At 38.8% G+C, this 56,164-nt stretch carries 52 protein-coding genes, 1 other RNA gene and 4 pseudogenes; 50 read left to right on the top strand and 7 right to left on the bottom strand.

The genetic code is table 11. The features are described from left to right. Nucleotides 1-167 precede the first annotated feature (167 nt). From DVW83_RS07310 to nth, 7 genes are all read left to right on the top strand, one after another. Complete coding sequence (locus DVW83_RS07310) at nt 168-1,049, top strand: glucosaminidase domain-containing protein (RefSeq protein ID WP_104661417.1); 882 nt, start codon at nt 168-170, stop codon at nt 1,047-1,049. A 145-nt stretch (nt 1,050-1,194) separates the two neighbouring features. Then, the gene (gene cysK, locus DVW83_RS07315) at nt 1,195-2,121 is read left to right on the top strand and encodes a cysteine synthase A (protein ID WP_137239193.1); all 927 of its coding nucleotides are present in this window, start codon (nt 1,195-1,197) and stop codon (nt 2,119-2,121) included. A 198-nt stretch (nt 2,122-2,319) separates the two neighbouring features. Beyond that, entirely contained in the window at nt 2,320-2,748 is a 429-nt protein-coding gene (locus tag DVW83_RS07320; RefSeq protein ID WP_104661415.1) for a Fur family transcriptional regulator, read from the top strand. Between the two features lie 291 nt (nt 2,749-3,039). Continuing rightward, on the top strand, nt 3,040-4,392 hold the full coding sequence (locus tag DVW83_RS07325; RefSeq protein WP_104661414.1) for an NADH oxidase: 1,353 nt from the start codon (nt 3,040-3,042) through the stop codon (nt 4,390-4,392). 215 nt (nt 4,393-4,607) lie between these two features. Continuing rightward, entirely contained in the window at nt 4,608-4,895 is a 288-nt protein-coding gene (locus DVW83_RS07330) for a DUF5960 family protein (protein ID WP_104661413.1), read from the top strand. Nucleotides 4,896-5,134: 239 nt separating this feature from the next. After that, nucleotides 5,135-5,836 (top strand): DnaD domain protein, encoded by a 702-nt coding sequence (locus DVW83_RS07335; RefSeq protein WP_104661412.1) that lies wholly within the window; start codon nt 5,135-5,137, stop codon nt 5,834-5,836. Nucleotide 5,837: 1 nt separating this feature from the next. After that, nucleotides 5,838-6,500 (top strand): endonuclease III, encoded by a 663-nt coding sequence (gene nth, locus DVW83_RS07340; RefSeq protein ID WP_104661411.1) that lies wholly within the window; start codon nt 5,838-5,840, stop codon nt 6,498-6,500. A gap of 63 nt (nt 6,501-6,563) precedes the next feature. On the opposite strand, the pseudogene DVW83_RS15960 reads toward nth, so the two are convergent. From DVW83_RS15960 to recU, 3 genes and pseudogenes are all read right to left on the bottom strand, one after another. Beyond that, nucleotides 6,564-6,698: pseudogene (locus DVW83_RS15960) on the bottom strand (DUF3788 family protein); the annotation flags it as partial. A gap of 165 nt (nt 6,699-6,863) precedes the next feature. After that, complete coding sequence (locus tag DVW83_RS07350; RefSeq protein ID WP_104661245.1) at nt 6,864-9,200, bottom strand: PBP1A family penicillin-binding protein; 2,337 nt, start codon at nt 9,198-9,200, stop codon at nt 6,864-6,866. After that, on the bottom strand, nt 9,190-9,837 hold the full coding sequence (gene recU, locus DVW83_RS07355) for a Holliday junction resolvase RecU (protein ID WP_104661246.1): 648 nt from the start codon (nt 9,835-9,837) through the stop codon (nt 9,190-9,192). The genes DVW83_RS07350 and recU overlap by 11 nt, the downstream gene beginning before the upstream one ends. Nucleotides 9,838-9,899: 62 nt before the next feature. On the opposite strand from recU, the gene DVW83_RS07360 reads away from it, so the two are divergent. From DVW83_RS07360 to DVW83_RS07385, 6 genes are all read left to right on the top strand, one after another. Further along, nucleotides 9,900-10,439 (top strand): DUF1273 domain-containing protein, encoded by a 540-nt coding sequence (locus tag DVW83_RS07360; RefSeq protein WP_104661247.1) that lies wholly within the window; start codon nt 9,900-9,902, stop codon nt 10,437-10,439. 88 nt (nt 10,440-10,527) lie between these two features. Further along, a complete protein-coding gene (gene gpsB, locus DVW83_RS07365; protein ID WP_104661248.1) occupies nt 10,528-10,941 on the top strand; it encodes a cell division regulator GpsB in 414 nt (137 codons plus the stop codon). Nucleotides 10,942-10,960: 19 nt separating this feature from the next. After that, nucleotides 10,961-11,335, top strand: an RNA gene (gene rnpB, locus DVW83_RS07370) — RNase P RNA component class B. A 133-nt stretch (nt 11,336-11,468) separates the two neighbouring features. Next, nucleotides 11,469-12,632: a THUMP domain-containing class I SAM-dependent RNA methyltransferase gene (locus DVW83_RS07375; protein ID WP_104661249.1), complete on the top strand. Its 1,164-nt coding sequence runs from the start codon at nt 11,469-11,471 to the stop codon at nt 12,630-12,632. Between the two features lie 30 nt (nt 12,633-12,662). After that, the gene (locus tag DVW83_RS07380) at nt 12,663-14,159 is read left to right on the top strand and encodes a carboxypeptidase M32 (protein WP_104661250.1); all 1,497 of its coding nucleotides are present in this window, start codon (nt 12,663-12,665) and stop codon (nt 14,157-14,159) included. Nucleotides 14,160-14,180: 21 nt separating this feature from the next. Then, nucleotides 14,181-14,861 carry an HD domain-containing protein gene (locus DVW83_RS07385; RefSeq protein ID WP_104661251.1) on the top strand — a complete coding sequence of 227 codons (681 nt, stop codon included), beginning with the start codon at nt 14,181-14,183 and terminating at the stop codon, nt 14,859-14,861. Nucleotides 14,862-15,150: 289 nt separating this feature from the next. Here the strand turns inward: DVW83_RS07385 and DVW83_RS07390 are convergent, their stop codons facing one another. Continuing rightward, nucleotides 15,151-15,507 carry a hypothetical protein gene (locus tag DVW83_RS07390; protein ID WP_238699382.1) on the bottom strand — a complete coding sequence of 119 codons (357 nt, stop codon included), beginning with the start codon at nt 15,505-15,507 and terminating at the stop codon, nt 15,151-15,153. A 907-nt stretch (nt 15,508-16,414) separates the two neighbouring features. Here DVW83_RS07390 and DVW83_RS07400 point away from each other — a divergent pair. The 7 genes and pseudogenes from DVW83_RS07400 (at nt 16,415) to DVW83_RS07430 (ending at nt 24,772) form a co-directional block, all read left to right on the top strand. Further along, nucleotides 16,415-17,605, top strand: a complete 1,191-nt coding sequence (locus tag DVW83_RS07400) for a glycine C-acetyltransferase (protein ID WP_104661253.1) — start codon at nt 16,415-16,417, stop codon at nt 17,603-17,605. A 97-nt stretch (nt 17,606-17,702) separates the two neighbouring features. Next, nucleotides 17,703-18,656 (top strand): L-threonine 3-dehydrogenase, encoded by a 954-nt coding sequence (locus DVW83_RS07405; protein ID WP_104661254.1) that lies wholly within the window; start codon nt 17,703-17,705, stop codon nt 18,654-18,656. Between the two features lie 205 nt (nt 18,657-18,861). Continuing rightward, on the top strand, nt 18,862-20,232 hold the full coding sequence (locus tag DVW83_RS07410; protein WP_104660377.1) for an APC family permease: 1,371 nt from the start codon (nt 18,862-18,864) through the stop codon (nt 20,230-20,232). Further along, nucleotides 20,229-20,648 (top strand): annotated as a pseudogene (locus DVW83_RS07415) (serine dehydratase beta chain); the annotation flags it as partial. The gene DVW83_RS07410 and the pseudogene DVW83_RS07415, both read left to right, overlap by 4 nt. A 53-nt stretch (nt 20,649-20,701) precedes the next feature. Beyond that, entirely contained in the window at nt 20,702-22,117 is a 1,416-nt protein-coding gene (gene pepV / locus DVW83_RS07420; RefSeq protein ID WP_104660379.1) for a dipeptidase PepV, read from the top strand. Between the two features lie 43 nt (nt 22,118-22,160). Continuing rightward, the gene (sdaAA, locus tag DVW83_RS07425; protein WP_104660380.1) at nt 22,161-23,024 is read left to right on the top strand and encodes an L-serine ammonia-lyase, iron-sulfur-dependent, subunit alpha; all 864 of its coding nucleotides are present in this window, start codon (nt 22,161-22,163) and stop codon (nt 23,022-23,024) included. A gap of 197 nt (nt 23,025-23,221) precedes the next feature. Continuing rightward, complete coding sequence (locus DVW83_RS07430) at nt 23,222-24,772, top strand: AbgT family transporter (RefSeq protein ID WP_104660381.1); 1,551 nt, start codon at nt 23,222-23,224, stop codon at nt 24,770-24,772. A 72-nt stretch (nt 24,773-24,844) separates the two neighbouring features. On the opposite strand, the gene DVW83_RS07435 is transcribed toward DVW83_RS07430, so the two are convergent. Continuing rightward, nucleotides 24,845-25,168: a hypothetical protein gene (locus tag DVW83_RS07435; RefSeq protein ID WP_104660382.1), complete on the bottom strand. Its 324-nt coding sequence runs from the start codon at nt 25,166-25,168 to the stop codon at nt 24,845-24,847. A gap of 126 nt (nt 25,169-25,294) precedes the next feature. On the opposite strand from DVW83_RS07435, the gene DVW83_RS07440 reads away from it, so the two are divergent. From DVW83_RS07440 to DVW83_RS07460, 5 genes are all read left to right on the top strand, one after another. Next, nucleotides 25,295-26,443 (top strand): VanZ family protein, encoded by a 1,149-nt coding sequence (locus tag DVW83_RS07440; RefSeq protein WP_123862411.1) that lies wholly within the window; start codon nt 25,295-25,297, stop codon nt 26,441-26,443. Between the two features lie 97 nt (nt 26,444-26,540). Further along, nucleotides 26,541-27,890 carry a DEAD/DEAH box helicase gene (locus DVW83_RS07445; protein WP_104660384.1) on the top strand — a complete coding sequence of 450 codons (1,350 nt, stop codon included), beginning with the start codon at nt 26,541-26,543 and terminating at the stop codon, nt 27,888-27,890. 590 nt (nt 27,891-28,480) lie between these two features. Then, nucleotides 28,481-31,123 (top strand): alanine--tRNA ligase, encoded by a 2,643-nt coding sequence (gene alaS, locus DVW83_RS07450; RefSeq protein WP_104660407.1) that lies wholly within the window; start codon nt 28,481-28,483, stop codon nt 31,121-31,123. 148 nt (nt 31,124-31,271) lie between these two features. Then, nucleotides 31,272-31,865: an ECF transporter S component gene (locus tag DVW83_RS07455; RefSeq protein ID WP_104660385.1), complete on the top strand. Its 594-nt coding sequence runs from the start codon at nt 31,272-31,274 to the stop codon at nt 31,863-31,865. Between the two features lie 22 nt (nt 31,866-31,887). After that, nucleotides 31,888-33,024: a cation diffusion facilitator family transporter gene (locus DVW83_RS07460; RefSeq protein WP_104660386.1), complete on the top strand. Its 1,137-nt coding sequence runs from the start codon at nt 31,888-31,890 to the stop codon at nt 33,022-33,024. A 63-nt stretch (nt 33,025-33,087) separates the two neighbouring features. Here the strand turns inward: DVW83_RS07460 and DVW83_RS07465 are convergent, their stop codons facing one another. Continuing rightward, on the bottom strand, nt 33,088-33,492 hold the full coding sequence (locus DVW83_RS07465; protein ID WP_104660387.1) for a ribonuclease HI family protein: 405 nt from the start codon (nt 33,490-33,492) through the stop codon (nt 33,088-33,090). A 77-nt stretch (nt 33,493-33,569) separates the two neighbouring features. On the opposite strand from DVW83_RS07465, the gene DVW83_RS07470 reads away from it, so the two are divergent. Further along, nucleotides 33,570-34,007 (top strand): EbsA family protein, encoded by a 438-nt coding sequence (locus DVW83_RS07470; protein ID WP_104660388.1) that lies wholly within the window; start codon nt 33,570-33,572, stop codon nt 34,005-34,007. Between the two features lie 122 nt (nt 34,008-34,129). Here the strand turns inward: DVW83_RS07470 and DVW83_RS07475 are convergent, their stop codons facing one another. Beyond that, entirely contained in the window at nt 34,130-34,342 is a 213-nt protein-coding gene (locus DVW83_RS07475; protein ID WP_104660408.1) for a cold-shock protein, read from the bottom strand. Nucleotides 34,343-34,517: 175 nt separating this feature from the next. Between DVW83_RS07475 and DVW83_RS07485 the strand changes: the two genes are divergently transcribed. From DVW83_RS07485 to DVW83_RS07595, 24 genes and pseudogenes are all read left to right on the top strand, one after another. Beyond that, complete coding sequence (locus DVW83_RS07485) at nt 34,518-36,188, top strand: formate--tetrahydrofolate ligase (protein WP_104660390.1); 1,671 nt, start codon at nt 34,518-34,520, stop codon at nt 36,186-36,188. A 302-nt stretch (nt 36,189-36,490) separates the two neighbouring features. Beyond that, a complete protein-coding gene (locus DVW83_RS07490; protein ID WP_123862408.1) occupies nt 36,491-36,862 on the top strand; it encodes a hypothetical protein in 372 nt (123 codons plus the stop codon). Nucleotide 36,863: 1 nt separating this feature from the next. Further along, nucleotides 36,864-37,562, top strand: a complete 699-nt coding sequence (locus DVW83_RS07495) for a CBS domain-containing protein (protein WP_104660391.1) — start codon at nt 36,864-36,866, stop codon at nt 37,560-37,562. Between the two features lie 4 nt (nt 37,563-37,566). Further along, the gene (lspA, locus tag DVW83_RS07500) at nt 37,567-38,031 is read left to right on the top strand and encodes a signal peptidase II (protein WP_005879682.1); all 465 of its coding nucleotides are present in this window, start codon (nt 37,567-37,569) and stop codon (nt 38,029-38,031) included. Beyond that, on the top strand, nt 38,028-38,939 hold the full coding sequence (locus tag DVW83_RS07505) for an RluA family pseudouridine synthase (RefSeq protein WP_104660392.1): 912 nt from the start codon (nt 38,028-38,030) through the stop codon (nt 38,937-38,939). Before lspA ends, DVW83_RS07505 begins: the two co-directional genes overlap by 4 nt. A 241-nt stretch (nt 38,940-39,180) precedes the next feature. Further along, complete coding sequence (gene pyrR, locus DVW83_RS07510) at nt 39,181-39,720, top strand: bifunctional pyr operon transcriptional regulator/uracil phosphoribosyltransferase PyrR (protein WP_104660393.1); 540 nt, start codon at nt 39,181-39,183, stop codon at nt 39,718-39,720. 11 nt (nt 39,721-39,731) lie between these two features. Further along, nucleotides 39,732-41,015, top strand: coding sequence for a solute carrier family 23 protein (locus tag DVW83_RS07515; protein WP_016176697.1), 1,284 nt, complete (start codon nt 39,732-39,734; stop codon nt 41,013-41,015). Nucleotides 41,016-41,027: 12 nt separating this feature from the next. Beyond that, entirely contained in the window at nt 41,028-41,954 is a 927-nt protein-coding gene (locus DVW83_RS07520) for an aspartate carbamoyltransferase catalytic subunit (RefSeq protein WP_104660394.1), read from the top strand. 18 nt (nt 41,955-41,972) lie between these two features. After that, nucleotides 41,973-43,253, top strand: a complete 1,281-nt coding sequence (locus tag DVW83_RS07525) for a dihydroorotase (protein ID WP_104660395.1) — start codon at nt 41,973-41,975, stop codon at nt 43,251-43,253. Nucleotides 43,254-43,257: 4 nt separating this feature from the next. Further along, nucleotides 43,258-44,334: a carbamoyl phosphate synthase small subunit gene (locus tag DVW83_RS07530; RefSeq protein WP_104660396.1), complete on the top strand. Its 1,077-nt coding sequence runs from the start codon at nt 43,258-43,260 to the stop codon at nt 44,332-44,334. A gap of 2 nt (nt 44,335-44,336) precedes the next feature. Then, nucleotides 44,337-47,522, top strand: a complete 3,186-nt coding sequence (gene carB, locus DVW83_RS07535; RefSeq protein WP_104660397.1) for a carbamoyl-phosphate synthase large subunit — start codon at nt 44,337-44,339, stop codon at nt 47,520-47,522. Nucleotides 47,523-47,644: 122 nt separating this feature from the next. Continuing rightward, the gene (locus tag DVW83_RS07540; RefSeq protein WP_104660398.1) at nt 47,645-48,421 is read left to right on the top strand and encodes a dihydroorotate dehydrogenase electron transfer subunit; all 777 of its coding nucleotides are present in this window, start codon (nt 47,645-47,647) and stop codon (nt 48,419-48,421) included. Then, nucleotides 48,418-49,350, top strand: coding sequence for a dihydroorotate dehydrogenase (locus tag DVW83_RS07545; protein ID WP_104660399.1), 933 nt, complete (start codon nt 48,418-48,420; stop codon nt 49,348-49,350). Before DVW83_RS07540 ends, DVW83_RS07545 begins: the two co-directional genes overlap by 4 nt. After that, a complete protein-coding gene (gene pyrF, locus DVW83_RS07550) occupies nt 49,347-50,057 on the top strand; it encodes an orotidine-5'-phosphate decarboxylase (protein ID WP_137239195.1) in 711 nt (236 codons plus the stop codon). Before DVW83_RS07545 ends, pyrF begins: the two co-directional genes overlap by 4 nt. Before the next feature lies 1 nt (nt 50,058). Continuing rightward, the gene (gene pyrE / locus DVW83_RS07555; RefSeq protein ID WP_104660401.1) at nt 50,059-50,694 is read left to right on the top strand and encodes an orotate phosphoribosyltransferase; all 636 of its coding nucleotides are present in this window, start codon (nt 50,059-50,061) and stop codon (nt 50,692-50,694) included. A gap of 403 nt (nt 50,695-51,097) precedes the next feature. Then, nucleotides 51,098-51,739 (top strand): YfbR-like 5'-deoxynucleotidase, encoded by a 642-nt coding sequence (locus DVW83_RS07560; protein ID WP_081133533.1) that lies wholly within the window; start codon nt 51,098-51,100, stop codon nt 51,737-51,739. A gap of 30 nt (nt 51,740-51,769) precedes the next feature. Further along, the gene (locus DVW83_RS07565) at nt 51,770-52,474 is read left to right on the top strand and encodes a carbonic anhydrase family protein (protein ID WP_104660402.1); all 705 of its coding nucleotides are present in this window, start codon (nt 51,770-51,772) and stop codon (nt 52,472-52,474) included. Next, the gene (locus DVW83_RS07570) at nt 52,471-53,379 is read left to right on the top strand and encodes a LysR family transcriptional regulator (RefSeq protein ID WP_123862404.1); all 909 of its coding nucleotides are present in this window, start codon (nt 52,471-52,473) and stop codon (nt 53,377-53,379) included. The genes DVW83_RS07565 and DVW83_RS07570 overlap by 4 nt, the downstream gene beginning before the upstream one ends. Nucleotides 53,380-53,487: 108 nt before the next feature. After that, nucleotides 53,488-53,688, top strand: coding sequence for a hypothetical protein (locus DVW83_RS07575; protein ID WP_104660404.1), 201 nt, complete (start codon nt 53,488-53,490; stop codon nt 53,686-53,688). 107 nt (nt 53,689-53,795) lie between these two features. Continuing rightward, nucleotides 53,796-54,239, top strand: coding sequence for a GNAT family N-acetyltransferase (locus DVW83_RS07580; protein WP_104660405.1), 444 nt, complete (start codon nt 53,796-53,798; stop codon nt 54,237-54,239). A gap of 255 nt (nt 54,240-54,494) precedes the next feature. Next, on the top strand, nt 54,495-54,863 hold the full coding sequence (locus DVW83_RS15470) for a DeoR family transcriptional regulator (RefSeq protein WP_224784481.1): 369 nt from the start codon (nt 54,495-54,497) through the stop codon (nt 54,861-54,863). 171 nt (nt 54,864-55,034) lie between these two features. Continuing rightward, a pseudogene (locus DVW83_RS15475) lies at nt 55,035-55,322 on the top strand (DeoR/GlpR family DNA-binding transcription regulator); the annotation flags it as partial. Continuing rightward, on the top strand, nt 55,300-55,932 hold the full coding sequence (locus tag DVW83_RS07590) for an HAD family hydrolase (protein ID WP_104660406.1): 633 nt from the start codon (nt 55,300-55,302) through the stop codon (nt 55,930-55,932). The pseudogene DVW83_RS15475 and the gene DVW83_RS07590, both read left to right, overlap by 23 nt. Before the next feature lie 97 nt (nt 55,933-56,029). Beyond that, a pseudogene (locus tag DVW83_RS07595) lies at nt 56,030-56,164 on the top strand (transposase); the annotation flags it as partial.

The raw sequence follows: 56,164 nt of genomic DNA on the forward strand, positions 1-56,164 counted from the left end.
TTGTGGTTAAAAACATTGTACCGTAAAAGGGCTGTTACATGGCCTTTTATCTTTTACACAATTATATGGACTTTATCTGAAATTTAAAAGTATAATTTAATTAATTAAGTTTGTTTAAAGATAGAAAATTTTATTTAGAGTTTTTTATTTTTTGAGGAGGAATTCGAATGCAAGAGCTGAAAACCCGCAGTGCCCGACACCAGAAAAGTAAAAGAACTTTGGTGATCAATAAAAAGGCAATTGCTCCTTTAGTAGGGACAACATTGCTCGTTGGGCCAATGATGGTTACAGCAACACCACAACATGTAAGTGCAGACGAACAAGCGCCGCAAAATACAACTGATCCTCAAGCGTTTATCAATCAAATTGGTTGGTCTGCTTCAGAAGTGGCTGCAAGTAATGACTTGTACGCTTCTGTAATGATAGCCCAAGCATTATTGGAAAGTGCTTATGGAACTTCAGGATTATCCAGTGCTCCGAATTATAATCTATTCGGTGTAAAAGGTAGTTATGGTGGGCAGGTTGTTTATATGGCTACGCAAGAATATATTGATGGACAATGGGTAACGATGAATGAACCATTCCGCAAATATTCTTCTTATTGGGAGTCTTTCCAAGATCACGCGAATGTTTTACGTTCGACTAGTTTTTCAACTGGCGATTATCATTATTCTGGCGTATGGAAAAGCAATACGACTAGTTTCTATGATGCGACTGCCTATTTGACAGGTAGATACGCGACTGACCCTGATTATGGTACAAAATTGAACTCATTGATTAATACGTATAATTTAACTCGTTTTGATACACCATCTACCGGATCAACATCGTCTTCAACAAGTACTACAACGACAACAAGTACAACCACAACGACGACAACGAGCAGCAAATCAACTGCATCTTCTGGTGGTACCTATACGGTCGTTTCAGGGGATACTTTATGGGATATCGCCCAAAAGTACGGAATGTCTGTTGATGATCTAATGGCCAAAAATGGCATGACGATGTCGAACTATTCTTTACTAGTCGGTCAAGAGTTGAATGTGTAATTCTACCTATTATTTATAAGCAAAGGAATATCTAAGATGATGTTTCTTTGCTTTTTGTATTATAATAGGAAAGACGAATTATTCGCCAGATGCTTCTGATTTGTATTATCATAAAGAAGAAGACGAGTTAAGGAGGAATATACACATGACACAATTATATCATTCAATTACCGAGTTGATTGGGAGAACCCCAATCGTCAAGCTAAACCATATAGTTCCTGAAGGGGCAGCGGAAGTTTATGTGAAACTTGAATTTTTTAATCCTGGTGGCAGTGTGAAAGATCGGATCGCATTAAGTATGATTGAAAAAGCAGAACAAGATGGGATATTGAAACCTGGAGATACGATCATTGAACCAACATCAGGTAACACTGGGATTGGTTTAGCCATGGTAGGAGTAGCTAAAGGGTATAAAGTGATTATTGTAATGCCTGAAACGATGAGTATGGAACGGCGTTTATTGATGAAAGGTTACGGAGCAGAATTAATTTTGACTCCAGGGTCAGAAGCTATCAGTGGGTCAATCAAGGAGGCAAAACGCTTAGCAGAAGAACATGGCTATTTCATGCCGCTTCAATTTGAAAACCCAGCGAATCCAGCAATCCATGAAAAAACAACAGGTCATGAAATCCAAGAAGCTTTTGGCATCAATGGACTGGATGCATTTGTAGCTGGAATCGGTACAGGGGGAACGATTACTGGGACAGGTAGAGAGTTAAAACGAGTATACCCATCAATTGAGATCGTTGGAGTCGAACCTGCTGAATCTGCAATCTTAGAAGGAAAAGTAGCAGGACCACATAAAATTCAAGGAATTGGCACAGGTTTTGTTCCTGATACACTAGATACTTCTGTTTATGATAAAGTAGTCGGTATCACAGGAGACGAAGCAATGGAGACTGCAAGACGTGTTGGAAGAGAAGAAGGCATTTTAGTCGGCATTTCTTCTGGAGCAGCGATTGCTGCGGCACTCAAAGAAGCAGCATCATTAGGAGAAGGCAAAAAGGTACTGGCTATCGTCCCTGATAATGGAGAACGCTATTTGTCTACGCCCTTATATCAAGAACTTTGATAGAAAAAGCAGTTGATGTTAAATAAGTGTTTAGGATAAAATAATAGAGTTGAAGGCGTAAAAAGAGAGAGCTATTCTTGATTTACGCCTTTTTTCGCAATATCATAAGTATTTTGAAATTTCTATTCACAAAAAGTAGATTTTAAAAAATAAAAATAGTATGATAAGACGAGAATAACAACTTTGGGGTGTTTAAAAATGGAGAACAAAATAGTTGAAGAAGCAATAGGTAAGTTAAAAAAAGAAAATATACGAATTACACCTCAGCGGTACGCAGTGCTAGAGTATCTGATTGAACATCATTCACATCCGACAGCTGATGAAATTTATCGAGCTCTGGAACATCGTTTCCCAAATATGAGTGTAGCAACTGTATATAACAATTTAAGATTGTTTACTTCAATCGGGTTCGTACAAGAGATGAAATATGGGGACGCCTCTAGTCGATTCGATTTCAGTTCAAAACGACATTATCATGTCATCTGTGAAAACTGCGGAAAAATTGTGGATTTCCATTATCCTGGATTGGAAGATATCGAAATGGCAGCGAGTCGTTTGACTGACTTTCAAATCAAAGAACATCGTTTAGAATTATATGGTCTTTGCCCAGAATGCAAAGTGGAGTAATCTTGGATTGTCGATAGTAAACAAATATGAATGAATCAGGTTAAAAAAAGCTAGTTTGACAAAAAAATCACTAGCTTTTTTTATTTTTTTTTTAATCATTCACAAACAAAAGAATTATTGTGTGTTAATTCACATATATAAGGTTGTTAAATAGGCATTTTCTCAAATGAATGCTTGAAATACAACAAGCTGATCCTTGTGAATTCACAAGCATTAAATTGTTGTATCCGTTTTATTTTTGATATAGTGTAGCTTGTCAAAGGACAAAACGTTAATCGGAGGGATTCACATATGAAAGTTGTAGTAATTGGCTGCACACATGCAGGGACAGCAGCCGTAAAAAGTATCTTAAAAAATCATCCAGAAGCAGATGTTACGGTATATGAGCGAAATGACAATGTTTCATTTTTATCCTGTGGGATCGCATTATATGTTGGTGGTGTAGTAAAAGACCCAGCCGGTTTATTCTATTCTAATCCTGCAGAACTTCATTCTTTAGGGGCAACTGTAAAAATGGAACATGATGTCACTGATGTAGACACTGAAAATAAAAAAGTGACAGCGAAAGATTTGAATACGGGAGAAGTTGAAACAGTTTCTTACGATAAATTAGTCATGACTACAGGTTCATGGCCAATCATTCCACCAATCAAAGGAATCGAATCAGAAAACATTCTGTTATGTAAAAATTATAATCAAGCGAATGAGATCATTGCCAAGGCTGAAGAAGCAAAACGCGTAGTGATCGTAGGTGGAGGCTACATCGGGATCGAATTAGTCGAAGCATTTGTTGAATCAGGTAAACAAGTGACGTTGATCGATGGACTTGATCGTATTCTTAACAAATACCTTGATAAACCATTCACAGATATCCTTGAAAAAGAACTTGTCGATCGTGGCGTCACATTAGCCTTGGGAGAAAATGTTTCCGAATTTATTGCAGATGACAATGGTAAAGTGAAACAAGTTGCAACTCCAAAAGAAACATTTGATGCAGATATGGTTATTCTATGTGTTGGGTTTAGACCGAATACTACTCTGATCAAGGGGAAAGTAGATACATTGCCAAATGGTGCCATCAAAGTGAACGAGTACATGCAAACGAGTGACCCAGATATTTTCGCGGCTGGAGACTCTGCGGTAGTGAATTACAATCCAAGTGGAACACAAAACTATATTCCTCTTGCTACGAATGCAGTACGTCAAGGTTTGCTTGTAGGAAATAATCTAACGGAACATAAAATGGCTTATCGTGGTACACAAGGTACGTCTGGACTTTATTTATTTGGGTGGACGATTGGTTCAACAGGTGTGACAAAAGAAAGTGCACCTATGAATAATCTTGATGTAGAAGCAACTGTCTTTGAAGACAATTATCGTCCTGAGTTTATGCCAACGACTGAAAAAGTCATGATGGAATTAGTTTATGAAAAAGGAACGAACCGTATCGTTGGCGCTCAATTTATGTCTAAATACGATATTACGCAATCTGCGAATACGATGTCGTTAGCTGTTCAAAATAAAATGACCGTCGAAGATCTAGCACTTTCTGACTTTTTCTTCCAACCACATTTTGATCGCCCTTGGAACTACTTGAACTTATTAGCTCAAGCAGCTCTTGGCGAAATTGAAACAGCACAATAGTTAGAAGGCACCGGTGTATTTTTTCGTTTTAGTTAATGATGAAGGCAAAAAAGCAAAGATTCTACTTTGCTTTTTTGTCCTTTTTTTTAAAATCAGGGGAGTGTAACGAATTAGTTGTTTTCTAAAGGATTTTCTGCCAAAATAAGTAGAGAAAGACAACTCATGGATAAACGAACATGGAGAGTCAAGAATGATTGATGGGGAGGAATAGCAAGATGGAAAAAGAATATTTTGTACAACAAGAGGCATTTATGGAGGATTATCAACAATTAGCGGCGCAAAAAGATGTGATGATTGAGTCGCTAGCGGATAAGATAATCAGCCAATTGAATCAGACACAAGAAGATTATTATGAGATGCCTGCAGAAGAAGCAAAGGATGGCGTATCTCACCGCTTCCCATTTTCTCGCCGTATCTATTCAGATGAAAATGATGGAACGCTGAACACAGAATATACTTACGAAGGCGAACCCTATATTTTACAAACGGAAGATGATTTTTAAAAATAATGCTTTTAGCTATAGCTAAGCTAGGGAGTCGATTGACCAGTCTGTTTCAAAAAAATTTTGAAATAGATGGGTCATTTTTTATAGAAGTCGGAACACCAAATCCATTTTATTTATTCCGAAAAGTGAAAATATACAAAATAAAAGCAAAAAAATAAACCACATTAAACAAGGGAATGGTCACTTGCTTCATTTAATTTTTTTACGTATACTGAGAATGAAGTGGAGGAAAAACCATGTTGAACTTAGAAAATTATTTAAAATCAGGTCAAACGATCATATCGAATTTATTGCTAAAAAATTATCATCGGATTGGACTTCAGTCAGAAGAATTTTTATTTATATTGCAGATACACATGGCACAGCTAGAAGGTGATTCATTTCCAGATTTGCAGATGATTGCTCTAAACATGGGTGTCAAGCAAGACCTTATTTATCAACTATTGAATCGATTAGTCAGTAATGGCTTTATAAATATCAAAACAGAAACGATCGATGGAAAGAAAGTGGATCGCTATGACCTTTATCCGATATATGATGTTCTGGGAGATTTTTTGGAAAAACAAAGTCGAAAACTAGAAGATATGAGTCAGGAGAAAGAAGTCCAGTCTGTTTACCAGATGTTTGAACAAGAGTTTGGGCGGCCTCTGTCTGCGATTGAATTTCAGCGGATCGGTCAATGGCTTGAAGAAGATCATTACCAACCGGAGATCATCAAACTAGCATTGCGTGAAGCTGTCTTGAACCAGGCATACAGTTTCAATTATGTAGATCGGATTTTGTTGTCTTGGGAGCGTAAAAATCTCAAGACAAAACAACAGGTAGAGGAAGATCAAAAAAGAAGAAAGCAACAGCTTTTGCAAAAAGAAGTGGCCTCATCAAATCAACAAGAAGAGGAGCTTCCCAAAGTATCATTGAAAAACTGGTTGGAGGACTAATATGTTAAGTAAGCAGAAAACCATGGAAGCAATTGAAAAAATGTATCAGATGTTTCCTGAGGCTCATGGTGAATTACAACATAGCAACCCTTATGAATTACTGATAGCAGTCATCTTGAGTGCTCAAGCCACTGATGTTTCTGTAAATAAAGCAACTCCCGCTCTGTTTGAGGCATTTCCTACGCCTGAAGACTTAGCGGCTGCTTCGGTTGAAGAAATCATTCCTAAAATCAAGACGATCGGCCTTTATCGAAACAAAGCAAAAAATATCAAAGCATGCGCACAACAACTGATCGAAAACTTTGGTGGTCAAGTGCCAACTACTAGAGAAGCATTGGTATCATTGCCTGGAGTAGGGCGAAAAACAGCCAATGTTGTCCTTGGGGATGCATTCGGTATCCCAGCGATTGCTGTCGATACACATGTCGAACGAGTGTCGAAACGTCTGAGAATCTGTAAATTGAACGCTTCGGTACTAGAAGTAGAAGAGACGCTCATGAGAAAAATACCAGAAGACTTGTGGGTGAAAACACACCATACCTTGATTTTTTTTGGTAGGTATCATTGTACGGCAAGAAACCCACGTTGTGAAGTATGTCCACTACTGGATATGTGCCAAGAAGGTAAAAATAGGATGAAGTTGCATAATAAAGATAAGTCATGAAGATCGAACGATAAACATCGAACGAATGTGGGACAAAAGTAAGAAACACTTTTGTCTCATTCTTTAAAAACGAATAAACGATGGGAGCAGAAGCAACTCCTTCTTAAATAAGTCGAAATTCACAAAAATTTGAAAAGCAATTTTTGTGAATTTCTTCTTGTTTCTCGGAGTTAAACACTTCTGTCCGAGCCTCTTTTTTCTCCAATTTTTTAAATCGAAACGACTTTTTTCTCGACCTCATTCGATTTGCATAAACGGTAGCAACAGACTTATTGAAACCGTGTTGTCTGTGTACCTCATATGTAGAGCAAAATCCAGGGATTCGCATTGTATTTTGCGAATCCCTGGATTTTATTAAGCATATCATCCAGCTGAACTGCCGCTAACTTGTGATTCATTCGCATTACTTGATGGCGTCGTTGGCTCAGAGGACTCTTGTGGAGCCGATGAGCTAGATGCCGGTGGAGTGCTGCTTGATGATGAAGGTGCAGTATTTGATGATGTTTCACTACTACTTGATGACTCAGAGCTCTGACTAGATGTTGTGCTTTCTGTTGAACTTTGAGTCGTAGTACTTTCAGTAGTAGAAGACGTTGAGCTTTCTGGTATTGTAACAGTCGAAGATGGAACGGTACTTGACGATGTGGTTCTTCTTTGCGTATTGTTCACTTGATCTCGATAGTATAACTCGCTACCATAGCGAACAAGTCCACTTGGCATTTCCCAATCTTCATTTGTCACATTTGCTGATACATATTTCATCAATTCTCTATAAACATCTGAAGCCACATGAGAAGATTCGGATGTTACAGGCGTTAGCTTCTCATTGTATCCAGTCCAAACAGAAATCGCATAATTTGGTGTGTAGCCGGCAAATAAAATATCAGGATACACGCCGCTCGAAAGACCTATTTTTGCATATTCCTCATCTGTATAGTTAGATGTTCCAGTTTTTCCAGCTTGGAAAAGTCCAGGGATGAGTGCATTCGATCCAGTTCCTTTTGTGATCGTATCTTTTAGGATATCTGTGACCATATAGGCAGTTTCTGGTGACATGGCAGTTTTTCCTTCAGGTTCATACGTTTGTTCAGTACCATCTTGGAAGACGATCTTATTGACATATTGTGGTTTATAATAGGTTCCGCCGTTGGCAAAAGCAGCGTAGGCAGCAGCCATTTTCAGTGATGATGCACCATATTTTGTCCCATCTTGTTTTTCTGTGTTACTTGAGATTGCATTTGACTGATGGATCGTACTGTACTCGATGCCCAGATCCTTCAAGAATGAGCTTACTTTATCAGAGCCGACTTCATTAAATAGTTTTACGGCAGGGACGTTTCTAGAAAGATATAATGCTTGTCTTAATGTGATCGTACCTAGATAGCTGTTATCCCAGTTCCCAACAGGAGTCGAAGTTCCTTCGTAGTTATAAGGAGCATCAGTAATCATTTTTCCAGTTGAGTATTTTAAATACTCGAATGCAGGACCGTAATCAGTGACAGGTTTCATTGTAGAACCGAAATCGCGTGAAGTATTCACTGCTAGATTCATTCCTAGAGTCACGTCATCTGCAACATGGCGGCCACCGATCTGTGCTTTCACTTCTCCGGTTTTAGTATCGATCAGTGTCGATGCAACTTGCATTTTGTCGTCCGGGTAATTGACGTATTCATCCGTATTCACAATGTTATAAAGTTGTTTTTGTGCATCTAAATCTAAATTCGTATAGATATCTAGACCGTCAGTATAGACATTCTTATCCGTTTTTTCTTGGACCTCATTAATGACTTCTTTTACGTAGTTATCAACGATTTTTGAATTATCTGCCTCTTTTTTCAATTCTTGGAGACCTTCATTTATCGGTGTATTGACCGCATTGTCATAATCGGTTTGAGAAATCTTGTCATTTTGCAACATCGTGTACAAAACAGTATCACGACGCTTCTTTGCTTGTTCAGGATACTGATAAGGGTCATAAGCAGATGGTGCTTGCGGCATTCCAGCCAATAACGCAGTTTGTGGCAAAGATAAATTGCCTAACTTCTTACCAAAATACATCTCTGAGGCAGTTTCCATGCCGTATAGTCCATTTGACATATATACTTTGTTCACATAATAAGTCAATATTTCTTGTTTTGATTTTTTCTGTTCTAACCTCACAGCCATCCAAGCTTCTTGTGCTTTTCTTTTTAATGTTTGGTCAGAAGCGTTTGTCGAGAAGTAAGAAAGTTTGATCAATTGTTGTGTCAACGTACTTCCTCCTTGCAGTCCTCCAGAAGTAAAGTTTGAGACAGCAGAACCAATGATCCGTACAGGGTCGATCCCGATATGTTTATAAAATCTTCGGTCTTCGACAGAAACGATTGCATTTTCTAGCGTCTTTGGTAATTCATTTGCAGAAATCTTTTCGCGTTTTTCTGCACCTAGGTCTTCGAACAGTTCACCATCTTGGGTATAGAGTTTAGAAGAGACGGTGGCGTCTAACGCATTGTCAGTCAATGCAGGTGCATCCTTTGCGTAGAACCAGAAAAGTCCAACTCCCGCTAAAAATGCTACGCATGCTAGTGACAGCGCGATCAGAAATATTCGTGTAATCAGGCTTTTCGTATTTTTCCTAGTTTTTTTTCCAGACTTCTTCGGTCCTTTTTTAGAAGAAGGGGTACTGTTGCGTCTGGAAGTTCTAGTTTGTTCATTTGCCATTCTTGTGTTCTCCTTCAATAGTTAGTGTTGAGAGATACTGATCGACTGCATTTAAATAAGGGATACGTGGCGAAAAGCCAGTTTGGATCTCGATCCCCAAATTTTCTATCAAAGAGAGCGGCAGAGATTTCCTACCGTTTTCCTTTTGTGCATGCCAATAGTCGATCAGGTGTGTACTATTTAAATAAAAGCAGCGCTTCAAAGATGAAAACCATAATAAGACAAAACAAATCCCATTTTGTTGCAGACAAGCTTCCATATGGCTGATTTGATGCGCATGAAAGTTTTTAAATGGAAAAGAAGTTTTATTCTTCGTTTCTTTTGCTTCAAAATCCAAATAGAAACCTCGATATACACCGTTATAATCTGTTGTGGAAGCTTGGGTGAAATATGCTTCCTTAATAACAGCGGCGCTACGTCGAGGATAATCTACTTTAACGATTTGTATTGGTGTTGGTTTTTTATGGATAACAGCTATTTGGCGCGTAAGGTAATACTCATTACTTTCGTTGATTGCTTCTTCAAAACGCATACCTCGCTTGCCGAATTCTATCGGTGCTTTTCTTTTTTCTTGAATTTTCTCTTCTAAAGAGGCATTCTTATGGTATGGTTGGCCATTCGGATAGCGTAAAACCATTTTAATCACACTCCTAGGCCATATTATATCAAAAAAGGCGAGAGAAAGAAAAGGAAACTGAGATGGATAGTGTAAAAGTCATTTACTTTTCGGGATATCGGAGTTTTGAACTTGGTGTATTTAAAGAAAATGATCCCAAAGTGTCAGTTATTAAAAAAGTCTTAAAAAAAGAGATCCAGCAATTAGCAGAAGAAGGTTTGGAATGGATCATTGTAAGTGGAAACCTTGGTGTGGAATTGTGGGCAACGCAGATCGTAGCAGAATTGAAACTTGATTACCCCGAGTTGCATCTAGGGATCATTTATCCTTTTATGGCATTCGGTAGCAATTGGAATGAGAACAATCAAGAGAAGAAAAGACTAGCAGAACAACTTTCTGACTATGTTGAAGCTGTAAGTCATCAGCCCTACCAGTCGCCAAGTCAATTAAGAAATCACACCCGTTTTCTTCTTGAACACACAGATGGTTGTCTATTGATTTATGATGAAGAATTTCCTGGGAAAACTCAGTATTTTTTAAGGGATGCAGAAAAATATCAAGAAGAACATCCCTATGAAATTCGCTTGATCAGTATGGACGATTTACAAAATTTCAGTGAATAAATGAGATAGTGTTTGATTTATCAATATTTTTCCGATACAATGAGAAAGTAGAAATGTTATTATGTAAATGAGAACTAGAGGTGTAAATATGGCGAACTTGGTTTATAGTCCTAAAGACATTTTACAACAAGAATTTAAAACAAAAATGCGTGGATATGATCCCATTGAAGTCGATGAATTCTTAGACAATATTATCAAAGATTATGAAACTTACAGCAAAGAACTCCTTGCTTTACAAGAAGAAAACGATAAGTTGAGCGCAAAAATCGCTCAATTATCAAAAACTCAAGGAGCTGCTCCAACACGGGTGCAACAAACTGAAACACCTAAGAGCACAGCAGTAACGAATTTTGATATCTTGAAACGTTTGTCAAATCTTGAACGTGAAGTTTTTGGAAAAAAATTGGATCAACAAGCAGCAGTAAAAGTTTCCCAACCAAATCCAAGTAACTACACAAATGTAAGTGATGACGATGATAATGAAAAAACTCGTCAATTCTAACAAATGAACGATCTTTGCGGTTTTCGGGTAATCGCGGTCTGACTTGATCAGGCTGAGGAAAGTCCATGCTCGCACAGGCTGTGATGTCTGTAGTGTTCGTGCTTAGCGAAAAAATAAGCTAAGGTACTCTTTCGGGAGTAACGGCAGGAAAACGAGCTAAGGTCATTGACTATGCTTTAGTATCCTTGAAAGTGCCACAGTGACGAAGCGAATAGGGAAACTTATTCGGTGGAACGCGGTAAACCCCTCGAGCGAGCAACCCAAACAACGGTAGGGGCGCTTTTTGTCGGGGAATTAAGAACGAGACAAAAGGGCAGGTTAACTGCAGATAGATGGTTACCACGTTCTCCTTTCTTCCCTGAAAAGGAGGACGTACAAAACATGGCTTACAGAAAACCGCAATAAAACAGGGAATACCTTCCAACCATGTTGTGAAGGTTTTTTTAACATTTGAGATTAAACTTTCGTTTTGATTTTTCAAAAGCTGGACGAATCGTTCAGCTTTTCTTATAAATAAGGAGAATGATATGGACATTAATAGAGAATTTAATCTTGTGGCGACGGCTGCAAGCGGCCTAGAAGCATTGGTCGGAAAAGAGTTACGTGATTTGGGAATTAAGTGCGAAGTCGAAAATGGGAGAGCCAGATTCAAAGGAACGATGGAAACGATCGCGACAGCCAATTTGTGGTTAAGAACTGCGGACAGAGTAAAAATCGTTGTTGGCGAGTTTGATGCGTTTACTTTTGATGAATTGTTCGAGAATGTGAAAGCTTTACCATGGGAAGACTTTCTTCCACTAGATGCCGAATTCCCAGTAGCGGGTAAATCGATCAAATCGAAGCTTTACAGTACACCCGATTGTCAGGCAATCACTAAGAAAGCCATCGTTGATCGTCTACGTACGTACTATCATCGACCAGCTTCAGTGCCATTGACGGAAACAGGTACACATTTTCAATTAGAGGTTGCATTGTTGAAAGATCATGTGATGATTACTTTAGATACGACTGGACCAAGCTTGTTTAAAAGAGGCTATCGTTTGGAAAAAGGTGGCGCGCCGTTAAAAGAAAATATGGCAGCTGCCCTAGTGATGCTGACGAATTGGAGAAAAGACCGTCCATTTTATGATCCCGTTTGTGGTTCTGGAACGATTTGTATTGAAGCAGCATTGATCGGTCATAATATCGCACCTGGCTTCAACCGAGAATTTGCCTGTGAATCATGGGATTGGTTCAACAAAGAAGTAATGAAAAATGTACGAGCTGCAGCAGAAGAAAAAGCAGATTATGATATCGTACTAGATATTACGGGTTCAGATATCAATGGACGAATGATCGAAATTGCTCAGGCGAATGCTGAGGAGATCGGTTTAGGTGATTCGATCACCTTCAAACAGCGAGCAGTGAAGGATTTCAAGACTGAAAAAGAATATGGTGTGATCGTTGCAAATCCTCCATATGGGGAACGGCTCGGGGAAGAAGAAACAGTTAGACGTTTGTATGAAGAAATGGGCGACGTTTTTAGACCACTCAAAACATGGAGCAAGTATATTTTGACAAGTGATCTTGCCTTTGAAGAATATTACGGACAAAAAGCAACAAAGAAACGTAAATTATATAACGGTGCTTTGCGTACGGATCTATTTCAATATTGGGGAACTCGTCCTCCAAGAAAAAATATGGAAGCGTAAAAATAAAATGGATGTTTGGAGGAATTAGTAATGAAGGAAAAGGAACTGTTACAAGAACTAAAAGAAATCAATCTATTGCAACAAGCTTTAGGAATCTTGGATTGGGATATCCAAACAGGAATGCCTGAAAAGGCTAGTAATGAGCGAAGCGAAGTAAATAGTTATCTATATAGTATTTATTTTTCAAAAAAAATCGGCCCTAAAATCAAAGAAGCCATTCATTACTTTTCCGAACATCCTACTGAATTGTCTGAAACAGGAAAAGTCATCTTTGAAAAAGTGAAAGAAGACTATGAGTTAGAATATAAAGTGCCAGAAGAACTAATGACTGCACTGACCTCTGCAACTTCTAGCGCTCAAGTGCAATGGCAAAAATCTCGTGAATCGAAAAAATTTACGGATTTCCAACCAGCGCTAACAAAGAACATCGAATTGACAAAAGAATTGATTCCTTATTGGAAAAAAGACGAAGCAACGGATTATGACGTTTTGTTGAATCAATATGAACCAGGAATTACCGTTGAGATCTTAGATCGGGTATTTGATCAGTTGAAATCGGGAATTCTCAAGATTCGTCAAACATTAAAGGAAAAAGGACATGAGCCCAGAACAGATTTCCTTTCACGAAAAATGACAAAGGCGCAACAAGAAAAATTTGTAGTCGGTGTCATTGAGCAATTAGGCTATGATTTTTCAAGAGGCCGTTTAGATGATACGATCCATCCTTTTATGCTTGGTATCAATCATAATGATGCACGGATCACTACACGTTGGAATGAGCATGATTTCAAAATGGCAGTTTTTGGTGTGATCCACGAAGCTGGTCATGGGATGTATGAACAGGATATCGATGAAAAATATGCATATACGCCAATTTATCAAGGTACTTCTATGGGAATCCATGAGTCACAATCCCTTTTCAATGAAATCATTATTGGAAGCAACCGCAATTTCTGGGAGAAACAGTATCCATTTTTCCAAGAATGTGCAGAAGGTACATTTGATGATATCTCCTTTGATGATTTTTACCGATCATTGAAAAAAACACAATCTAGTTTAATACGGATTGAAGCAGATAGCTTAACTTATCCGTTGCATATCATTATTCGTTATGAAATCGAGAAAATGATCTTTAATGAAGGGGTAGCCATTGAAGAATTACCAGAAATTTGGAATGATAAATATGAAGAATATCTGGGTGTTCGTCCTGAAAATGATGTAGAGGGTATCTTACAGGATGTCCATTGGTCAGGGGCTAGTTTCGGCTACTTCCCATCTTATGCATTAGGCTATATGTATGCGGCACAACTGCTACATGCAATGGAAAAAGAACAATCAATTGATGAAATCTTAGCTTCAGATGATTATTCACCGATCAAAGAATGGATGAAAGAACATATCCATCAATACGGTGCGTCACGTAAACCAACTCAATTGATCCAGGATGCTACAAATGAAGGATTGAATCCTCAATATTTGATCGATTACATGGAAAAAATCTATTTTTCTGTCTACCAAGTCGATTAAAAACAAGGAGAAGTATCATTTATGGAAAAACTAGCTCAAATTGCTGAATATAGCATGAAGCAGTTGGCAAATGATCAGACGGGTCATGGAAGTGACCACACGAAACGGGTGGTCAAGTTAGCTAAAAAGATTCTAGTGACTGAACCTCAAGCTGATCCATTTATCACGCTTGCTTCTGCTTATCTGCATGATACGATCGATGATAAAGTTGTTCGAGATGAACAAGTGGCGAAACAAGAATTAAAACATTTTCTAATAGCAATCGATTTAAAAAAAGAAACGATCGATGCAATTTTCTTCATCATTGAAAATATGTCTTTTTCAAAAGGGATATCTGAACAGGCGCCAGTGCTATCACTAGAAGGTCAAATCGTTCAGGATGCAGATCGAATCGAGGCGTTAGGAGCGATCGGTATTTTGCGAACAGCTTATTTTGGTGGAGGACATGGCCACCCGATTTTTGATCCAAAAATCCAGCCAACAAATTATACCAATAAAGCTGACTACCGTAAGGGATCAACTGTTATCAATCACTTTTACGAAAAACTCTTCTTATTACCAGATTTGATGAATACAGCATATGGCAAAGAAGAAGCGAAGCACCGAGAATGTTTTATGCGTAATTTCTTGGTCGAATTTTTTAATGAGTGGGGCATTGATGATCCGGATTTTACACCGGATAGTTGGCTAAAGAAGTCATAATGATGAAGAGCATGTCAATCAAAACCACCCGTTCACACGGGTGGTTTTGATTTTTGAAATTTCCGAAAAAACTGACTTTTGGATGACGTTTATTCGAGAGTCTGTAGCAAAATTGATTGTTAGATTTGTCCCACATTCAGCTTTTTTAAGTATAAAGAAAGTATGAATTTTTTTCTTGTTGTTGAGAGCAGAACGAGTTCATTCAGCTTCTCTAAGGTAACCTTGCCAAGAATCCATTTCTAATTTTTTGAGGTTTTCAGCGCTATAAGCAATACGATAACCAGCGTTTTTATGGGTATAATTTGAAAGAAATTGGTTCGCCCTGATAAAGAAAGACGATTATCAATGTAGAATTTAGCCCATCTTTTACCGAAAAATTAGTTATGTCACTTTTGTTATAAGTTGTAACGGATCCTTTTCCCAAAATTTTTATTGCAACTATTTTGTCTTTTATAAATACTAGGCAATAAGGTTTTTCAAACAGATTGGTGATAATTAAGATTCGAGCTGATAAAAACAACCAAGTAGCGGATTTAGCAACAGGATTCATTCGACTGCTAGCAAGAATGTAATTACTACGGAGATGCAAGTTATTCGCCAAAAGTAGTTCTTCAGCTTTTGTTTTATTAGGTGGTAAAAAGACCATGAAATTTTTCCTCCTTTTGATTATAGTCTAAAATCATCAATTCATTGGTTGGCTTGCGAAATCCGTTCCCACCGATCTTGTTCCTTACAAGTGGCTATTTAAGCATAAAGTTTTTCACAAGAGGATATTCTTATGTAATAAAACAATGTTTGCATTTCAATCGTTGCGGTATGAAAGATGTTGAATGTTCAATTGTTATGAACCATGTTTTTTTTAGTCCTTTTACATCACGGATGGTTGTATAAATATCATATAGCATAAATAGAGTTGCAAAAGCATAAGCAATCCCTATCATAAAAGTATTCGTTACATATCTTATTCCAAATAATATGAATCGATAGATCGATACTTTCACACCGATAACTATTTTCTCACGTTTCACCCTATGTCTTCTTATGGTCGCTAGTTTGTTAAGCAAACAATAAACTAAAAATAATGCTGAACAAGTCTTATTTGTAATCGGCTATTTTTTTACGAGATATCCTGAAAAAATTTCTTACATAGAGTATGACTCACACAGAAATTTTGCATTGCAGACGGAATATGAGAAAACACTAATAAAAATGATGATTAATTGTTTTTTTATCAAGTCAAGAAGAAGTAATCTAGTATTTAAATTAAAAAAAAATTCAGAAAATAGTTGCTATTTTTCTCTTTATTGCCTTAAAAGCATTTTTATACAATGTAGAAAAAAATAAACTAAAAATAACTTGGAATCAAAAAAATAAATAAGTTGGTTGGATAATAATCGTTTCATAATAAAACGTTATGTTTGAAAAAAGCGGTTAAATAACTCTCATTATTGATGTAAGCGCTACCAGCAACAGGCATAATAACAGACGGGAGGATACTGTTTTGCATATAGTGAATCCCTAGGTTTTTGTTTCAAAAAAATGGAGGTGGGGAAATGTCTTCAGGAATACTGTCAGATTATTTGGATCGCGAGTTATCTTTATTAAAGGATCAAGGATTGTACAATACGATCGACATTCTAGAAGGAGCGAATGCAGCAATCATCAATGTTGAAGGACGGAGGTTGATAAACTTAGCATCTAACAATTATTTAGGATTTGTCAACCGTGCAGAACTAAAGGAGGCATGTATCGAGGCTACTATAAAGTATGGCGTTGGTGCTGGAGCAGTTCGGACGATCAATGGCTCGTTACAGATTCATCAGGAGTTAGAAAATAAAATTGCCGAGTTTAAAGGAACGGAAGCAGCGATTGTTTTTCAGTCTGGTTTCAATTGTAATATGGGCGCAATTTCAGCGATCATGACGAAAGATGATGCCATATTATCAGATGAATTGAATCATGCTTCGATAATCGACGGTTGTCGATTATCAGGAGCGAAGATCATTCGAGTGAAGCATCAGGATATGACCGACTTAGAAGAAAAAGCCAAGACAGCAGTGGAAAGTGGACGTTATAAAAAAATAATGTATATCACGGACGGTGTTTTTTCAATGGATGGGGATATAGCTAATTTGCCAGACATGATACCTATTGCGGAAAAATATGGCTTGATCACTTACGTAGATGATGCCCACGGATCTGGAGTAATGGGTAAAGGAGCTGGTACAGTGAAGCATTTCGGTTTGAATCATAAAATCGACATGCAGATGGGAACATTATCAAAAGCAATTGGTGTGATTGGCGGTTATGTGGCAGGCTCGAAGTTATTGATTGATTGGTTAAAATCGCGCAGTCGCCCATTCTTATTTTCGACTTCTCTTACACCAGGAGCCGCAGGCGCAGCCTTAACTTCTATTCAACTGATGCAAGATCATCCCGAATTAGTTGATAAGGTATGGGAAAACGCAGAATATTTTCAAAGCGAGTTGAAAAAAATCGGGTATGATATCGGCGTTTCACAGACACCGATTACCCCAGTTATTTTAGGTGATGAAACAATGACACAACGTTTTTCAAGCAAATTGATTGAACAAGGGATCTATGTGAAGCCAATCGTTTTTCCAACTGTACCATTAGGAACTGGGCGGGTCCGCAATATGCCGACTGCGGAACATACAAAAGAGATGTTAGACCAGGCAATCGCTGTTTATTTGAAGGTGGGAAAAGAGATGGGGATCATTTAAGAAAAAAATTATTTCCTTCATTTGCCGTAGCTATTCAACGAGAGCCACTAATCGATTTGCTTTCAATAGAAAAAATAATTTGCAAAGGAGCCTTACGATGAAAAAAGTGTTAGTTACTGGATGTTTAGGACAAATTGGATCAGAATTGGTTACGCGTCTCAGACAAGATCTAGGAAAAGAAAATGTCATTGCCACAGATATCCGTTTACCTGAACAAAGTGAGGATGATGAACTATTCGAAATTTTAGATGTCATGGATTATGAAAAGATGCGTAGCTTAGTAGAAACCTATCAAGTCGATACGTTGATCCATTTGGCAGCGTTATTGTCCGCTGTCGCTGAAGCAAAGCCGAAATTTGCTTGGGATCTTAATATGGTAGGTTTAGTCAATGCTTTAGAAGTAGCACGCGAATTTGATTTGAAGTTTTTCACGCCAAGTTCGATCGGCGCGTTCGGTCCGGATACTCCGAAAAAAAGTACACCACAAGATACACTCCAACGCCCTACTACGATGTATGGAGTAACAAAAGTCGCCGGTGAATTGCTTTGTGATTATTATCATACGAAATACGGGGTGGATACAAGAGGCGTTCGGTTCCCTGGGTTGATCTCTTACAAAACTTTACCAGGTGGGGGTACGACAGATTACGCGGTGGATATTTATTATTCAGCGATCAAAGAGGGGAAATACACCTGTTTCATTGGTCAAGGTACCTCAATGGATATGATGTATATGCCAGATGCGATCGAGGCGATCATCCAATTGATGAATGCTGATCCAAAGAAATTGATCCATCGTAATGCATTTAATATCTCAGCAATGGCGTTTGAACCAGAGGAAATCAAGGAAGCAATTCAAAAGTTCATCCCTGATTTTGTAATGACTTATGAGGTAGATCCTGTTAGACAAGCCATTGCTGAGTCTTGGCCAGACTCATTGAATATTAGTTGTGCACAAGAAGAATGGGGTTTCTGTCCGAAATATGATCTACACGCGATGACACAAGACATGTTGACGAAACTTCAAGAAAAATTAGCAACCACAGTCTAACCCCTTCAAAAATATAAAAAGAGGCTGGAACAGAAGTGTTTAACTCCGAGAAATAAGAAGAAATTAACGAAAATTGCTTTTCAAATTTTTTTGAATTTCGGCTTATCTCCGAAGGAGTTGCTTCTGCTCCTACCGTTTATTCGTTTTAATGAATGAGACAAAAGTGTTTCTTACTTTTGTCCCACGCTCAGGGAGGAAAAGGGAGATGGAGAATAACGAAGTAGCACAATTAAATATCGAAGGGAACGAAGAAGGCTTAAAAAGAACCATGGGCTTTTTTACTGCTCTATCCACTGTGATGGGTACGGTGATCGGAGCTGGAGTTTTCTTTAAAGCGGCAAGTGTCGCCGAAGTGACGGGCTCTGTCAGCTTACATATGTTCTCATGGTTTTTAGGGGGAGTGATTTCAGTTTGTGCAGGATTGACTGGTGCAGAATTAGCAGCAGCGATACCTGAAACAGGCGGAATGATCAAATATATCGAACGGATCTATGGAAAAACTGCTGCATTTTTACTAGGTTGGGCGCAAGTAATCATTTATTTTCCCGCAAATGTCGCCGCACTATCCATTATTTTCGGTACGCAATTCGTCAATCTTTTTGGCTTAACAAATTCTTTGATCGTGCCAGTCGCTATCATTGCAGCTGTAACGATCATGTTGATCAATTTTCTAGGATCAAAAGTGGGTGGCACCTTTCAGTCGATCACTTTAGTTTGCAAATTGATTCCCTTACTATTGATCGTTTTATTTGGACTATCTCGCAGTGGTGGAGTGGAATTTCAGCTTTTCCCATTTGAAGCAGGGAAAGATCTTCCGTTGTTTTCGGCATTAGGAGCGGGACTTTTAGCGACGATGTTTGCTTATGATGGGTGGATTCATGTGGGGAATCTTGCAGGTGAATTAAAGAAGCCAGCCAAAGATCTTCCTAAAGCTATTTCTATAGGAATTATTGGTATCATGGTGGTTTATTTATTAGTCAATGCAGTCTTTTTAAAAACTGCTTCAATCGAAGGTGTCAGTGGCAACAGCAATGCAGCCAGTGAAGTAGCAACAATGATTTTTGGTGGTTTTGGCGGTAAGTTAGTCACAATCGGTATCTTGATCTCTGTTTACGGAACAATCAATGGTTATACGTTGACTGGTATGCGCCTTCCATACGTGATGGCGAAAGAAAAACGGTTACCATTTAGTCAGTATTTGGGCAAATTGACCAATCATACGAAAATACCTTTAGTAGCAGGTATCTTAGAACTGAGCATTGCTGTAGGTCTGATGATGGTTGGTGGGTTTGATATGCTGACAGATATGCTCGTCTTCGTTATCTGGATATTTTACACGATGGTCTTTATTGGCGTGATTATTTTAAGAAAAAAAGAACCAGACCTGAAAAGGCCCTATAAAGTACCCATCTATCCAGTGATCCCACTGATCGCAATCGTGGGCGGGATCTTTATCGTTGCTAGTACCTTAGTAACCCAAACAGTACTAGCAGCTAGCGGGATCGCAATAACATTAGCAGGCATTCCAATTTATATCTATTTGAAGGGAAAACATGGACCAGGAGAGAGGATATGACAGCTAAGTATTCGAGTGTCTTTGATATTATCGGGCCGATCATGGTTGGTCCTAGTAGTTCCCATACAGCCGGTGCTGCAAAAATCGGAAAGTTTGCCAGAGAAATGTTCCAGGAAAAACCGACAGAGGTCGATATCTATTTATATGGTTCTTTTGGGAAAACCTATCGCGGACATGGGACAGACGTTGCGTTAGTGGGTGGACTCCTCGGAATGCTGCCTGATGATCCTAACTTAGGAGAGTCGTTTGCACTAGCTTACCGCGAAGGAATCGAGGTATGTTTTATTCCTTCAAAAAAAGAAATGGATCATCCCAATACAGTGAAAATCATCTTAAAATCGATCAATAAAAGTGTAGCTGTCACTGGTATCTCAATCGGTGGTGGAAACATTGAGATCTGTAAAATAGAAGAATATAACGAAATAGAGACGATCAAACACACATAACTATGAATCATCAGGAGGTTACTATGAAAATCAATTGGCAAAATGAAGTAGAGTCAATAAAAGAAGAATTAATGAATGATCTAAAAGAACTTTTGGCTATTGATAGCGTACGAGACATTGAACATCGAACGGAAGAATATCCGTTAGGACCTGGACCAGCTTTAGCATTACAAAAAGTATTAGCGTTTGGCGAAAGAGATGGATTCAAAACGAAAAATATCGGTAATTTAGCTGGACATATCGATCATGGACCTGAAGAAGCAGAAATGTTCGGGATTCTTGGACATGTCGATGTAGTTCCTGCTGGTCAAGGGTGGGACACCGATCCTTTTGAGCCGGTCATCAAAGATGGAAAACTATTTGCCCGAGGGTCAAGTGATGATAAAGGACCTTCACTTGCTGCTTATTACGCTGTAAAACTGATCAAAAAATTGAATCTGCCGATCAATAAAAAAATCCGCTTTATTTTCGGAACAGATGAAGAAAGTGAATGGACAGGAATCCATCGCTATGAAGAAGTAGAAGCACTACCAAAAGTTGGCTTTTCACCAGATGCAAACTTTCCGATCATCAATGGAGAGAAGGGTATCATATCCTGTGAATTATCGTTTGAAAGTCAAAAAAGTGAAGCGAGTAAGCTGAAATTGGCAAGTTTTACTTCAGGGTTACGTTCAAATATGGTCCCTAGTGAGGCTGTTGCGGTCGTAAATATAATAAAACTAGAGTTGATCGATATACTGGCACATGATTTTGATCGTTTTTTAGAAGAAAACCACTTGAAAGGTACATTTGAATTGGCGGAGGATATCGCAACATTCAAAATTACTGGAAAAGCAGTCCATGCGCAAGACCCTAAACAGGGAATCAATGCAGCTACTTATTTAGGTGAATTTTTAAATCGCTATCAATTTGATGCGGACGGGTCAAATTATCTTTCTGTGATTGCCAACTATCTACATAAAGATTTCAATGGACATTTGCTTAATATTTATTGGGAAGATGAAGTGATGGGTCAAGTGACTTCAAGTGCCAATGTATTCAGATATGATACTGATGAAAAGCAAATCATTATCAATATTCGTCATCCAAAAGGAACAACAAATGAAAAAATTTTACAAGAGATAGGTGAATTGTTACAACCATTCGCTGTTTCAGCAAAAATCATTGGGGATATCAAACTGCCCCATTATGTATCTGCAGAAGATCCTTTTATCAAAACATTGTTGGAAGTTTATGAAGAGCATACAGGTGAAAAAGGAGACGAGTGCACGATTGGCGGGGGTACTTATGGCAGAGTTCTAGAAAAAGGTTGTGCTTTTGGCGCTCTTTTCCCTGGCCGTGAAAATGTAATGCATCAACCAAATGAATATATGTATGTCGAAGATATCTATCAAGCGACTGCTATCTATGCAGATGCTATTTACCGTTTAGTCCAATAGAAAGTGTGATGTCGCTGACATGACAGTGAGGGAGAATAAAAGAATGGTAACAATAGCTGAGCTGATTTCTCTAGCAGCTGATAGTAGTCTGGCTGAAGTGATGATTGATTTAGAAATGAAAGTAAGCGGACGGACAAAAGAAGACATCTGGGGAGAAATGGCGAGAAATTTAGTGGCAATGGAACAAGCAGTTGAAAAAGGCTTGACTGATGTAGCCTCTGTGACGGGATTTTCAGGTGGTGATGCACCGAAGCTCACTGATTATTTAGAAAAAATGTCGCCTTTTAGCGGGAAAAACACGCTGCAAGCAGCAAGAAACGCTATTGCAACGAATGAATTGAATGCATCGATGGGTGTGATCTGCGCAACTCCAACCGCTGGAAGTGCCGGAGTATGTGCTGGCGTCATTACAATGATGAAAGAAGTCCATGGGGTGAATGAAAATCAGCAAGTCAACTTTTTGTTTACTGCAGGAGCAGTAGGATTAGCAATTGCCAATCAGGCGTCCATAAGTGGTGCTCAAGGGGGCTGTCAAGCAGAAGTTGGTTCTGCTAGTGCAATGGCAAGTGCAGGCCTCGTTGAGCTTGCTGGGGGCACCCCTGAACAATGCGGTCATGCCGTAGCACTGACTTTGATGAACGTGATGGGGTTAGTCTGTGATCCAGTCGCAGGACTAGTGGAGATTCCCTGTATCACACGAAATGCAATGGGGGCATCACTTGCTTTGTTAACGGCAGATATGGCCTTAGCAGGTATCAAGAGTGCTATTCCCGCAGATGAGGTGATACAAGCGATGGATCAAGTGGGAAGAAAGATGCCAACCATGTTCAAAGAAACGGCAGAAGGTGGATTAGCAGATACGCCAACTGGTAGAAAAATTGCAGCACAATTATTTGGAAAACAATAAAAAGAATGGATAGATGAGCTGGTTGGTATAGCGAGTAGAATATCAAGTACTTTTTAGGATGGGCACTATTCATTTGATATGTTGCATTCAAATGAAGCTATTCCTGTAGGGATTACTATCAATTAAGTTTGTTCATCTAAGTTTAAGGAAGAGTCAACTTCTTTGCCAACCGGCTACTTTTAAAGGAGATAAAAACAATGAAAGAAGGCGTAAAAAAGAATCATTCAAAATTAGATAAAATTTTAGATGGTGTAGAGAAACTGGGGAATCGTGTACCACATCCCGCAATTATTTTCTTGATGCTCATCGTGTTTGTGGCTGTACTATCACAAATTTTTCAAATGATGGGGCAGAATGCCACTTATGAAGTATTTAATTCAGATAGTGGACAGTTGGAATCAACGACAGTTCACGTAAAGAGTTTGTTTAGCGGAGAAGGTATTCGCTTTATCTTAACTTCAACGGTTTCAAATCTAATGAGTTTTCAAGCACTTGGTGTGACTTTAGTGGCAATGGTAGGCGTAGGTTTTGCGGAAGAAGTAGGGTTAATTGGTGCGATGATCCGCAAATTAGTGAAAGTTGTTCCTAAATCATCTTTGACTGCAGTCTTAGTTTTACTAGGAGTCATGTCAAGTATCGCTTCTGATGCGGGTTACTTGGTTTTGATCCCATTAGGCGCAGCAGTCTTTTATAAAGTGGGACGGCATCCTTTAGCTGGTCTATCGGCGGCGTTTGCTGGTGTTTCAGGCGGGTTCGGTGTCAATCTTGTCATTACACCGATAGATGGGATGCTTACTGAGATTTTGAATGATGCTGTACATATTATAAACCCGGGTTACTCTGTTGATTTGATGGCTAATTTTTATTTTTCGATTGTTTCTAGTGTGTTGATCGTCATCGTTTGTACACTGATCAATGAAAAATTGATCGAACCACGTTTAGGAATATTCAAAGAAGAGGAAGCCATTGCAAATGACGAACTCGAGGATGAATCAAAAGGGTTGCGTTGGGCATTGACCGGCTTTTTAGTTGTATTGACAGTTATCTTACTGATCACGATCCCAGAAGGAGCAGCGTTGCGCCATCCAGAAACTGGAGAATTGATTGGTTCTACGCCTTTCATGGATAGTTTGATTTCATTGATCCTGATCGTCTTTTTGGTTCCAGCTATTTGCTTTGGAAAAGCAATTGGCAAGATCAAATCAAGTTTAGACGTCGTTATGCCAATCATCAAAGTATTTAGTAACTTAGGCGGGATGATCTTCTTACTATTGATCATCAGCCAATTTATTGCTTACTTCAATTTTACCAATCTAGGAACGGTTTGGGCCGTAAACTCGGCGACGATCATCGAAGGAATGAATTTAAGTAGTTTGGCATTGTTGCTCAGTTTCTTAGCGTTAGTATTATTGCTTGACTTTGTATTGGTAGGAGCTGTGCCTAAATTTGCAATCTTAACACCCATTTTTGTTCCATTATTGTATCAATTGGGGATTGCGCCAGAAGCTGTTTTAGCCGCTTACCGTGTAGCAGATTCTCCAATCATCATTATTACACCATTGATGCCTTATTTTGCATTGATCGTGACATTTGCGGCAAAGTATCAGAAAAAAACAGGTGTTGGAACGATCATCTCGATGATGTTACCTCACTCAGTCGGCTTGATTATTACATGGGTGATTTTGTTCATTCTTTTCTATGTATTCAATATTCCATTAGGGCCCGGTATCGAGATGAATTTGCATTGATCACATTGTACTAATCAAAAATAGGACGACCTTGAGTATTAGGAAGCTGCCTAATCACACAAAGTCGTTTTTTTATGTTTTGCTTTTTAAGTAGTTGAAGCGGCGAAACGCCCGCAAAAGGTTGAGTATGATCAAAAAAAACGCAATGATAATAGGTACCCAAATCAGATAGATCGGATAACCTACTCTTTCAGAAAGAGCTTTTGCTGAGAATTGATCCAATTCTTGTAAGGCCTGTTGCCACGTTTGAAGGTTGAAAACCAGCATAAATCCTGAGATGATCAGGAGGATAAAGCCTAGATAGTGGATAGTCGTTTTTTTGCGTATGTACGCAAAAACAAAATAAAGGATCAATAAAAACATAGGAACCCCAAAAACAAAGTAGATATTCAACATTGTTCATTCCTCCCTTCATGTTTATCATACTTCAATTGATTTAATTTTAAAAATAATACCTCCATTACTTGCATATTTTGTAACGGTACTGATAAGATAAATATACATCTTTTGGGGGGGATTTTTATGTCAAGTTATATTGAACCGATAAGATTTGCGCTGATTGTTTTTCCATTTTTAGCATTAGCGATCTCATCGGTTTTCTTTATTTATGAATATCGAAAGTATGGAACATTTATTTTAACGAGAGCAATTGTTTTGTACTCATTTGTCTTTTATTTACTATGTGCATATTTTTTGGTGATCTTGCCATTACCTACGAAAGAAGCTGTGGCACAGATGACAGGGCCAAAAATGGAACTGCATTTATTCGCTACTTGGGAACATTTTAGACAAAATACAGTCTTAGTTTTATCAGATCCAAGTACGTACTTGCCCGCGATGAGACAAAGTGTTTTCTTAGAGCCAGTGTTCAATTTATTACTGATTGTGCCTTTTGGTATCTATTTAAGGTACTATTTCCGTTTTTCTTTTATAAAAACTGTCATTGCAAGCTTTTGTCTCTCATTGTTTTTTGAGTTGACACAGCTGAGCGGTCTTTATTTTATCTACCCTAGACCGTATCGTTTATTTGATGTAAATGATCTCCTCACAAATACCCTCGGTGGCGCATTGGGCTTCATCATCGAACCAGTTTTCACCTTTATGTTACCAACTAGAGCACGAATGGATGAAATCTCATATGAAAAGGGGAAGACGGTTTCGCTTACCAGACGGTTGGTCGCCTATTTGATTGATTGGGGTTTCTTGTCTGTTTTGACTTTTATCATCACGTTGTTATTGCAAGCGGCTTTTAAAATAGGAAGTATCACTTCAAGTGGTGGATGGATATTTATTGAAGTCATCTTATACTTTATGCTAGTACCTTATTTGACTAATGGGCGAACCCTTGGAAAGAGAATCGTTCGTATAAAGATCGTAGCAGATGATAACTCAAAACTTAGCTTCAAATCATTGTTTGTCCGCTATGCGTATCTCTACTTTATTTTCTATGGTTTAAGTTGGATCTCGCAGTTGCTGCAAATTGTTTTTGATCATACAACGGGTGTGACTCAGTTGACTTCAGTATTTATATATCTTGGGATTTTGTTTGCACAATTTATTTTTGTTTTGAACATTATTCTATCCTTTATCCGAAAAAAACGAGTCTTATTTTATGAGAAGGCAAGCCATACGCATACAATCAGTACGATTGAAGACAAGCATAAACAATAAGTTGCAGGGATGCAGAGTTTGAAATAAGGAAGCAAAAAATGCCTGTATGTGTTATAATTCGAAAGTCGTGAAAAAATGAAAGAGAAGAGGTGCTAAAATGAGTAATTTTGAACAATTCCATTTTAAACCATATATCAATGAAGCATTGATGGAAAAAGGGTTCAAACAACCCACTGAAGTCCAAGAACGATTGATCCCATTGATCGCTAAAGGAAAGAATATCATTGGTCAATCACAAACTGGCTCAGGGAAGACACACACATTCCTATTGCCATTATTTGAAAAAATAAATGCTGAAAAAGAAGAAGTTCAAGTGGTTATCACTGCCCCTAGCCGGGAACTTGCAACGCAAATCTATGATGCTGCTAGTCAGATTGCGAAATTTTCAAGTCCAGAAGTCCGTGTATCAAATTTTGTCGGCGGAACAGACAAACAACGTCAATTGAATCGTTTGCATCACCAACAACCCCATGTTGTAGTTGGTACACCAGGTAGAATTTTAGATATGATGAATGAGCAAGCGTTGAAGATCCATACAGCTTTTGCTTTTGTAGTGGATGAAGCGGATATGACATTAGATATGGGCTTTTTAAATGAAGTCGATCAAATTGCAAGTCGGTTACCTGAAAAACTGCAATTCTTAGTGTTCTCAGCAACAATTCCTGAAAAACTACGTCCATTTTTACGTAAGTATATGGTCAATCCAATCATTGAAGAAATCAAACCGAAAGCAGTCATTTCTGAAGATATTGAAAATTGGTTGATTTCAACTAAAGGGAAAGATAAAAATCGAATGATCTATCAATTGCTAACGATCGGTCATCCTTATCTGACAATCGTTTTTGCAAATACTAAGCAAAATGTGGATGAAATTGCGGACTACTTGAAAAATCAAGGTCTTAAAGTTGCAAAAATCCATGGGGGAATCACACCTCGAGAAAGAAAACGTGTGATGCGTCAAGTACAAAACTTAGAGTATCAATATGTTGTTGCTACGGATCTAGCTGCTCGTGGAATCGATATCGAAGGAGTGTCCCATGTTATTAATGCAGAAGTTCCTGGTGATTTAGATTTCTTTATCCATCGTGTCGGTCGTACAGGACGTAATGGGCTGAAAGGAACAGCAATCACGTTATATTCTCCAAGTGATGAACAAGCAATCGATGGCATTGAAAAAATCGGTGTGACTTTTGAACCAATGGAGATCAAGAATGATGAAATCATTAAAACTTATGATCGAAACCGCCGAACGAAACGGGAAAAATCAAAAGATATTCTTGATCCAACATTGATTGGCCTTGTGAAAAAGAAAAAGAAAAAAATCAAACCTGGGTATAAGAAAAAAATCGATTGGGCAATCGCGGAAAAGAACAAAAAAGAACGCAAGATTGAACGAAGACAACAAACAAGAACTGCTAGAAAAAACAAGAAAAATTCACATAAATAAAACTTCAAAAGTGAGCTAGTCATCCTGGCTTGCTTTTTTCTTGTAAATTTAACTATCTCTAAGCTAGGATAAATGTATTGAATCAATAATACTGAGTGTTAGTGTTGTGTTATCTAGATTTTAGATACCAATTTATCTTGATCTGGCAGGGATTTTACTGTTGTTTTGGATAAATCTAAGGCTATTGCTTTTCTTGATGAATAGTAAGCATGTTTTCTCTTTTTGAAAGAATTTCTTGTGATTATAATCTTTCAAAGCTATTTGAACAAAAAATGTTTATGGAATAAGGAAAGAAATCTTCGAGAGTTGTTGACAGAAGAAATGAGAATACGTATACTAATAAGGTACGAAAAGGATATGGTTTGTTTGTTCAAAGACTGACAGAAAATTCTTTCTAGGCTGAAAAAAGAATAGTCTACATCCAAATTGCTCCCTTTTTTTTCTTGATAGCAATATCAACGCCACTCAGCGTTATCGAGTTTAAGAGGTAATGATCGAACATCATTGCAATCAAGGTGGTACCGCGAGTTTTCGTCCTTGGCTGTGATGGTGTTTTTTTGTACTTTAAAATCAAGGAAGAAGGTTATGAAATGAAACAATTAAGTAGTGCGCAAGTTCGACAAATGTTTTTAGATTTCTTTCAATCAAAAGGGCATATAATCGAACCGAGTGCATCGTTAGTTCCAGTGAATGATCCAACTTTATTATGGATCAACTCTGGGGTTGCAACATTAAAAAAATATTTTGATGGTTCAGTCGTACCAGAAAATCCAAGAATCACAAATGCGCAAAAATCGATTCGTACGAACGATATTGAAAATGTTGGGAAGACAGCTCGCCACCACACGATGTTTGAGATGTTAGGGAACTTTTCAATCGGGGATTACTTTAAAAATGAAGCAATTCACTGGGCATGGGAATTTTTAACTGGTCCTGAATGGATGGCTTTCGATTCTGAGAAACTATATGTGACTGTTTATCCCAAAGATACAGAAGCAAAACGTATTTGGCATGAAGAAGTTGGGTTACCAATGGATCATATCATTGATGTGGAAGATAATTTCTGGGATATCGGTGCCGGTCCATGTGGTCCAGATACAGAAATCTTCTACGATCGCGGAGAAGCTTATAATGACTTAGCAGAAGATGATCCCGAAAATTATCCTGGTGGGGAAAATGAACGATACCTAGAAATCTGGAATCTTGTTTTTTCTGAATTTAACCACAAACCAGATAATACATTTGAACCATTGCCACATAAAAACATTGATACGGGGATGGGACTTGAACGGATGGTTTCCATTGTTCAGGATGCTCCAACGAACTTCGAAACAGATTTATTCTTACCAATCATCCATGCGGTAGAAAAATTAAGCAAGCAAGTAAAATACGGTGAAAATCCTGTTACAGATATTTCTTATAAAGTTATTGCCGATCATATTCGTGCGTTGTCTTTTGCTATTGGAGACGGGGCTTTACCATCTAACGAAGGACGCGGTTATGTACTACGTCGCCTACTACGTCGTGCTGTGATGCATGGCAAAAAATTAGGGATCGAAAAAGCATTTTTATATGACCTTGTGCCAGTTGTTGGAGAGATCATGGTTAGTTATTATCCTGAAGTCCTTCAACAAAAAGAATTCATTGAAAAAGTGGTTCGAACAGAGGAAGAACGATTTAATGAAACAATCAATGAAGGATTGGAAATCCTGAATCAAGTCATCGCGGATGTCAAAAAAGAAAACGGCACAACACTTTCTGGAAAAGATATCTTCAAACTTTATGATACCTATGGATTCCCAGTCGAATTAACAGAAGAAGTGGCGGAAGATGAAGGGCTAAAAGTAGATCATGCTGGCTTCGAAAAAGAAATGGAAGCACAAAGAGAACGTGCCCGCTCTGCGCGTAGCACTGAAAAGTCTATGGGCGTACAATCTGCTTTATTGACAGATATCAAGGTTGAAAGTAAATTTGTCGGCTATGATCATATTGAATCAAATAGTGAACTTTTGGTAATCGTCAAAGGTGAAGAACTTGTAAGCGAGCTTACAGAAGGTGAAGCACAACTTATTTTTGCTGAAACACCATTCTATGCGGAAATGGGTGGACAAGTAGCAGATACTGGTTGGATCATTGATGCCTCTGGTGATATTGTGGCAAATGTCGTTGACGTGCAAAAAGCGCCAAATGGTCAGTTTATGCATACGGTTGAGGTTCTTTCAACAATCAAAGAAGGAAAAGTCTACCATTTATTGATCGATGCACCTAGAAGAAATCGAATCATCAAAAATCATACAGCGACCCATTTATTGCATAAAGCATTAAAAGAAGTATTAGGAGAACATGCGAATCAAGCAGGTTCATTAGTTGCTCCAGGCCACTTACGTTTTGACTTTACTCACTTTGGTCAAATCACAACAGATGAATTGATCAAAATGGAAAAAATCGTTAATGAAAAAATCTGGGAAGCTATTCCAGTCGAAACGATCGAAACGGATATTGATACAGCTAAAAACATGGGGGCTATGGCGCTATTTGGTGAAAAATATGGTCGTGAAGTTCGCGTAGTCAATGTGGGTGATTGGTCGATCGAACTTTGTGGCGGAACGCATGTAGCAAATACTGAAAATATCGGGATATTCAAAATCGTTTCTGAATCTGGTATTGGTGCAGGTGTTCGTCGTATTGAAGCAGTAACAAGTAAAGAAGCATATGAACTTCTTGAAGAAGAAGAACAACAGTTGAAAGATGTCGCTGCAATCGTAAAATCTCCTCAGTTGAAAGAAGTAGTGTCTAAAACAGAACAATTGCAACAACAACTGAAAGAACTGCAAAAAGAAAATGAACAATTGGCTAGCAAGTTGGCAAATCAACAAGCAGGCGATATATTCAAAAATAGCGAAACAATCAATGGAAAAACAATAATCACAGCTCAAGTCAAAGTGAAAGACATGAACCAATTGCGTCAATTAGCAGACCAATGGAAACAAAAAGCGATTTCTGACATTCTTGTTCTAGCAAACGAACAGGATGGAAAAGTCAGCTTATTGGCTGCGATGACAAAAGAAATGAATGAAGCTGGTTTGAAAGCTGGCAATTTGATCAAAGCAATCGCACCAAAAGTTGGCGGCGGTGGCGGTGGTCGACCTGACATGGCTCAAGCAGGTGGAAAAAATCCAGCGGGTATTCCAGATGCATTGTCAGAAGCGAAAGCATGGTTGGCGAATCAATAAGAACAGTTATCAAATTTGAATAAGTAATACTAACTTGGAGTGACAACATCACTCCAAGTTTCTTGTTTTGTGCTGATTTGTAATCAATTAGTTGACAAATAAGCAAAACCTTTTACGATTAGGATAAAGAAAATAAGGAGGGAAATAGATGAATACTAAAAATAAAACATTTCGTTTGGTGATTCGTGCGATTTTATTAGCAATTATCATTGTTCAAGCAATGGTACCGTGGTTAGGGTTCATTCCACTAGGTTTTATAAGCTTGACGATCATCCATATCACAGTAATTGTAGCAGCCGTTGTTTTAGGACCAAAAGATGGGATGGTTATTGGCTTGTTTTGGGGGATAGCAACAATCATTCGCGCATATGCAATGCCAACGACTCCATTTGATACACTTGTCTTTACGAATCCGATCATCTCTGTTGTTCCTCGTGTCTTAGTAGGTCTAGTGGCAGGTCTTGTTTTTCACTGGATCTATCGACGGTATCACTCAATAGTTGTTGGTTCGGCAGTTGCTGGCGTATTGGGTTCACTGGTAAACACAGTGTTGGTTTTAGGATTTATGGGATTGTTTTATACGGGGGCTACTGCAGAAGCGTATGGAGTCGATTCTTCTTTGCTATTCAAAACATTAGCAGGAATCGCTGTAATCAATGGTATTCCAGAAGCAATTGGAGCAGGTGTGATCACCCCGTTGATTGCAAAAGCACTATTTTCAGCAACACCCCTTAAACCATAATAACGAGAGAAAGGGTAAAAAAGTGACAAAAAAGAAGAAAATAACATCTGTAGAACGAACAAAAAAAGGGGTCTTAGCTGGCGTTTTAGGCTTGCTCTCCAACCTGATCTTATTTATTTCAAAGTTAACGATTGGTCTCTTTTCTGGAAGTGTCTCGATCATGGCAGATGCTATCAACAGTTTGTCAGACACCGCTTCGTCGATTTTAACCTTAGTGGGTTTTAAGATTGCAGCAAAACCGGCAGATCCAGAGCATCCTTATGGCCATGAGCGGTTTGAATATATCAGCGGTTTGTTTGTTTCGATCATTATTACGTATGTCGGGTTTCAATTTTTAGAGACCTCGATTGGAAAAATCATCCATCCGGAAAGTCTTACACTTTCTCCGATTATTTTTATAGTGTTACTCTTTTCCATCATTTTAAAATTTGTCCAAGGTCGAATGTATGTAACGATCGCGCAATCCATCGATTCAGAAACCTTACGTGCAACAGCTAAAGACAGCTACAACGATGTTTATACAACATTAGCAGTTTTGCTTTCGGCAGGGATCGAATGGTTGATGGGCTGGCGAATCGATGGGTATGTTGGGTTTGCTTTGGCAGGGTATATCTTGTTAAGTGGCATCATGATGCTACGTGACTTTGTTTATGAATTATTAGGAAGTCGACCAACAAAAGAAGAAATTTTAGCGATGGAAAAACTGCTATTATCCTATGAGAACATCTTAGGGTTCCATGATCTCCTTGTTCATAATTATGGACCAAGTAAGAAATTTGCTTCTGTTCATATCGAGGTAGATGATAGTCTTGATTTGAACCAAGCCCATAAAATCATGGATATCATCGAAAAAGACTTTAAAAAGACTTTAGATGTAGAATTGGTTTGCCACCTTGATCCAGTGCCGGTGAACAATGAAAATTATAGAGAAATACTAAAAGTTCTTAAAAAGATCATCAAGGAAACTGGAGAAGGCTTGAAACTCCATGATCTTCGTATGATTCGTAATGGAAAGGAATTGCAATTCGATGTGGTGGTGCCTGAGAAGTTCAACTTTTCTGATGAAGAATTAGAACGTGTGCTTCGTGTCCAGATCGAGGAAAGAATCGGCAATTATGATTTAGATATCACATTTGATCATAATTATTTGCTTTATTAAAGAGTCTTTAAAAAGACTCTTTAATTTTGCGCTGAATGGTCAAAGATGAGAGAAGGAACATTCTTACTCTTTATCCAGCAGTGCTTGTAAGGCTTGTCGTGCTAAATGGTCGGCTCCTTTATTTTTACTTTCAGGTATCCACTGAAGTATCAATAATGTGAATTCCAAGAGAAGTGTCTGGATGGCTTGGAAGTACGAGATAAAATTTTGATTGGATGTATGATCTTTATCGATTGTTGAAACTAAAACTTTACTGTCTGAATAACACAAGATGGTTTCTTTTGTAAGACCTTTTTCCTTTAGAATTGTTAAAGTTTTTAAAAAGACTTCAAACTCAGCTTGATGGTTTGAGCCTTCTGAAAGAGGGACCTTAAGCTGTTCTTGTCGGTTTTCGTGGACAATCAGTATCCCACCGCCACTAGGACCGGGGTTGCCTTTTGTCGAAGCATCCATATATACTTTTATCATAAGGGAAACACACTCCTTTTTATAAAAATAGTGTTATGCTATAATTATACCATTACTAATTGATGCGAGGTTGAAGGATGAAAAAAATAATTCGCTGGCAGCCTGAATGGGCGCAGACGATCATTTATTGGTCATTGACCTTGATTATTTTATTTTTCAGTTTGATCTTATCTCTTGAGAATACTAGACCGTATTGGAAAAGTAATTTAGTCTTGGGGCTATTTTTAATTTTCCTATTTCTTGGTCTAAGACGTGCGTTTGTTTTGAACTCTCATTCGATAAAGATCAGATATGCTGCATTTTGGAAAGATCGTGTGATCACCGTACAAGAGATCGACAAGGTCATTCCAGAAAAGCGAGGAGTTAAAATCAAGTATGTAGGAAAGACAGAACCTTCCTTTTATCTAATGCAAAAAAAAGCTCAAGCTTCATTTGTGTCATTTTTTAAAGACAATGATCAACAAGAGCAACTAGAAAATAAAGCGGCAACAAGAGGATTTAGTTCGGAGAAATAACTGAGAAAAACAGGGATCTTTCAGCTGTTCAAAAGATTTGACTACTTGGATAAACCAAAACAGCTGCGAGCTTGAATAAAGAAAAAAAACGGCTATGTTTATACATAGCCGTTTCAGTATCTTCAGTTATCAATTACTTGTTTCTTTACATGGGCCGCTTGTGTACCACGATTTCCTTCAATCACTTCAAATTCAACAGTTTGATTTTCCTCAAGTGATTTGAAACCTTCTTCTTCGATTGCAGTAAAATGGACGAATATTTCTTCTGTCTCATCATAACTGATAAATCCATATCCTTTTTTATTGTCAAACCATTTCACGATTCCTGTGGTCAAAGCACTCACGACCTTTCTAAAGTCTGATCATTGACTATATTATAAAGAGTATTTATAGGTACGTCAAATAAATTAAAAAAGCTATTTTTTTTTAAATTAAAAACAGGTATAATTACTATTATCTTAACAAATGATCTATTTTTTAGAAATATAGTTCGTGAAAAGGAGTGTTTTGATGAAGAGTGATTTACAAATTTCGCAAGAAACAACATTAAAGCCGATTATTGAAGTTGCAAAAACAATTGGTATCCAGGAGGATGATCTAGAATTATACGGAAAGTATAAAGCGAAAATCAATTTTTCCATGATCAATGATCTAAAACAGAAATCAGACGGACAGCTGATTTTAGTTACTTCAATCAACCCAACGCCTGCTGGTGAAGGAAAGTCAACAGTGACAGTTGGCCTAGGTGATGCATTGAATAAAATCGATAAAAAAACAGTTATCGCGCTACGAGAACCATCTTTAGGCCCAGTCATGGGAATCAAAGGAGGCGCAGCTGGTGGCGGCTATGCACAAGTGTTACCGATGGAAGATATCAATTTGCACTTCACTGGAGATATGCATGCGATTACTTCGGCAAATAATGCGTTATCTGCAATTTTGGATAATCACATCCATCAAGGAAATGAGTTGAATATCGACGCACGAAGAGTTATCTGGAAACGGGTCGTTGATTTGAACGATCGTGAATTGCGAAAAGTCATTGTTGGTCTAGGCGGTCCGATTCAAGGTGTGCCAAGAGAAGATGGATTTGACATCACTGTGGCTAGTGAAATCATGGCTATCCTCTGTTTAGCTACTGATATCGATGATCTAAAAATGCGTCTGGCTCGAATCGTGGTTGGTTATACATTCGATCGTCAGCCAGTGACTGCAGGGGATCTAAAAGCAGAAGGGGCACTTGCACTTTTATTGAAGGATGCAATCAAGCCGAATTTAGTACAAACGATCTATGGCACACCTGCATTCATACATGGTGGTCCTTTTGCGAATATTGCCCATGGCTGCAACAGTATTTTAGCGACACATACTGCACTAAAATTAGGGGACTATGTAGTCACAGAAGCCGGATTTGGTGCAGATCTAGGTGGCGAGAAATTTTTAGATATCAAAGTTCCCAACTTGAAAAAAGCACCCGATGCAATCGTGATCGTAGCAACTGTCCGTGCATTGAAAATGCATGGTGGGTTACAGAAAGATCAACTAAAGACAGAAGATCTTCCAGCCTTAAAATCAGGTTTTAGTAATCTAAAACGCCATATCCGTAATATGGAAAGCTATGGTATTCCTGTTATCGTAGCCATCAATGAGTTTGTTTCAGACACAGAAGCTGAACTTGCACTATTAGAAGAGCTATGTGAAGATCAAGGTGTGCTAGCAAAACGGACAAGTGTCTGGGAAAATGGTGCAGATGGGGGTATCGAACTTGCTAAAGCAGTGGTGCGCTTGATCGATAGTCAACCCGCCAATTACCGCCCGCTATATCACGTAGAAGACACGATTGCAGAGAAAACAACTGCTATCGTCAAGAAAATCTACGGTGGTAAAGGGGTCACTCTCAGCAATAAAGCAGAAAAACAAATTGCAGAGTTTGCTAAAAATGGCTGGGATAAATTGCCGATCTGTATGGCAAAAACACAGTATTCATTTTCTGATGATCCTACTTTGTTAGGTGCGCCAGAAGAATTTACACTAACGATTCGCGAATTTGTTCCAAAACTAGGGGCTGGATTTATTGTCGCACTAACTGGCGATGTTATGACGATGCCAGGGCTTCCGAAAAAACCAGCAGCTTTGAATATGGATGTTACAAAGGATGGCGAAGTTATTGGATTATTTTAACGTAATTTAGGTAGAAGTCTCTCACTCTATGGGCAGAGCAATTTCTAAACATTTATGTTCAAAGAGAACCATACGGATAAATAGGCCAAATGATCCGAAAGATAGTATTTTCGAGATCATTTGGCTTTTTATTATGAGTAGATATCTGTGAATGAAGAAGTGGAGTGAATAATCGGTAAGTTCTATGACTTTCCAATCCTTTGCTTGCAATGGGATCAAGGAAAAAATTCAGTGGGCAACTGCCTGACTCTTTCTTGTTGGTGTTTTTTAAGGTATACTAAAACACAATAGGAGGGTGCATGATGGAGATCAAACTGACGAGAAAAACTGGTTTTTATGGAATGGGCAGCCCGCTTGTTTTGTGGATCAATGGCAAGAAGACGAAAAGTATCAGTAATAATCAGTCGATCACTCTCGACGTAATAGCACCATTTACGATGCAAATCACTTTTTTTTGGTTAAAAAGTCCTATTTATACGATTACACATCCGGCTGCTAGCTATGTGGTAAAGATGAATCTCTTATTACTACAATCCTACCCCTTTTTATTTTTAGCTAGTGGGTTAAGTGCTGTGTACGTGCAACAGTTCGGTTACAGTTTAGTAGTGATCTTAGTTATGCTGGCTTTCTTTTTTTATATCAAAAACCAAGCGTATATAATCAAGGAGGAATGAAATGGCAAACTCTGACATTTTTTTAAGTAGTTTCAATCGCATCGAAAAATGGATGAGAGATGCAATGGGCAATGCTCGGAATATGGGGTTCACTGAGTTGGTACGAAGATTAGCGCAGAGAAAGAATGCGGTGATCAAGAAATACGAAGAAGATTTGCTACAACTGGCACAGTTAAGGAACGCCATCGTTCACGATCGTATCGCAGTAGATTTTGTGATTGCTGAGCCTAATGACTGGGCAGTCAATAAGATACAGCAGATCGAAGGAGAGTTGCTCCAACCAGAGACCGTATTGCCTCGATTTTCAAAACATGTGACTGGTTTCGAACGGGATCTCCCGTTGTCAGAGCTGCTAGGAACGATTGCGAGAAAACGTTATTCCCAATTTCCTCTTTATAATAAAGGGAAATTTGAAGCGTTGATCACTTTACGGGTGATCGGTTTTTGGCTAGCGAAAGAAAGTCAAAAAGGAACGATCGATCTTACACGTAAAAAAGCTGCCGACTTGATTTTTAAAGATAGTAAGTATACGAATTATCGCTTTGTCTCAGCGAGTACTTATATTTTTGAAGTCGAAGAGATGTTTCGTGAGCAAGGCACATTGGAAGCAATATTGATTACCAAAGATGGTAATCCTAATGGCAATTTATTAGGGATCATCAGACCAAGAGATATTTATCATCAAGTAGAAAAGGATTGATTTTTTGTTAGCTATTTATTTTATTATCAGTGGCTTGTTGATCGGACTTGATCAGTGGGTGAAATGGTGGATCGTCCATGATTTAGCATTGGGAGAAACAAGATCGTTGATTCCTAATATTTTATCATTGAACCATATTCGTAATACAGGAGCCGCATGGAGTTTGTTAGAAGGCAAAATGTGGTTTTTCGCTTTGATAACGATCATTGCGGTAGTTGTAGTCATCACATTGATGGTCAAAAACCGTAAAACTGGCAATCGTTGGTTTATGATCGGATTAAGTTTGATTTTAGCAGGAGCGATCGGCAATTTCATCGACCGTATGCGGCTGGGATATGTTGTAGACATGTTCCAGACTGATTTTATAAACTTCCCTATTTTCAACGTAGCAGATGTGACACTTGTTTGTGGAGTGATCTGTATTTTGATTTATACTATTTTAGATGAAAAGGACCAAAAGAAAAAATGACCGAATTAAAAGCAACGATCCACCAGGAAACTGGACGGATCGATAAAGTACTCACAGGATTGTTCCCTGACCATAGCCGTTCTCAAATACAGCTCTGGTTGAAAGAAGGAGCAGTGTCCGTCAACGGGCAACCAGTGAAAGCAAACTATAAAGTAAAACCAACTGATGAAATAGTGGTACTGATCCCAGAGCCAGAAACTCTAGATATTATTGCGGAGGATATTCCGTTGGAGATCGTCTATGAAGATGAAGCTGTCGCAGTGGTCAACAAGCCACAAGGTATGGTTGTTCATCCATCTGCTGGGCATACACATGGAACGATGGTGAATGCGCTGATGTATCATGTCAAAGATCTTTCATCGATCAATGGCGTGATCCGTCCAGGGATCGTTCATCGAATCGACAAAGATACTTCAGGTTTATTGATGGTCGCGAAAAATGATCAAGCCCATGAATCTTTAGCCAAACAGTTGAAAGACAAGACTTCCTTAAGAAAGTATGTGGCACTTGTCCATGGTGTGATCCCGCATGAAAAAGGAACGATCAATGCTCCGATCGGACGTTCAAAAGTCGATCGAAAGATGCAAGCAATCCGTGAAGATGGAAAACCAGCAGTGACACATTTTCAAGTATTGGAACGCTTTGCCGATTATACCTTGGTAGAGTTACAATTGGAAACCGGTCGCACACATCAAATCCGTGTACACATGAAATATATCGGCTATCCTTTAGCAGGTGATCCAACTTACGGACCGAAGAAGACATTAAAGGGACATGGACAATTCCTTCATGCGAGATTATTAGGATTTGAACATCCCGTCACTGGACAACAGATGGTATTTGAAGCACCGCTTCCAGAAGTTTTTGAAAAAACTTTAGAAAAATTGAGAAAAGATATTGCTTTTTAAATAAGTTAACGGTATAGTATTTAACAACGAAAGCATAAAAAAACTAAATATGATTTCCTTTAAGTTTAGTCCCGTGAGGCTAAGAAGGGTGTGAGCAAAGCGACATATGGTGCGCCATATCAAACGTTGCTCTCTAGCAGAGTATAACTATCAGTGTATCCAAAGTATACGCTCAGTCTAAAACATTCCTCCTGTCCTCTTAGGGCAGGAGTTTTTTTGTGTAAAAAATGGAGGGGACCACATGCAAGCAAAAGAAGTTGTTGATCAAGTAACGATGAAACGTGCACTGACACGAATCACTTATGAAATTATTGAAAGAAACCACAGTATCGACGATATCGTTCTTGTCGGCATCAAAACGAGAGGAATATACATCGCTTCAAGGATCGCTGAACGCCTGAAACAATTGGAAGGTATCGAGGTACCAGTGGGAGAATTGGACATCACACTTTATCGCGATGATAAAAAAGAAGCACCAGATGAACCAGAACTACACTCTTCTGATATCCCTGTTTCATTAGAAGGAAAAGAAGTCATTTTGATTGATGACGTTTTATACACAGGACGGACGATCCGAGCAGCGATGGATGCAGTGATGGACTTCGGACGTCCAAGAAAGATCTCTCTGGCGGTTCTTGTTGACCGAGGACACAGAGAATTACCGATCCGTGCCGATTACGTGGGGAAAAACATTCCTACATCTAAAGTCGAAGAAATTCTTGTGGAGATGCAAGAGCTAGATGGGCAAGATCGAATCATGATCTTGAAAGAGGAAGAATAGGGGAGAACAGTATGTCAGAGAAAAAAGAATTCCATAACGATAATGTAGTATTAGATATCCACGACCGTCCAACTGTAGGCCACTGGGTAGGATTAAGTTTACAGCATCTTTTCACCATGTTTGGAGCAACCGTACTTGTACCGATCTTAGTCGGTATTGACCCAGGGATCGCATTGGTGAGTTCAGGATTAGGAACATTGGTTTACCTTGTGACAACAAAAGGAAAAATCCCAGCTTACTTGGGAAGTAGCTTTGCCTTCATCGCAGCGATGCAGCTTTTGATGAAAACCGATGGGTATCCAGCTATTGCTCAAGGGGCGGTCACTACAGGACTTGTTTATCTGATCGTCGCTTTTATCATTAAAAAAATTGGCTCGTCTTGGTTGGATAAAATTCTGCCACCTATCGTAGTTGGCCCAGTTATCATGGTTATTGGATTAGGTCTTGCGGCTAATGCGGCAACGAACGCAATGTACAATCAAGGAAAATACGATTTTAAATATATCGCGGTCGCATTGATCACATTGGCACTAACGATTTTCTTCAATATGTGGTTAAAAGGTTTTCTGGGACTTATCCCGATCTTACTAGGAATCATTTGCGGATATATCGTTGCTTTATTATTCGGTATCGTCGACACGAAACCAATCGTTGATGCTGCATGGTTTGCTTTACCGAACTTCGAAATACCATTTGTCCAATATGAACCGAAACTTTATCTAGGAGCAATCACAACGATGGCACCTATCGCATTTGTCACGATGACAGAGCATATCGGTCACTTGATGGTCTTGAACAAACTAACAAAACGGAACTTTTTCGAAGATCCAGGCTTACACAAAACATTAATGGGAGATGGTCTGGCACAGATCGTTGCTGCATTTGTCGGTGGACCTCCAGTAACAAGTTACGGTGAAAATATCGGTGTCTTAGCAATCACTCGTGTACACAGTGTCTTTGTAATCGGCGGTGCTGCAGTCTTCGCAGTTATCTTAGGGTTTGTTGGTAAACTAAGTGCTTTGATCCTAAGTATCCCTGGACCAGTTATTTCAGGAATCAGCTTCATCTTGTTCGGTGTCATTGCTGCAAGTGGGATGAAGATCTTGATTGAAAATAAAGTTGATTTTGACAAAAAGAAAAATCTATTGATTGCCTCAGTGATCTTAGTTGTCGGTATCGGAGGCTTGGTCTTCGAGGTTGGCACGTTCACTTTATCAGCAATGGCTTTAGCAACTGTACTTGGTATCATCTTAAATCTTATCTTACCAGAAACTTCACGTAGCGAAGAAAACTAAGGAGGAATCAACGTGATCATCAAATCAGAACGCATTAGTTTAAAACATCTATTGACAGTGGAAGCTTTAACGGATCAGGAAGTAATGGGACTGATCCGTCGTGGGCAAGAATTTAAACAAGGCGCAAACTGGACGCCGCAAAAATCACAATATTTTGCAACGAACCTATTTTTTGAGAATAGTACGAGAACCCACAAGAGTTTTGATGTTGCAGAAAAGAAATTGGGTCTAGAGGTCATCGAGTTTGAAGCAAGCACGAGTTCTGTACAAAAAGGTGAAACCTTGTACGACACAGTGTTGACGATGTCAGCTTTAGGGGTCGATGTAGCAGTTATCCGACATGGAGATGAAAATTATTATGACGAACTGATCCAAAGCAAAACGATCCAATGCTCGATTATAAATGGTGGCGATGGAAGTGGTCAGCATCCGACACAATGCCTTCTTGATTTGATGACGATTTATGAAGAATTTGGCCATTTCGATGGATTGAAAGTAGCTATCGTAGGGGACATCACCCACTCTCGTGTAGCAAAATCAAATATGCAGATGCTTAAGCGACTAGGTGCTCAAGTCTTTTTCTCAGGCCCTAGAGAATGGTACGATGAAGAATTTGAAGTTTACGGGCATTACGTTCCACTAAATGAATTATTAGATACAGTTGATGTAATGATGATGCTTCGCGTTCAGCATGAACGTCATGATGGAAAAGAAAGCTTTTCGAAGGAAGCTTACCATCAGGAATACGGATTGACGATTGAACGAGCAAAAAAATTACAAAAACATGCAATTATCATGCACCCGGCGCCAGTCAACCGGGATGTGGAATTGGCAGATTCACTAGTTGAAGGGTTACAATCGCGAATTGTTCAGCAAATGAGTAACGGTGTGTTTGTCAGAATGGCGATTTTAGAAGCGGTATTAAACGGAAAAGCGTAAAGCAAGGAGGAAGAAAACATGAAAACACTCATTAAAAACGGTCAAATCAATACTAGAAACAACGAAACAACACCTGCAGAAATTTGGATCGAAGATGGAAAAATCAAAGCGATAGGAACTGGTTTTTCCGAGACTGAATTTGATGAAGTGTATGATGCAAAAGGGCAATTGATCACCCCTGGTTTAGTAGACGTCCATGTCCACTTGAGAGAACCGGGATTTACATACAAGGAGACGATCGAAGCCGGTTCGAAAGCAGCTGCTAGAGGCGGTTTCACGACTGTATGTGCAATGCCTAATCTGAATCCAGTACCTGATACAGCAGAAAAATTGAAAAATGTCTATAATCTGATCAAACAAAATGCGGTGGTGAAAGTGTTACAATATGCACCTATCACCGAAAACCTTCGCAGTGAAGTATTAGTAGATCAAGAAGCATTGATTGCTGAAGGCGCGTTTGCTTTTACGAATGATGGAGTGGGTGTCCAGACAGCGGGAACGATGTATCTTGCAATGAAAGAAGCAGCCAAAAACAAGAAAGCATTAGTTGCACATACCGAAGATGAATCATTATTGTTTGGCGGTGTGATGCATGCAGGCAAAAAAGCAGAAGAACTTGGCTTGCCGGGTATTTTAAGTGTAACTGAATCTTCACAAATCGCACGCGATCTCTTATTGGCGGAAGCGACTGGCGCTCATTATCATGTCTGTCACGTCTCCACAAAAGAAAGTGTGCGGGTAATTCGTGATGCCAAAAAAGCAGGAATTCACGTAACTGCGGAAGTTTCACCGCACCATTTGATCTTGATTGATGAAGATATACCGGAAGATTTTGGCTTTTGGAAAATGAACCCGCCTTTACGTGGAAAAGAAGACCGTGAAGCTTTGATCGAAGGGCTACTCGATGGAACGATCGATTGCATTGCCACTGACCATGCACCACATGGATTAGAAGAAAAAAGTAAGAGTTTCTTAGAATCACCATTCGGTATCGTGGGAAGCGAAACAGCTTTTCAATTGATTTACACACATTTCGTTGAAACTAAACGCTTCACATTGGAACAAGTCATCAATTGGCTAGCTGTGAAACCAGCTGAGATCTTCCAATTGAATGCTGGCACATTAACGATCGGGTCGCCTGCTGATTTAGCCGTTTTCGCTATTGAACACCTTAGCGAGATCGATAAAAAAGATTTCCTTTCCAAAGGGGAAAACACACCTTTTGTTGGGTGGAAGATCAAGGGAGAAACGTTATTGACGTTTGTTGATGGAAAACTTGCTTGGCAAAAGGGGGAATAACCGCATGGAAAGATTACTGATTTTGGAAGACGGTACGGTATTTAAAGGAAACGCATTTGGCGCAAAAAACAATGTCTTTGGCGAGATCGTTTTTACGACTAGCATGACAGGCTATCAAGAAACGATCACTGACCAAAGTTTCAATGGACAAATCATCACTTTTACTTATCCGATGGTGGGGAATTATGGTGTCAATCGCGATGATTACGAATCTATTTCTCCAACTTGTAAAGGTGTAGTAGTGAAAGAACATGCACGAGTTGCTTCAAACTGGCGCAGTCAAATGACGCTAGATGAATTTCTGAAACGTAAAGGTATCCCGGGGATTTCTGGGATCGATACGAGAGCGCTAACGAGAAAAATCCGTGAAGTGGGAACGATGAAAGCAAGTATCGTTGATGCAGGTGATTCATTTGAGCATGCGTTTGATCAATTGAAGGCAACTGTGCTTGCTACCAATCAAGTGCAACAAGTATCAACGAATAAACCTTATCCAAGTCCTGGAACAGGACGAAATGTCGTGGTGATCGATTTTGGTTTGAAACACAGCATTTTAAGAGAATTAAGTAAACGTAACTGTAATTTGACTGTCCTTCCTTATAATACGGATGCAAAAACGATTTTATCCTTAGCGCCTGATGGAGTCATGCTGACGAATGGTCCTGGTGATCCTAAAGACATACCAGAAGCAATCGAGATGATCCGAGGTATCCAAGGGAAAATCCCGATTTTTGGCATCTGTCTTGGGCATCAACTCTTTGCATTAGCAAATGGAGCAGACACGTATAAAATGAAGTTTGGTCATCGCGGATTGAACCATCCAGTGCGAGAAATCGCTACTGGGCGGATTGATTTTACCTCACAGAATCACGGATATGCAGTGGATGAGAAAACGGTGGACCCAAAACGATTGATGGTGACCCATGTTGAAGTGAATGACGGAACAGTAGAAGGAATCAGACACCGAAATTATCCAGCATTCAGTGTTCAGTTCCATCCAGATGCTGCACCTGGGCCACATGATGCTTTACATTTATTCGACGAATTCATGGAAATGATGGATGTAGGAAGGGAGCAATAAGAATGCCAAAACGGACAGATATCAAAAAAATAATGGTGATCGGTTCTGGACCAATCATCATCGGACAAGCCGCTGAGTTTGATTATGCAGGAACGCAAGCTTGTCTAGCCTTGAAAGAAGAAGGGTATGAAGTCGTCTTGGTCAACTCTAATCCAGCGACGATCATGACAGATAAAGAAATTGCTGATCAAGTGTATATCGAACCAATAACTTTAGAATTCGTGTCGAGAATTTTAAGAAAAGAACGCCCCGATGCATTGTTGCCAACATTAGGAGGCCAAACAGGCTTGAATATGGCAATGGAATTAGCTGAATCTGGTATTTTAGATGAGTTAGATATTGAACTTTTGGGTACAAAACTATCTGCAATCGATCAGGCGGAAGATCGTGACCTATTCAAGCAGTTGATGGAAGAATTAAATCAACCAATCCCCGAATCTGAAATTGTGACAACAGTAGAAGAAGCTGTTGATTTTGCAAATAAAATCGGCTACCCAATCATCGTCCGACCTGCCTTCACATTAGGTGGAACGGGCGGTGGCATGTGCGAAAATGAAGAAGAGCTACGTGTAATCGCTGAAAACGGCCTTAGTTTATCCCCTGTGACACAATGTTTGATCGAACGGAGTATCGCTGGATTCAAAGAAATCGAGTATGAAGTAATGCGAGATTCAGCTGATAATGCAATCGTTGTTTGTAACATGGAGAACTTTGATCCTGTTGGTATCCATACAGGCGATTCGATCGTTTTTGCACCAAGCCAAACATTATCTGATCATGAATATCAAATATTGCGTGATGCTTCGCTTTCAATCATTCGAGCGTTGAAAATCGAAGGTGGCTGTAATGTGCAGTTAGCTTTAGATCCAAACAGTTTCAACTACTATGTGATTGAAGTGAATCCTCGTGTTTCACGGTCTTCTGCATTAGCAAGTAAAGCAACCGGCTATCCGATTGCAAAATTGGCAGCAAAAATTGCTTTAGGTCTGACACTTGATGAGATGAAAAATCCGGTAACAGGTACGACCTATGCTGAATTTGAACCTGCACTCGACTATGTTGTAGCAAAAATCCCACGTTGGCCTTTCGATAAGTTTGAAAATGGTGAACGAGTGCTAGGGACCCAGATGAAGGCAACTGGTGAAGTAATGGCGATCGGAAGAAATATCGAGGAATCCCTTTTGAAAGCTGTTCGTTCTCTAGAAATCGGGACTTATCATATTGAATTGCCAGAGTTAAAGGATGTCGAAGATGATCTATTGATCAAAAAAATGGTCAGAGCGCAAGATGATCGCCTCTTCTACGTAGCAGAAGCAATTCGTCGAGGTTTCCCGATCGAAGAAATTGCGGAATTAACAAAAATCGATTTATTCTTTTTAGATAAACTCCTTCATATCGTCGAATTAGAAAACCAACTAGCGGCACAACCGAATGATCCTGAGCTACTAACATTTGTGAAACAAAATGGATTTACGGATCAAAAAATCGCTGATTTGTGGAAAACTACCGCAAAAGAGATCAGACAAATGCGAACTGAGCAAAATATCCTACCCGTTTATAAAATGGTAGATACTTGTGCCGCTGAATTTGCGTCACAAACGCCTTATTTCTATAGCACATATGAATATGAAAACGAGAGTATCCGCTCGGAGAAAGAATCAGTCCTAGTTTTAGGGTCAGGACCAATCAGAATTGGCCAAGGAGTGGAGTTTGATTATGCAACTGTACATTCTGTCAAAGCAATCCAACAAGCTGGATATGAAGCAATCATCATGAACAGTAATCCAGAGACCGTATCGACTGATTTTTCTATCTCTGACAAATTGTACTTTGAACCATTGACTTTTGAAGACGTCATGAACGTTATTGATCTTGAACAGCCGATGGGTGTGATCGTCCAATTCGGTGGTCAGACTGCGATCAACTTAGCAGAGCCGCTTGTTAAAGCTGGTGTGAAAATTTTAGGAACAACGATCGAAGATTTGGATCGTGCAGAAAACCGTGATCTTTTCGAACAGGCATTGAAACAACTGGATGTTCCACAACCGTTAGGAGATACAGCGACAAGTAAAGCAGAAGCTGTTGCAATTGCTTCAATTATCGGTTACCCAGTATTAGTCAGACCAAGCTATGTTTTAGGTGGACGTGCAATGGAAATCGTTGAAAATCAACACGATCTTGAAGACTACATGGAACATGCAGTCAAAGCTTCCCCAGAACATCCTGTACTGATCGATCGTTATTTGCTTGGTAGTGAATGTGAAGTAGATGCCATCTGTGATGGAGAAACAGTACTGATCCCAGGAATCATGGAACATATCGAACGTGCAGGTGTACATTCAGGTGACTCGATGGCTGTTTATCCGCCACAAGCACTATCCGCTGAAATCCAGAAGACGATCGAAGACTACACGATCCGCCTAGCGCGGGGGTTGAACTGCATTGGTATGATGAACATCCAATTTGTCATCCATGATAATAAAGTCTATGTGATCGAAGTGAATCCTCGTGCAAGTCGTACTGTACCATTTTTAAGTAAAGTTACAGGTATTTCGATGGCACAGATCGCAACGAAAGCAATCTTAGGGCAGAAACTAAAAGACTTAGGCTTTGAGACTGGCTTGTATCCTGAAACTGAGAATGTCCACGTAAAAGCACCAGTCTTTTCATTCACTAAACTTCATAAAGTAGATACGTATTTAGGGCCTGAAATGAAATCAACTGGGGAAGTCATGGGATCAGACCAAAATCTCGATAAGGCATTGTACAAAGCTTTTGAGGCATCGGGACTTCGGTTACCAGACTATGGCTCCGTTTTGTTCACGATTGCGGACGAAACCAAAGAAGAAGCACTAGAATTAGCCAAGCGCTTTTCAGAAATCGGCTACAGCTTGTTAGCGACGAAAAATACAGCTGCCTTTTTCGAATCACATGGATTGATCGTTACGAAAGTTGCCAAAATATCTGAGCATGCCCATGAAAAAAATGTCGTTGATTTGATCCGTGAAGGAAAAGCGCAGGTCGTGGTCAATACCATTGACAAAGACAGAGGAAATGCTTCGAAAGATGGTTTTATCATTCGCCGAGAGGCTGTTGAACATGGAACTCCGTTATTTACTTCATTAGATACTGCAGATGCAATCATTCGAGTAATGGAATCACGAGCATTTTCAACAAAAGCGATCTAAAAAGAAACGAGATAATGAAAATGTGAATAGTAATGTACAAAAGTATCAATTGGGAAGAGTCCCTTCTTAGTTGATACTTAGGCAGGACACACACTTGAATGTCTCAAATGAGGAGAGTAGATATGAAACAAGAATTAATGAAGGTTATCAATCAAAGACAACTGGCACCACGCATTTATGAACTCACGCTAAAAGGAGAATTAGTCAATGAAATGAATTCTCCAGGGCAGTTTCTGCATATTCGAGTGCCTCGTGCTGATTTGCTACTAAGGCGACCAATCAGCATCAACCAGATTGATCATGAAAATAAAACTTGTCGGATTATCTATCGAATCGAAGGAGAAGGGACAAAAATCTTCTCAGAATTGAAAATGGGGGATACACTCGATGTGTTAGGTCCTTTAGGCAATGGGTTTGACTTGTCAGGATTAGAACCAGAAGATGAAGTCTTCATCGTTGGTGGTGGGATTGGTGTGCCTCCTCTCTATGAGTTATCAAAGCAATTAAAAGAAAAAGGGATCATTCCAATTCATTTTCTAGGATTCGCCTCAAAAGACGTATTATATTATGAAGAAGAATTCAATGAATTAGGAGAGACTCGCATTGCAACAGATGATGGTACCTACGGAATCCACGGCAATGTCGGAAATTTATTGTTGAGTACAAGCAAAATGCCTAAAGCAGTATTTGCTTGTGGCGCAAATGGACTATTGAAGACCGTCGAACAACTTTATTCAGACCATCCCAATGTCCAGCTTTCATTAGAATCTAGGATGGCTTGCGGTGTCGGCGCTTGCTACGCATGTGTGTGCCATAAGCCAGATGATGAGACAGGAACGAAAAGTGTGAAGGTCTGTGATGAAGGACCTATCTTCAAAGTTGGGGAGGTCATTTTATGAGTGGAAATCCTTTAGCAGTAAAACTTCCAGGGTTAGATTTGAAAAATCCGATTATGCCAGCCAGTGGATGCTTTGGTTTCGGAAAAGAATATGGAAAATATTATGATTTGAATCAACTAGGATCGATCATGGTCAAAGCAACGACACCTAAGGCAAGATTTGGCAATCCTACTCCGAGAGTAGCAGAAACACCTTCTGGTATGCTGAACGCGATCGGCTTACAAAATCCTGGACTAGATGTTGTGATGAAAGAATTATTACCTGAATTAGCTCACTACCAGGAATTGCCGATCATTGCGAATGTCGCAGGGGCCTGTGAAGAAGATTATGTAGAAGTTTGTGCAAAAATCGGTGAAGCACCGAATGTGAAAGCTATTGAATTGAATATTTCCTGCCCGAATGTCAAATATGGAGGTATCGCTTTTGGTACCGACCCAGAAGTTGCTTTTCAATTGACTCAAGCGGTCAAAAAAGTAGCGAAAGTTCCAGTGTACGTGAAACTTTCGCCTAATGTGACAGACATCGTGCCCATCGCTCAAGCAATCGAAAGTGGTGGAGCCGATGGTTTCACCATGATCAATACACTACTTGGCATGCGGATCGATCTAAAAACTAGAAAACCAATTTTAGCAAATCAAACAGGGGGACTGTCAGGTCCAGCAATCAAACCTGTGGCTATTCGCTTGATCAATCAGGTGGCGTCTGTTTCAAAACTACCGATTATTGGAATGGGTGGCGTCCAAACTGTTGACGATGTGTTAGAGATGTTCATGGCAGGTGCAAGTGCTGTTGCTGTTGGAACGGCTAACTTTACCGATCCCTACATCTGTCCTAAACTGATTGAAGGGTTGCCAGTCCGAATGGCAGAACTTGGTATCGAATCATTAGAGCAATTAATCAAGGAAGTAAGAGAGGAACGAAATCAATGAATCAACGACCAATTATCGCGTTAGACTTTTCAACTTGGCAAGAAGTAGAAGAGTTTCTGCAATTATTCCCAGAAGATGAGAAATTATTTGTAAAAATCGGCATGGAATTATTCTACCAAGAAGGACCAATCATTGTTCGTTGGTTAAAAGACGCCGGACACGATGTCTTTTTAGACTTGAAACTCCATGATATTCCGAATACTGTTGAAAAAGCCATGACAGGCCTAGCTAAATTAGGTGTGGACGTGACTTGTGTCCATGCAGCTGGTGGCATCCGAATGATGAAGGCTGCTCTAAGAGGATTAGAAGCAGGTACGCCAGAAGACAAAAAACGCCCGCTGTTGTTGGCAATCACGCAATTAACTTCAACAAGTGAAGAAGAAATGCACCATGACCAATTGATCGATGTTCCTCTTGAGGAAAGTGTCATCCATTATTCCCAATGTGCCAAACAAGCTGGTCTTGACGGAGTAGTTTCATCCGCATGGGAAGTGAAATCCATCAAAGAAAAAACTGACCCATCATTTATCTGTCTAACCCCTGGGATACGTCCAGAAGGAACAGTTGCAGGAGATCAAACAAGAATTGTGACACCGGCTAAAGCACATGAAATCGGTTCTACGTTCATTGTTGTTGGCCGTCCGATCACATTGGCGCAAGATCCATATCAAGCGTATCAATCAATTAAAGAAGAATGGAGCCATTAATATGAAGTCAATTGAAACTACGATCGCAAAAGATCTATTAGAAATCGAAGCTGTTTTTTTGAGCCCTAGTGAACCTTTTACTTGGGCAAGCGGCATCAAAAGTCCAATTTACTGTGACAATCGGATCACGATGAGCTATCCAAAAGTTAGAAAAGAAATTGCACAAGGGTTAGCAGACAAAATAAAAGAAGCATATCCAGATGTTGAAGTCATTGCAGGAACAGCGACTGCAGGCATCCCACATGCGGCATGGGTAGCTGAAATTTTAGATTTGCCGATGGTTTATATCAGAAGTAAAGCGAAAGATCATGGTAAAGGAAACCAAATCGAAGGACGTATTTTTGAAGGGCAAAAAATGGTCGTGATCGAAGATCTGATTTCAACTGGCGGAAGTGTACTAGAAGCAGCAGAAGCTGCTAAACATGAAGGGGCGAATGTCTTAGGTGTGGCTGCTATCTTCACGTATGAATTACCAAAAGGAAAAGCAAACTTTACTAATGCGGAAATGCCATTATTGACCCTTACGAATTATTCCGTGCTGATCGAAGCAGCATTAGAAGAAAAATACATTGATGAAACAGAATTAAACCTACTGAAGGAATGGAAACAAGATCCTGAAAACTGGAAGAAAAACTGATTGCTTAACATCTGTAAAAAATATTTTATCATCAGAAATAAAATGGTATACTAGTGTTAAATAAACAACAAATAAAGAAGTATTCAAGACGAAAGTTTTGCTATGGACGAGTAGCTCGGTGATAAATCACGTAGAAAAAATTTTTTCTACGAGGTTTTAGAGCTATGTTGTTTTGAATGCTTCCAAGTCATCAACTTTTTTTGGATAGTGTTATTTGAAAATACGGTATACGATTGGTAGAGACTAGAATGCTTTCTTCTGGTTTCTATTTTTTTATATAAATCGGGAATGATTTTGTTAAAATTATAAAAAAATCAATGGAAATAAAACGTGTTATTTGCAAATTTTAGTTATTTAATGGTAGGATTATCGGAAAAAGTATTCCATTAAGGGAGGTCTATTTATGGGATTGAATGAATTTATTTTAGGATTGAACAATTTAGAAAAAATCACTCGGGCTCCTGGTTTCTTTAAATTCACCGAGCATACGGTAGCGGCACACTCGTATCGAGTGGCTTCGATTGCTCAAGTTTTAGGGGATATAGAAGAAGTAAACGGTCAAAAGATCGACTGGAAACTGCTCTATGAAAAGGCACTGAACCATGATTATACCGAGCGCTTCATTGGTGACATCAAAACTCCAGTAAAATATGCAAGTAAAGAGTTGCGGGGGATGTTGCAAACGGTAGAAGAGAAAATGACGGACGAGTTTATTAATCAGGAAATTCCAGAAGAATTTCAGGAAACGTATCGTAAACGTCTTTTTGAAGGAAAAGATGACACGGTTGAGGGAGAGTTATTAGCAATCTCTGATAAAGTCGATTTATTGTATGAATCTTTTGAAGAAATCATCAAAAACAATCCGGAAAAAGTCTATAAAGAAATGTTTATCGAAGCGGTCACGACGATTAAGTCATTTGATCATCGTCCATCTGTTCAGTATTTCTTCAATGAGATCTTCCCAGAATTACTGAACCAAGAATTCTATGGAAAAGAAGATTTTTTAGCAACAGTTTCGACTATTGTCAAGAAAACCAACAAATAAAACGAAAAAGAAAACTCTGGAGGTATGGATTTGAAGAAAAATATGGATGTTGAATGGGGCTACTCAGGAGATAGAGGACCTGGACACTGGGCTGAGTTATGTGATTGGTTTGCCAAAGGAGCAGCTTTTTCTTTGCAGTCACCTATTCAATTAACTACATGTGAGGAAATAGACGAATCAGGTGAAACATTGTCTTTCCACTATGAAAGGCAACGATTCACGGACAAAGAATTCAAAAATACAATTCATTTAGTTCCTTACGATCAACTTAGTTACGTTGAATTTAAAGGTCAAAAATTTTATTTGACTGATATCCACTTCCATATGCCTTCTGAGCATTTGATCAATGGAAAACAGGAAGATATTGAGTTCCACTTTGTGCATATGAATGCCAAAAAAGAAAATTTGGTCGTAGGAGTCATGTATCATCTAGCAACTGGAGAAGGTTGGTTATATGATCGCGAAAATGGTGATTCTTGGGACGTGGAGAAGCACGAACATTGGACGAACCCAATCGTCTTATTCCCAGAGAAAAAGAGCCATTATCATTATGTCGGATCGTTAACCACACCACCGACTAGCGGTCCTATACAGTGGTTTGTAATGGACCAGATCCAAAAATTGAATAAAGATTTTTTAATTCCATTTAAGGGACAATATGCACAACCAAATAATCGACCGGTCCAACCGCTGAAAAACCGAGAAATCAACTATTACACGGAGGCAAATCAGTGAATTTTCAACAATTGAAATATGTGGTTGCTGTGGCAAACAATGGAAGTTTTAGAGAAGCGGCTAAAAAACTATATGTTGCACAACCTAGTTTGTCGGCAGGCATCAAGGAACTTGAAACAGAGCTTGGGATTACTCTTTTTACCCGAACCAATCGAGGCGCCTTTTTAACCGAAGAAGGCCAAGAGTTTTTAAAAAGAGCAGAACGAATCTTAGTGCAACTGGAGTCGTTAGAAGGGTATTATCTTGCGAATGAAAAGAGAGACAGCTTTTCTATTGCTTCGCAACACTATGATTTTTTAGGCCCTTTGACAGCAAAACTGATTACTTCATTCAAACAAGAAATCAAACAATTTCGGATCATTGAAACGACTACTGCAAAAGTGATAGAAGAAGTCAAAGAGCAACATAGTGAAATTGGCATCCTTTATATGAATGAACACAATCGTTCAGGTATCAAAAGATACTTGGAACAAGGAGAATTGGTGACGCAGGCTTTGGGGACTTTCAAGACACATATCTTTTTACGTCAAGAACATCCACTGAGCCAAAAAAAGGAGATAGCTAAAGAGGAGCTATTTCCATATCCCCAAGTAAGATTTACTCAAGATGGCAGTAATTTTCCTTATTTTTATGAGGATTTAATCGAAATTCCTGACCAAGAAACAGTGATCTATACGAGTGATCGTGGTACATTGATGAATATCGTTCTGGAAACAGATGCTTATGCTTCTGGTTCTGGAATCGTGATCGGTGAGATGAAAGAATACCTTCGATTGATCCCACTTGCAGATAGTCAAGAAAATGAGTTGGTGATCATTTACTCCGTGAAACGACCATTAAGTAAAATCGCTCAAAGGTTCATCCACCATCTCACACAGCTAATCAAACAGGAAGAACATCATTAGAAACAATTGGAATGATCGCTTGTAAAATCTATTGTTCCAATTGTTTTTTTGTATGTATTTTTCGCGTTGTAAATGATAGGATTGAAAGTAGTAGAAAGGCGTGAGGTGATGAAACGAAAACTGTCTAGACGAAGTGTTATCGCAAGTGTGATTTTTGTAGGTACATTGATTGGCGGGGGTGTCATAGCACAACAATTACGTGGATACGAAAATGTCATCCTGACTATTTGTCTATTAGTCATGATTTTTAGAATGAAAATAACTGATTTTATACTAAAAACGAACAAAAAATCAAGTATATCTGTATGACTACAATATCTATTAGCTTCCGCCAGGCGTGAAAATCACTTATTTAGGCGATATAACAGTAAATGGCGTGATATAAACTACGTCGTTTTTGCAGAAAGGGTAGGATTATGAAAGAAATCGAAATCAAAGACAGAACTCCTTTGCTTGTCGAGCAATTGGTTGATGTATGGGAAACATCGGTAAGAGAAACTCATCTTTTCTTATCAGGTGAGGAAATAGAAGAGATAAAAAAATTTGTGCCGACTGCCTTGATGGCCGTACCGCACTTGCTTGTTGAAACTGATATAAATGGAAGGCCTGTCGCTTTTATGGGAATTGATGACGGAAAACTGGAAATGTTGTTCATTGTTCCAGAAGAGCGTGGCAGAGGATTAGGTAGAAAGCTGTTGGCATATGGAATGACAAAATATGGTATAAAAGAACTCGTTGTCAATGAGCAAAATCCACAGGCAAAAGGATTTTATGAACATATGGGATTTAAAGTTCGTGAGAGGTCAGAGATGGATGAACAGGGGAATCCATATCCTATCTTGTTTATGGAAATAGGTTAAGTTATATAACTAAATACTACATATTTTAAAGACAGTTGACAATAAATATAGACTGTCTTTTTTTGTGCTAAAAAACTAGCATAGTCAGCTAACTAACTACACTTCTCAAAGTAACAAAGCTATGCTATATAATTTCTGTTTAATCGACAAACAGTTGGGGCTATTTCAGAAATTAAATTATGAGTGTACAGAAACGTGCGATGTATGAGTATGATATGCTATTGTACATTTAAGCTTATTTAAGCCATTATTAAAATGTACTTAAAATCACTTATTATCGTAAGGAAAGTTCTATCGATAAATCAACAAAAAAGATTACTGATAATAATGGAAAGACTGGCAAAAGAACAGTCGTTGACTTTACAAGATATGATGCGACTTACGGGGGCTTCTAGAGACACGGCTAGGCGAGATACAATAAAACTAGCGGATAACAATCTCGTGATCAGAACATACGGAGGAATTAGTTTAGCAAATGCATTTAATAAAATAAATGGATATTTAGGACGAACAAATCAAGAACTTCAAGTAAAAAAAGAAATTGCTCGAGAAGCAAGTAAATTATTAGTAGAAAAACAAAGCGTATATTTAGATGTGTCGACCACAATCTCTCTTTTGCCCTAGTATTTAGCGAATAGAAACATAAAAAAAGTTGTAACGAATTCGATTGACATTGCTGATCAATTTTTAAAGACTACTTCAATCCCAACTACAATCCTTGGGGGAACATTAAATAAAGAAAGCCGTTCAGTTACTGGCGGATACACAATCTGGGAATGAACAAAATATCGGTTTGATATTTCTTACTTAAGTTGTGCGGGTATTAATAATTGCGGAATCTATTATGCACATGAAGAAGACATCGCAATGAAGCAAGCAATTCGAGAGAAAAGCAATAAAATCGTGTTGCTATGCGATCATACAAAAATCAATTTATCTCATAATTACCTTGTCTACAGTTTTGAAGAAATCGACTACTTGATAACGGATAAAATCATTCCTGAAGACTTAGCCGTTAGAATAGGAAAAGATAAAATCATCTATACAAAGGAGAAATGCCATGATCAAAACGATATTATTTGATGTTGATGGAACGATAATTGATACAGAATATGTTATGACACATTATCTACAAAAAACTTTGCGTGAAGAATTAGAGAAAGAACTCCCAATTCAAGAATTACATTATATTTTAGGTATTCCTGGAAGAGAAGCGATTAAAAAGTTTGTAAATACTGAGGAAGAAGAGGATATTTTTTTATCAAAATGGGGTAAAAATGTTCTTTTATTAGCAGAGAATGTCCAAGTTTTTCCACATTTAGCAGAAATATTACAGAAGTTGCACATAAAAGGGATTCAACTAGGAATTGTTACATCTAAAACAAAGGAAGAAATGAAGAATGAATTTGACCGATTTGATTTAAATCAATATTTTGATATACAAATTACAGCTTCAGATACTAACTTGCATAAACCTTTTCCAGATCCAATACAAAAGGCAATTGACGAGCTCCATGTAAAAAAGGAAGAGACGATTTATATTGGTGATTCATTATATGACATGCAAAGTGCGAAAGCATGTGGAGTCACTTTTGGTTTAGCTAAATGGGGAGCCCAAAATATTGAAAATTTTCAAAATGTCGTCATAGTTATTGACTCTCCTCAAGAAATACTTGATTTGTTAGAAATATAGAAAAAGAGTGTGAGAGAAGAATGATATACTCCCCTGTATAGGTGGACTTGGTATAATAAACTAGACAATAAATTAAGGGAAAGAGAGGATCTAGATTATGCCAAGACGTTCATTTGATAAAGCATTTAAAATCGCCGCTGTAAAACTGGTAACTGGAAGAAGGATTTTCTGTTAAAGAAGTTAGCCTACAGCTAGAAGTTCACGCTAATAGCTTGTATCGATGGGTTCAAGA

This window comes from Enterococcus sp. VV15, from assembly GCF_005236045.1.
In the GTDB taxonomy this organism is placed as follows: domain Bacteria; phylum Bacillota; class Bacilli; order Lactobacillales; family Enterococcaceae; genus Enterococcus_B; species Enterococcus_B durans.

Bases quoted from the DNA above. Each gene is read 5' to 3' on its own strand.
- DVW83_RS07325 (WP_104661414.1), top strand. From the start codon at position 3,040: ATGAAAGTTGTAGTAATTGGCTGCACACATGCAGGGACAGCAGCCGTA.
- DVW83_RS07335 (WP_104661412.1), top strand. From the start codon at position 5,135: ATGTTGAACTTAGAAAATTATTTAAAATCAGGTCAAACGATCATATCG.
- gpsB (WP_104661248.1), top strand. From the start codon at position 10,528: ATGGCGAACTTGGTTTATAGTCCTAAAGACATTTTACAACAAGAATTT.
- DVW83_RS07375 (WP_104661249.1), top strand. From the start codon at position 11,469: ATGGACATTAATAGAGAATTTAATCTTGTGGCGACGGCTGCAAGCGGC.
- DVW83_RS07410 (WP_104660377.1), top strand. From the start codon at position 18,862: ATGGAGAATAACGAAGTAGCACAATTAAATATCGAAGGGAACGAAGAA.
- DVW83_RS07540 (WP_104660398.1), top strand. From the start codon at position 47,645: ATGAAACAAGAATTAATGAAGGTTATCAATCAAAGACAACTGGCACCA.
- DVW83_RS07590 (WP_104660406.1), top strand. From the start codon at position 55,300: ATGATCAAAACGATATTATTTGATGTTGATGGAACGATAATTGATACA.
- cysK (WP_137239193.1), top strand. From the start codon at position 1,195: ATGACACAATTATATCATTCAATTACCGAGTTGATTGGGAGAACCCCA.
- DVW83_RS07575 (WP_104660404.1), top strand. From the start codon at position 53,488: ATGAAACGAAAACTGTCTAGACGAAGTGTTATCGCAAGTGTGATTTTT.
- DVW83_RS07405 (WP_104661254.1), top strand. From the start codon at position 17,703: ATGAAAAAAGTGTTAGTTACTGGATGTTTAGGACAAATTGGATCAGAA.
- recU (WP_104661246.1), bottom strand. From the start codon at position 9,837: ATGGTTTTACGCTATCCGAATGGCCAACCATACCATAAGAATGCCTCT.
- alaS (WP_104660407.1), top strand. From the start codon at position 28,481: ATGAAACAATTAAGTAGTGCGCAAGTTCGACAAATGTTTTTAGATTTC.
- DVW83_RS07580 (WP_104660405.1), top strand. From the start codon at position 53,796: ATGAAAGAAATCGAAATCAAAGACAGAACTCCTTTGCTTGTCGAGCAA.
- DVW83_RS07455 (WP_104660385.1), top strand. From the start codon at position 31,272: ATGAATACTAAAAATAAAACATTTCGTTTGGTGATTCGTGCGATTTTA.
- DVW83_RS07385 (WP_104661251.1), top strand. From the start codon at position 14,181: ATGGAAAAACTAGCTCAAATTGCTGAATATAGCATGAAGCAGTTGGCA.
- DVW83_RS07320 (WP_104661415.1), top strand. From the start codon at position 2,320: ATGGAGAACAAAATAGTTGAAGAAGCAATAGGTAAGTTAAAAAAAGAA.
- DVW83_RS15470 (WP_224784481.1), top strand. From the start codon at position 54,495: ATGTACTTAAAATCACTTATTATCGTAAGGAAAGTTCTATCGATAAAT.
- DVW83_RS07350 (WP_104661245.1), bottom strand. From the start codon at position 9,200: ATGGCAAATGAACAAACTAGAACTTCCAGACGCAACAGTACCCCTTCT.
- DVW83_RS07545 (WP_104660399.1), top strand. From the start codon at position 48,418: ATGAGTGGAAATCCTTTAGCAGTAAAACTTCCAGGGTTAGATTTGAAA.
- DVW83_RS07490 (WP_123862408.1), top strand. From the start codon at position 36,491: ATGGAGATCAAACTGACGAGAAAAACTGGTTTTTATGGAATGGGCAGC.
- DVW83_RS07465 (WP_104660387.1), bottom strand. From the start codon at position 33,492: ATGATAAAAGTATATATGGATGCTTCGACAAAAGGCAACCCCGGTCCT.
- DVW83_RS07360 (WP_104661247.1), top strand. From the start codon at position 9,900: ATGGATAGTGTAAAAGTCATTTACTTTTCGGGATATCGGAGTTTTGAA.
- DVW83_RS07435 (WP_104660382.1), bottom strand. From the start codon at position 25,168: ATGTTGAATATCTACTTTGTTTTTGGGGTTCCTATGTTTTTATTGATC.
- DVW83_RS07525 (WP_104660395.1), top strand. From the start codon at position 41,973: ATGAAAACACTCATTAAAAACGGTCAAATCAATACTAGAAACAACGAA.
- DVW83_RS07560 (WP_081133533.1), top strand. From the start codon at position 51,098: ATGGGATTGAATGAATTTATTTTAGGATTGAACAATTTAGAAAAAATC.
- DVW83_RS07445 (WP_104660384.1), top strand. From the start codon at position 26,541: ATGAGTAATTTTGAACAATTCCATTTTAAACCATATATCAATGAAGCA.
- DVW83_RS07505 (WP_104660392.1), top strand. From the start codon at position 38,028: ATGACCGAATTAAAAGCAACGATCCACCAGGAAACTGGACGGATCGAT.
- pyrF (WP_137239195.1), top strand. From the start codon at position 49,347: ATGAATCAACGACCAATTATCGCGTTAGACTTTTCAACTTGGCAAGAA.
- DVW83_RS07530 (WP_104660396.1), top strand. From the start codon at position 43,258: ATGGAAAGATTACTGATTTTGGAAGACGGTACGGTATTTAAAGGAAAC.
- DVW83_RS07440 (WP_123862411.1), top strand. From the start codon at position 25,295: ATGTCAAGTTATATTGAACCGATAAGATTTGCGCTGATTGTTTTTCCA.
- DVW83_RS07515 (WP_016176697.1), top strand. From the start codon at position 39,732: ATGTCAGAGAAAAAAGAATTCCATAACGATAATGTAGTATTAGATATC.
- DVW83_RS07470 (WP_104660388.1), top strand. From the start codon at position 33,570: ATGAAAAAAATAATTCGCTGGCAGCCTGAATGGGCGCAGACGATCATT.
- pyrR (WP_104660393.1), top strand. From the start codon at position 39,181: ATGCAAGCAAAAGAAGTTGTTGATCAAGTAACGATGAAACGTGCACTG.
- DVW83_RS07380 (WP_104661250.1), top strand. From the start codon at position 12,663: ATGAAGGAAAAGGAACTGTTACAAGAACTAAAAGAAATCAATCTATTG.
- DVW83_RS07495 (WP_104660391.1), top strand. From the start codon at position 36,864: ATGGCAAACTCTGACATTTTTTTAAGTAGTTTCAATCGCATCGAAAAA.
- DVW83_RS07400 (WP_104661253.1), top strand. From the start codon at position 16,415: ATGTCTTCAGGAATACTGTCAGATTATTTGGATCGCGAGTTATCTTTA.
- DVW83_RS07330 (WP_104661413.1), top strand. From the start codon at position 4,608: ATGGAAAAAGAATATTTTGTACAACAAGAGGCATTTATGGAGGATTAT.
- DVW83_RS07430 (WP_104660381.1), top strand. From the start codon at position 23,222: ATGAAAGAAGGCGTAAAAAAGAATCATTCAAAATTAGATAAAATTTTA.
- DVW83_RS07310 (WP_104661417.1), top strand. From the start codon at position 168: ATGCAAGAGCTGAAAACCCGCAGTGCCCGACACCAGAAAAGTAAAAGA.
- pyrE (WP_104660401.1), top strand. From the start codon at position 50,059: ATGAAGTCAATTGAAACTACGATCGCAAAAGATCTATTAGAAATCGAA.
- carB (WP_104660397.1), top strand. From the start codon at position 44,337: ATGCCAAAACGGACAGATATCAAAAAAATAATGGTGATCGGTTCTGGA.
- DVW83_RS07485 (WP_104660390.1), top strand. From the start codon at position 34,518: ATGAAGAGTGATTTACAAATTTCGCAAGAAACAACATTAAAGCCGATT.
- sdaAA (WP_104660380.1), top strand. From the start codon at position 22,161: ATGGTAACAATAGCTGAGCTGATTTCTCTAGCAGCTGATAGTAGTCTG.
- DVW83_RS07390 (WP_238699382.1), bottom strand. From the start codon at position 15,507: ATGGTCTTTTTACCACCTAATAAAACAAAAGCTGAAGAACTACTTTTG.
- nth (WP_104661411.1), top strand. From the start codon at position 5,838: ATGTTAAGTAAGCAGAAAACCATGGAAGCAATTGAAAAAATGTATCAG.
- pepV (WP_104660379.1), top strand. From the start codon at position 20,702: ATGAAAATCAATTGGCAAAATGAAGTAGAGTCAATAAAAGAAGAATTA.